The 52,810-nt window shown below is 55.8% G+C and carries 40 protein-coding genes and 2 pseudogenes; 27 read left to right on the plus strand and 15 right to left on the minus strand.

What is annotated here, in order from left to right:
- The first annotated feature begins 193 nt into the window (after nt 1–193).
- Nucleotides 194–916: a hypothetical protein gene (locus J7392_RS09095; protein ID WP_209217250.1), complete on the plus strand. Its 723-nt coding sequence runs from the start codon at nt 194–196 to the stop codon at nt 914–916.
- A gap of 165 nt (nt 917–1,081) precedes the next feature.
- Nucleotides 1,082–1,429: a hypothetical protein gene (locus J7392_RS09100; protein WP_209217251.1), complete on the plus strand. Its 348-nt coding sequence runs from the start codon at nt 1,082–1,084 to the stop codon at nt 1,427–1,429.
- A gap of 218 nt (nt 1,430–1,647) precedes the next feature.
- Here J7392_RS09100 and J7392_RS09105 read toward each other — a convergent pair whose 3' ends face one another.
- The 9 genes from J7392_RS09105 to J7392_RS09150 form a co-directional block, all read right to left on the minus strand.
- Nucleotides 1,648–2,109, minus strand: a complete 462-nt coding sequence (locus J7392_RS09105; protein WP_209217252.1) for a toll/interleukin-1 receptor domain-containing protein — start codon at nt 2,107–2,109, stop codon at nt 1,648–1,650.
- A 696-nt stretch (nt 2,110–2,805) separates the two neighbouring features.
- Nucleotides 2,806–3,270: a hypothetical protein gene (locus J7392_RS09115; protein ID WP_114293441.1), complete on the minus strand. Its 465-nt coding sequence runs from the start codon at nt 3,268–3,270 to the stop codon at nt 2,806–2,808.
- A gap of 13 nt (nt 3,271–3,283) precedes the next feature.
- Entirely contained in the window at nt 3,284–6,415 is a 3,132-nt protein-coding gene (locus J7392_RS09120; RefSeq protein WP_209217254.1) for a type I restriction endonuclease subunit R, read from the minus strand.
- Complete coding sequence (locus J7392_RS09125; RefSeq protein ID WP_209217255.1) at nt 6,415–7,626, minus strand: restriction endonuclease subunit S; 1,212 nt, start codon at nt 7,624–7,626, stop codon at nt 6,415–6,417. Before J7392_RS09125 ends, J7392_RS09120 begins: the two co-directional genes overlap by 1 nt.
- Nucleotides 7,623–9,149 carry a class I SAM-dependent DNA methyltransferase gene (locus J7392_RS09130; protein ID WP_209217256.1) on the minus strand — a complete coding sequence of 509 codons (1,527 nt, stop codon included), beginning with the start codon at nt 9,147–9,149 and terminating at the stop codon, nt 7,623–7,625. The genes J7392_RS09125 and J7392_RS09130 overlap by 4 nt, the downstream gene beginning before the upstream one ends.
- Nucleotides 9,142–9,315, minus strand: coding sequence for a hypothetical protein (locus tag J7392_RS09135; protein WP_209217257.1), 174 nt, complete (start codon nt 9,313–9,315; stop codon nt 9,142–9,144). The genes J7392_RS09130 and J7392_RS09135 overlap by 8 nt, the downstream gene beginning before the upstream one ends.
- Before the next feature lie 82 nt (nt 9,316–9,397).
- Nucleotides 9,398–9,661 (minus strand): hypothetical protein, encoded by a 264-nt coding sequence (locus J7392_RS09140; RefSeq protein ID WP_209217258.1) that lies wholly within the window; start codon nt 9,659–9,661, stop codon nt 9,398–9,400.
- 746 nt (nt 9,662–10,407) lie between these two features.
- Nucleotides 10,408–11,226, minus strand: coding sequence for a M55 family metallopeptidase (locus tag J7392_RS09145; protein ID WP_209217259.1), 819 nt, complete (start codon nt 11,224–11,226; stop codon nt 10,408–10,410).
- On the minus strand, nt 11,223–12,164 hold the full coding sequence (locus J7392_RS09150; RefSeq protein ID WP_209217260.1) for a LysR family transcriptional regulator: 942 nt from the start codon (nt 12,162–12,164) through the stop codon (nt 11,223–11,225). The genes J7392_RS09145 and J7392_RS09150 overlap by 4 nt, the downstream gene beginning before the upstream one ends.
- A gap of 116 nt (nt 12,165–12,280) precedes the next feature.
- Between J7392_RS09150 and J7392_RS09155 the strand changes: the two genes are divergently transcribed.
- The 12 genes and pseudogenes from J7392_RS09155 to J7392_RS09205 all read left to right on the plus strand — a co-directional run bounded on the left by J7392_RS09155 (nt 12,281) and on the right by J7392_RS09205 (nt 26,654).
- Nucleotides 12,281–14,158 (plus strand): dipeptide ABC transporter ATP-binding protein, encoded by a 1,878-nt coding sequence (locus J7392_RS09155; RefSeq protein ID WP_209217261.1) that lies wholly within the window; start codon nt 12,281–12,283, stop codon nt 14,156–14,158.
- A gap of 45 nt (nt 14,159–14,203) precedes the next feature.
- Complete coding sequence (locus tag J7392_RS09160; protein ID WP_209217262.1) at nt 14,204–15,739, plus strand: glutathione ABC transporter substrate-binding protein; 1,536 nt, start codon at nt 14,204–14,206, stop codon at nt 15,737–15,739.
- Nucleotides 15,740–15,801: 62 nt separating this feature from the next.
- Nucleotides 15,802–16,722: an ABC transporter permease subunit gene (locus J7392_RS09165; RefSeq protein ID WP_209217263.1), complete on the plus strand. Its 921-nt coding sequence runs from the start codon at nt 15,802–15,804 to the stop codon at nt 16,720–16,722.
- Between the two features lie 9 nt (nt 16,723–16,731).
- Entirely contained in the window at nt 16,732–17,634 is a 903-nt protein-coding gene (locus J7392_RS09170) for an ABC transporter permease subunit (protein WP_168612735.1), read from the plus strand.
- A 12-nt stretch (nt 17,635–17,646) separates the two neighbouring features.
- Complete coding sequence (locus J7392_RS09175) at nt 17,647–18,684, plus strand: P1 family peptidase (RefSeq protein WP_209217264.1); 1,038 nt, start codon at nt 17,647–17,649, stop codon at nt 18,682–18,684.
- A gap of 52 nt (nt 18,685–18,736) precedes the next feature.
- Nucleotides 18,737–18,937, plus strand: a pseudogene (locus J7392_RS24215) (IS5/IS1182 family transposase); the annotation flags it as partial.
- 1,301 nt (nt 18,938–20,238) lie between these two features.
- Entirely contained in the window at nt 20,239–20,424 is a 186-nt protein-coding gene (locus J7392_RS09180; RefSeq protein ID WP_209217265.1) for a hypothetical protein, read from the plus strand.
- Between the two features lie 409 nt (nt 20,425–20,833).
- Nucleotides 20,834–21,511 carry a hypothetical protein gene (locus J7392_RS09185; RefSeq protein WP_209217266.1) on the plus strand — a complete coding sequence of 226 codons (678 nt, stop codon included), beginning with the start codon at nt 20,834–20,836 and terminating at the stop codon, nt 21,509–21,511.
- Between the two features lie 2 nt (nt 21,512–21,513).
- The gene (locus J7392_RS09190; protein WP_209217267.1) at nt 21,514–21,786 is read left to right on the plus strand and encodes a hypothetical protein; all 273 of its coding nucleotides are present in this window, start codon (nt 21,514–21,516) and stop codon (nt 21,784–21,786) included.
- A gap of 154 nt (nt 21,787–21,940) precedes the next feature.
- Nucleotides 21,941–24,139: a Mu transposase C-terminal domain-containing protein gene (locus tag J7392_RS09195; RefSeq protein ID WP_209217268.1), complete on the plus strand. Its 2,199-nt coding sequence runs from the start codon at nt 21,941–21,943 to the stop codon at nt 24,137–24,139.
- Between the two features lie 2 nt (nt 24,140–24,141).
- A complete protein-coding gene (locus tag J7392_RS09200) occupies nt 24,142–25,107 on the plus strand; it encodes a TniB family NTP-binding protein (RefSeq protein WP_209217269.1) in 966 nt (321 codons plus the stop codon).
- The gene (locus J7392_RS09205; RefSeq protein ID WP_209217270.1) at nt 25,104–26,654 is read left to right on the plus strand and encodes a TniQ family protein; all 1,551 of its coding nucleotides are present in this window, start codon (nt 25,104–25,106) and stop codon (nt 26,652–26,654) included. Before J7392_RS09200 ends, J7392_RS09205 begins: the two co-directional genes overlap by 4 nt.
- Before the next feature lie 723 nt (nt 26,655–27,377).
- Here J7392_RS09205 and J7392_RS09210 read toward each other — a convergent pair.
- Nucleotides 27,378–29,219 carry a TniQ family protein gene (locus J7392_RS09210; RefSeq protein ID WP_209217271.1) on the minus strand — a complete coding sequence of 614 codons (1,842 nt, stop codon included), beginning with the start codon at nt 29,217–29,219 and terminating at the stop codon, nt 27,378–27,380.
- Nucleotides 29,220–29,888: 669 nt separating this feature from the next.
- On the opposite strand from J7392_RS09210, the gene J7392_RS09215 reads away from it, so the two are divergent.
- The gene (locus J7392_RS09215) at nt 29,889–34,439 is read left to right on the plus strand and encodes a hypothetical protein (RefSeq protein WP_209217272.1); all 4,551 of its coding nucleotides are present in this window, start codon (nt 29,889–29,891) and stop codon (nt 34,437–34,439) included.
- Nucleotides 34,440–34,582: 143 nt separating this feature from the next.
- On the opposite strand, the gene J7392_RS09220 is transcribed toward J7392_RS09215, so the two are convergent.
- The 4 genes from J7392_RS09220 to J7392_RS09235 are packed head-to-tail and all read right to left on the minus strand — an operon-like array spanning nt 34,583 to nt 38,672.
- Nucleotides 34,583–35,659: a lyase family protein gene (locus J7392_RS09220; RefSeq protein WP_209217273.1), complete on the minus strand. Its 1,077-nt coding sequence runs from the start codon at nt 35,657–35,659 to the stop codon at nt 34,583–34,585.
- Complete coding sequence (locus tag J7392_RS09225) at nt 35,652–37,169, minus strand: tripartite tricarboxylate transporter permease (protein ID WP_209217274.1); 1,518 nt, start codon at nt 37,167–37,169, stop codon at nt 35,652–35,654. Before J7392_RS09225 ends, J7392_RS09220 begins: the two co-directional genes overlap by 8 nt.
- Nucleotides 37,170–37,174: 5 nt before the next feature.
- The gene (locus J7392_RS09230; protein ID WP_209217275.1) at nt 37,175–37,687 is read right to left on the minus strand and encodes a tripartite tricarboxylate transporter TctB family protein; all 513 of its coding nucleotides are present in this window, start codon (nt 37,685–37,687) and stop codon (nt 37,175–37,177) included.
- Nucleotides 37,688–37,712: 25 nt separating this feature from the next.
- Nucleotides 37,713–38,672 carry a tripartite tricarboxylate transporter substrate binding protein gene (locus tag J7392_RS09235; RefSeq protein ID WP_209217276.1) on the minus strand — a complete coding sequence of 320 codons (960 nt, stop codon included), beginning with the start codon at nt 38,670–38,672 and terminating at the stop codon, nt 37,713–37,715.
- Nucleotides 38,673–38,776: 104 nt separating this feature from the next.
- On the opposite strand from J7392_RS09235, the gene J7392_RS09240 reads away from it, so the two are divergent.
- The 12 genes from J7392_RS09240 to J7392_RS09295 all read left to right on the plus strand — a co-directional run bounded on the left by J7392_RS09240 (nt 38,777) and on the right by J7392_RS09295 (nt 52,515).
- Nucleotides 38,777–39,694 (plus strand): LysR family transcriptional regulator, encoded by a 918-nt coding sequence (locus J7392_RS09240; RefSeq protein WP_209217277.1) that lies wholly within the window; start codon nt 38,777–38,779, stop codon nt 39,692–39,694.
- Nucleotides 39,695–39,925: 231 nt separating this feature from the next.
- Nucleotides 39,926–40,852: a LysR family transcriptional regulator gene (locus tag J7392_RS09245; RefSeq protein ID WP_209217278.1), complete on the plus strand. Its 927-nt coding sequence runs from the start codon at nt 39,926–39,928 to the stop codon at nt 40,850–40,852.
- A gap of 160 nt (nt 40,853–41,012) precedes the next feature.
- On the plus strand, nt 41,013–43,094 hold the full coding sequence (locus J7392_RS09250) for a hydantoinase/oxoprolinase family protein (protein ID WP_209217279.1): 2,082 nt from the start codon (nt 41,013–41,015) through the stop codon (nt 43,092–43,094).
- Nucleotides 43,095–43,097: 3 nt separating this feature from the next.
- Nucleotides 43,098–44,807, plus strand: coding sequence for a hydantoinase B/oxoprolinase family protein (locus tag J7392_RS09255; protein WP_209217280.1), 1,710 nt, complete (start codon nt 43,098–43,100; stop codon nt 44,805–44,807).
- Nucleotides 44,807–46,024 carry an FAD-binding oxidoreductase gene (locus tag J7392_RS09260; protein ID WP_209217281.1) on the plus strand — a complete coding sequence of 406 codons (1,218 nt, stop codon included), beginning with the start codon at nt 44,807–44,809 and terminating at the stop codon, nt 46,022–46,024. Before J7392_RS09255 ends, J7392_RS09260 begins: the two co-directional genes overlap by 1 nt.
- Nucleotides 46,024–46,797, plus strand: coding sequence for an aldolase/citrate lyase family protein (locus J7392_RS09265; protein WP_209217282.1), 774 nt, complete (start codon nt 46,024–46,026; stop codon nt 46,795–46,797). Before J7392_RS09260 ends, J7392_RS09265 begins: the two co-directional genes overlap by 1 nt.
- Nucleotides 46,798–46,889: 92 nt before the next feature.
- Entirely contained in the window at nt 46,890–48,023 is a 1,134-nt protein-coding gene (locus tag J7392_RS09270; RefSeq protein ID WP_348540695.1) for an aminotransferase class I/II-fold pyridoxal phosphate-dependent enzyme, read from the plus strand.
- Nucleotides 48,020–48,859 (plus strand): NAD(P)-dependent oxidoreductase, encoded by an 840-nt coding sequence (locus J7392_RS09275; RefSeq protein WP_209217284.1) that lies wholly within the window; start codon nt 48,020–48,022, stop codon nt 48,857–48,859. The genes J7392_RS09270 and J7392_RS09275 overlap by 4 nt, the downstream gene beginning before the upstream one ends.
- A gap of 3 nt (nt 48,860–48,862) precedes the next feature.
- A complete protein-coding gene (locus tag J7392_RS09280; protein WP_209217285.1) occupies nt 48,863–49,564 on the plus strand; it encodes an SDR family oxidoreductase in 702 nt (233 codons plus the stop codon).
- A gap of 107 nt (nt 49,565–49,671) precedes the next feature.
- Complete coding sequence (locus tag J7392_RS09285) at nt 49,672–50,610, plus strand: TRAP transporter substrate-binding protein (protein WP_209217286.1); 939 nt, start codon at nt 49,672–49,674, stop codon at nt 50,608–50,610.
- An 87-nt stretch (nt 50,611–50,697) separates the two neighbouring features.
- Nucleotides 50,698–51,207 carry a TRAP transporter small permease gene (locus J7392_RS09290; RefSeq protein ID WP_209217287.1) on the plus strand — a complete coding sequence of 170 codons (510 nt, stop codon included), beginning with the start codon at nt 50,698–50,700 and terminating at the stop codon, nt 51,205–51,207.
- 3 nt (nt 51,208–51,210) lie between these two features.
- On the plus strand, nt 51,211–52,515 hold the full coding sequence (locus tag J7392_RS09295; RefSeq protein WP_209217288.1) for a TRAP transporter large permease subunit: 1,305 nt from the start codon (nt 51,211–51,213) through the stop codon (nt 52,513–52,515).
- A 197-nt stretch (nt 52,516–52,712) separates the two neighbouring features.
- Here the strand turns inward: J7392_RS09295 and J7392_RS24220 are convergent.
- Nucleotides 52,713–52,810 (minus strand): annotated as a pseudogene (locus J7392_RS24220) (integrase); the annotation flags it as partial.

Raw genomic sequence — 52,810 nt, forward strand, 5'->3', positions numbered from 1 at the left:
TGCGGTCGATGCTCTTGGCCATCGGAGGGGTGCGGAGTATGAGGAGACCTAAAAATCTGAAAAAACAAAACCTTGGGGTGACGAGCGGTATGAAAGCCGAACTGTTGACGGGGCGGTGCGTGGCCATTGGGGGTGGTAGATCTACATGGAAATGTGCCTCGTCAGCTTCCGTCGATGATGCGAGAAACGATCCATGATCGATTTTCGCAAACTCACTGACGTCGAACCCGCCCTGCAGTTGTCTCCGTTGCTCCGGGCTGCACACCGCACCATGCAGTATGCTACCGAGAACAATGGCATCGGCCTGACCGCCACGAAGGCATTTCAGCGCAAGTTCGTCCATTGGGCCGTGGAGCATGTCGACTGGCCAGGGTACGGGCCCGCGGAGGCCTTCAGCGTCAGCAAGGTAGTCAACGAGTACGAGTTTCCGCCGATCCAGGTCGTGCATTTCTTACTTCTGCAGCTTACGCTCGGGCGTCACTACAAGGGGAAATTCCTTTTGACGAAGAAGGGGAAGGATTTGCTGAATTCCCCGGGGGTGCTGTTCGACCAGTTGATCTTGTTCTTCCTGCTGGAGGTTGACCACACTTCATATAACCGCCTGGATGAGCGCCCTTTCGGGACATGGGATGTCTGGCTGAACGTGATGAATGTCGAACTGGAGCAGGGGCTGACGGAGAGGCAGCTGTATGGTCTGTTCTATGGGGATGGGCCGGATTGGGACAATGCCGGGTGGCGGGAGTTAGCGGCGTTCTCCAGCTACGTTCTGAAGCCCTTGGAATGGGCTGGGCTGATCTCGGTCCATGAGGTTGAGGGTGGCAGTCGGCGGGACTGGATGTGCTTCAAGACGGCGCTTTGGGGCGAGGTGTTGCGACTCGAAACGGATGAAATGGATCTGAAGACTACGCAGCACTGATACTTAGGTTATGGCTGCAGCTGGCTGAAGAGTAATTTCTATGTAGTAAGTATTTCCCGGTATCCCAGTAGACCTGAGTGGGTTATCCACATCTGAATTTCTTGGACATATATGTGGGCGATCGGGGTCGTGCTATCATCCTGTCAACATCGAGAGGATAAGAGCATGAGAAAGATTGCGGCAATTATTGCCTTCGCAATATCGATTATGGATGCATCGCAATCAGGCGCAGAAGAGTCTGGTCAGACCGTGGCCTCTGACCGTAGAGATGACTCTATCTCATGTGAGCTCTATGGAGAAGCTGCTGCCACTTTTATGAGGTCGAGTCAGGACGGCGTACCGCTTTCAGGGCTTATTAGAGTCTCTGGCATTCAGAGAAATACATTAACCTACAAGATTTTGCTTATGGCCTATGAGCAGCCACGGTTCTCGACCGAAGTGTATCAGAGAGAAGCAATTGCAAACTTCCGCAATGGCGTCGAGTTGGCGTGCTATACGGGGTGGAAAAACTGATACCGTCGCACGCTTTTCTCTTGGGGGCAGGTGGAAAGGGTAGAGTCAAAAAATTTCCGTCTACTATGGTTGTGCATTTCCAAATTATCTTGCCCGGCCCTCGCTGGCCAGGCCGTAGGAACGTTGCGCCCGCTAGCTGAAAACTCGCGCTCAGCGAGGGTGCTCGGGTGCAATCCTATAAAATCTGATATAGCCAGATTTTCAACCAATGCGCCTGATCAGCGCTGGATACTCTCAAGGAAGGTGCCTCTCTCGGCGCGAGGATCGAAGACGGCGTAGGCACTCTTAGTTGGAGAGGAACCATGCTCAATTCGGCGATAGAGGTCCAGATACTCGTTCCCGTGCGTCTTTCCTGACTGATCAGTTGTTGGGATTATTAAGATTCTGGATATTGGCTTCACTCCGTCTGCGTAGCCGATTTCCCAGGGGCACCATCTGCTTACCATTGAGTTCTGGGTGGCCAGGAAGAGGAACCAGTCCAGCTTCAGGATCTTGTCCTTAATCTTTTTTGCAGTTTCGCGGTTGGTGCTCGTAGGCATGCTTTCATCCTGCCAGTCGACGTACACATTCCAGCCGTTATCTCGCAAAAACGCCTGAACCCTCCTGACGAGTTCATAGTCCTTGTGGCTGTGTGACAGAAAGGCGGTTTGGCGGTTCTTTTCCAGGGCTTCGTTGATCACACGGCTTCGGTCTTGGAACGCTGGTTCCGCCCTGTAATTCATGATTGTCGATTGGTTTACCATTTACCGCCCAACTATACTTGCTGCATTCCTGACCCAACTTCCGAAGTTGTCGCTCCCCCTGTGTGCGACGTAACAATAGTGCAGGGCATAATTGCTGAGCTTGTGGACAACATTTCCTGCGGGGACAAACCAAGTTTCAGGTGGCGTGACTACCTGCTGATAATCCTGGTACCGGTACCACTTGTTTGTCTTCAATTCTGCCAAGCGGATCTGACCAAGATTGTCCCTGTAGAGCCCCATGTAGTCCAAAGGGTTCGGGCCCTGTGTTGCTTGATATCCAAGTCTATCCCGCAGACTCGATATGTTGACCGTCAGAAGGCCATTTCCCTTCAAGACACTTCGGGCGATTTCATAGCGAACCCATCTCCGTGCGTAGGTCTGTTCACCTGCCAAGACACATGTCACCGAAGTGTTGGAAATCCCGTTTCGAATGAGATTTTTAAGTGAATCATCACTCGTCCGCTTCGCGCTCTCCCAGATGCTTGCGTCGTAGAATCCGAACCCTTCACGAGTGTCTGGTTTTGCGTAGCGCCACGAATTCCTAACTTGGTTCACACGCCAGATGTCGTTTTGGTAATGGAACGAAAAGAACACTCGTCTCTTGACTGGTGTGGGTGAAAACATGGGTGAGTGCTATGCTCCGCAAAAAATAATGGATGCGACGACTGCCAGGGAGATCAGAATCGCGAGATAAAAGATGGCAACGGACCAGCTGATCGCAATTCTAAGTGCGACACCGAAGTGGGACATGAATGCCGTTGCGTCGAGAGAGTAGGGTTCTACCTGCTCACCCGTTCTGACCTTGTCGTAGAGCTTACGATAGGCCCGCTCAATGCGGAGATACTGGGCGTCCATGAGCCAGAACATAAAGATTGGTATCAGCGCAGCGACGGCGTAGAAAACCGACGGTTCGCTGGAGCTTGCCAAAGCGGCGATAGCTGCACTGCCGAACGTGGCCGCCAAGGCCTTCAAGGTAAATGAGTTCGCGCCCATCCGAGTAATGACACCTTGCAGCATGGTAAGGTGAGCAATCTTGATGCTTTCAAGATGTTCCGGCCCGTGGCTCGGCTCACTTTGTGGATTATCCTCTTGCGTCATAACTGCCCCTCGCTCACGCAAATTCCTTTGCCAACACTTCCGCCTGCTGCAGAACCTTCTTCACGGATTCTGCCTGCAGATCTGGCGGGAACCCGTGTTTCTTCAGGATCCTGCGGATCGTGACCCGCATCTTCGTCCTGACATTCTGCTTGCGCCACCAGTCCACCGATGACGTTGCCTGCACGGCGTTCACCAGTTCCTGGGCAATCACCCGCAATTCCTCATTGCCCATAAGGTCACGCGCACTCTCGTTTTGCGCCAGAGCATCGTAAAAGGCGACTTCCTCCGCGGTCAGACCGTCCTCTGGCTGCTCCTGGAGTTGTCGCGCCATATCGATCATTTCCTTGATGACCTGCACCGCGTCGATGCTGCGGTTGTGATACCGCGCCATGGCGTCCTGCAGGCGCTTGGAGAACGCCTCGTTCTGCGTCCTGTTGGTCCGGGTGCGGGAGCGGATCTCGCCATTCAGAAGCTTTTTCAGGGCTTCTACAGCCAGGTTCTTGTGCGGCGTATTCTGCAACCCCAGAAGGAAGTCTTCGGACAAGACGCTGATGTCCGGTTTGTCGATGCCAGCGGCTTCCAGGATGTCGATCACTTCCGTTGAGGCCACGGCCCGGTTCAGCAGTTGTGAGATCGCCATTTCGGCATCTTCTGCAGTTCGGGCCGTTCTGGTCGAAGCATCCATTTTGCGAATGGCGGACTGGATGGCGACGAAGAACCCGACCTCGTCCTTGGCAGCCGCAGCTTCATGGGTCCCTGCGGCAATACGGAAGGCTTTCACCAGCCCTGCGATGGCCTTCATGAACCGCTTCTTGGAGTCCTCGCGGTTCACGGCTTCCTTGCCGTCAACCTTCAAGGTGAGGGCATGCTCGATCGCAATCGGCAAGATCCTGATCCGGTCGGCCGCCGTCCCGTTCACCGCATCCATATAGGGAACGGCAAAGAACATCCCGCGCATGATGTCGAGCTGGGTATGCAGGGCGTGGACCGCCTCATCCTGGCTGACACCCGTCTGTTTCTGATCTGCATTCGAATAGTGCTTCAAGGCCTTCTTCAGATCCGCCGCCAAGCCGATGTAGTCCACAACAAGGCCGGCGGGTTTGGAGCCAAAGACCCTGTTGATCCGGGTGATGGCCTGCATGAGGCCATGGCCTTTCATCGGCTTGTCCACGTAAAGCGTATGCATACAGGGCGCATCAAAGCCGGTCAGCCACATGTCGCGCACGATCACGAGCTTCAACTCATCCGAAGGGTCGCGATAGCGGGTGCGCAGGGTTTCAAGGCGCGCTTTGGACCTGATGTGCGGCTGGAACTCTGCCGGATCCTGTGCGGCGCCGGTCATGACGACCTTGACAGTCCCCTTGGCATCTTCATCCGAATGCCAGTCAGGGCGGGCGGCCACGATACGTTCATAGACCTCGACACAAATCCGACGGGACATGCAGACGATCATCGCCTTGCCGCCATCCATGGCCTCGAGGCGTGCATCGAAATGCGTCAGGATATCCTGTACAACCGCATTCAGGCGGGGCTCGGCGCCGACGAGCTTTTCAAGCTGTGTCCATTTCGAAGACATCGCGCCGCGGCTCGCTTCGTCGAATTCGACACCGTCCGCCTCGGCCTCCTCAATGATCTCTTCGAACTCGGCATCGACAATCTCGCCGATGTCCTCCGCCAATTCGATCTTGGCGACGCGCCCTTCATAGTAAATCGGTACCGTTGCACCGTCCGATACCGCCTGGGCGATGTCATAGACGTCGATATAATCCCCGAAGACGGCCTGGGTGTCTGCCCCCACAAGGTCGATGGGTGTCCCCGTGAAGCCGACATAGACCGCATTCGGTAGAGCCGTTCTCAGGTGGTGGGCAAAGCCGTATTTGGTTTCACCGGTTTCCCTGTTCACCTTGGCGTCGAACCCATACTGAGACCGGTGGGCTTCATCGGCGAAGACAATGACATTGGAGCGATCGGTTAGCTCGCCGAAGTCGATCTCCCCTTTGGGAGGGCGGAATTTCTGGATGGTGGCAAAGATCATCCCGCCCACCTGGCGGTCGGCAAGCTTCTTGCGGAGATCGGGTACATCTTCGGCCTGAACCGGCGCTTCCCCGAAGAGGGCTGCACAGCGCGAGAAGGTCGCGAAGAGCTGGTTGTCGAGATCGTTCCGGTCCGTGATCACCACAAGGGTCGGGTTCTCGAGCCGGGGATCGCGCATCAGGCGGCCGGCAAGGAATGACATCAGAAGCGACTTTCCAGAGCCCTGGGTGTGCCACATGACTCCGCCGCGCCCATCTTCGCCGCGGGCGTCGAGAACGGCCTTCACGCCTTTTCTGACAGCGTGGAACTGATGGTAGCCGGCAATCTTCTTGATCGGGCCTTTGCCCTCGTCCTCGAATACCGTGCAGAACCTCATCATCTCGAGGATGACATCCTGGTTGAGCAGGCCCTCCATCAAGGTCTGAAGAGCAAGAGCCGTTCCATCCTCGACCAGCGTTTCGCCATCGATGGTGCGCCAGCGCATATAGCGATCGAAGTTGGCCGAAAGAGAGGCGTAGCGGGCGGTCACCCCCTCGGAGATGACGTTCAACGCATTGGTGCGGAACAGATCCGGCACCTGGGACTTGTAGGTCTCGATCTGGTTGAACGCGCCTTTCAGGCTGCCGGTTTCAGTCCCCTTTAGCTCAATCACGATGATCGGCAGACCATTCAGGAAGATGATCACGTCGGGCCGACGGGCGGATTTGCCGACGACCTCGAACTGATTGACCACCAGCCAGTCGTTGTCCTTGTTTTCCCAGTCGACGATACGCGCGATGTCGTTCTTCTGCTCTCCCCCTTCGAACCAGGATACGGGCACGCCTCCGACGATCACATCATGGATGCGGCGGTTTTCAGACAGAAGATCGCCTGCAAACTTGGTGTCGCGGATTTCGTTGATCGCCGTGCGGACAGCGTCGTCCGGTAGATGCGGGTTCAACCTGTGGATCGCGGCATCGAGGCGCCCGAGGATGAGAACATCATGGAAGCTTTCACGGACCGGATCGCCGGCTTCGGGTGAAAGGGCCGAGCCATGAAGATAGGTGAAGCCGAGGCCCTGGAGTTCGCCCAAGGCCCATTGTTCCAGATCGTCTTCGGATGCAAAGGCCATCAGGCAACCTCCTCGATCTGTTCACGGGCGTCGCCGACGCGGAGTTCTCCGGACATGAGTTTGGGCAGGAGGCTATCGCGGAGGGCGGAAAGGGTTTGATCTTGCTCTTTCAAAAGATCCATTTTCGTTCGAATGCTTCCAACTGATGCATCGAACTGCGCAATGATTTCAGTGGAAGGGAATGGAACTTCTAGTCGATATGCGTTCTCTCGATTCAACCCAGGCACTGCCGCGTCGGTGTTCATTTCAGAAAGGGGTAGTGTTTCCAAGACATGCAGCACGTAGACCAAAGGTAAGTCGGTTGTGACATAGTACGTGGTGTCGATAGGCCAGCATCCATTAGGTTCCCAAAAAATGTTTCCTACAGTACCTTTTCGACCGACAATAATCGTTGGCTGAGTGACAAGCGCTTTCTCATGAGTACTATCGCTTCCGCCCGATCCATATACGCTGAACGGGCCTGCAACTCGGATGGCTTTTTTTAACGCCTTTCCATAATTAAGGGTTAGGAGATTACCTAAGCGGTTCTGTCTCCACCCCTCCGGCAGCCCATCCTCCCCAAAGCGATCAGGGAAGAGTGCCGCGGTGGCCTCGTCCAAGAAGGCGGGCTGGCGGCCTTCCATTTTGGCATGCACAGGATCGAAATCGATAAACCAGGACCGATATAGGCTGCGCGCCATCTCTTCGAGGGTGGCCGACATGCGGCGGTTCAACTCGATCTTATCGTCAAGGGCGCCGAGGAGACTTGCAATCTCATCCTGAACTTGGCGTTTCGGGAGTTGGGGTAGCGACAGCTCCCTGATATCTTTCATGTTTAGGTGATGAACGGTAGAGCCGGAAGACCGCACCTGAATTTCGTGTTGGATTGAGGGCGAGATCAACAAGTAATGTAGGTATCGAGCTGATACTTTGTCGTGATCTGGTGAGATCAAAACGGTTCTCTGACCGAGAACAGGGAAAACCCCTTCTGGAATGAAACCCACTTCTCCAACGGGGGCCTCTCGTGCAAGGATGAGATCACCGGGCATCGGGCGGCGGCGCTTTGTCCAGGCATCGTAGGTCGGGTCTGAAACGCGGTTGGCATTGTCAAAGTCAATCCGCCCATTCTTGATGTCGGTCGTACGAATAGAAGGATGGCCAACTTCCTCCTTGGGGGCTGTCTTGTGCTCACAATCGACAATTGCGGCGCAGAGGCTGTCCAGCGTAGTCATACCAAGCTCCCCAGCTTCGCCTCGATCTCGGCCTCCAGCCGCCGTCCCTCAGCAAACTGCTCCCGTAGATCCCCCGTCAGGCGCTCGAACTTCTCCTCGAAAGGCTCGCCGTCATCTTCAATCGCCCCCGCGCCGACATACCGGCCCGGCGTCATGACGAAGTTGTGCTTGCGGATCTCATCCATCTCGGCCGATGCACAGAACCCCGGTTCTTCCACATACATGCCGGCCGATTTTTCCCCACGCCACGCATGGTAGGTATCGGCGATCTTCTTGATCTCGTCGTCCGACAGCTCCTTTTGCTTGCGCGATCCCGGCACCAGGGCGCCCATCTTGCGGGCGTCGATAAAGAGCACCTCACCACGGCGATCGCGCAGCTTCTCGCCATTAGCCGTTCCGTTCGACTTGTCTTTGGCAAGGATCCAGATACAGGCCGGGATCTGCGTCCCGAAGAACAACTGCCCCGGAAGCGCCACCACGGCATCCACCGCGTCGCCCTGCACCATGGCCTGACGGATGTCACCTTCGCCCGACTGCATGGACGACATGGAGCCATTCGCCATGACCACACCGCCAATGCCGTTTGCTGACAGGTGATGATGGATATGCTGCATCCATGCAAAGTTTGCATTACTAACGGGTGGAGCGCCGTAAAACCACCGATGATCTTCGCGCAGCATCTCACCGTTCCAGTCCGAGATGTTGAACGGCGGGTTCGCCAGGATGAAGTCGAACCGGTCATCGGGGAAGGCGTTCTTCAGGAGGGTGCCTTCGGGGTTCCAGCGGATATCACCAAAGATCCCGCGAATGGCGAGGTTCATGCGCGCCAGACGGAAGGTGGCGGGGTTACGTTCCTGCCCATAGACCGCGATGTCATCCACACGTCCCTGATGGGCAGAGATGAACTTTTCCGATTGGACGAAGAAGCCGCCGGAGCCACAGCACGGATCATAGACGCGACCATGGGTCGGCTCCATCATTTCCACCATGACTGAGACGATCGAGCGTGGGGTGTAGAACTCGCCGCCGCGCTTGCCCTCGGATGTCGCGAACTCGCCGATGAAGTATTCGTAGATCCGCCCGATCAGGTCGAAGTCCGATCGGGTGCCGTGAAGCTGCAGGTTGGTGAACATCTCGATCAGGCCGGTAACGATGGACCGGTCAAGATCGGCTTTGCCGTAGACCTTGGGAAGGGCATCCTTCAGCGTGGGGTTCGACTTCTCGATTTCGCGCATGGCGTCATCTACCTGCACGCCGATGTCATTTGCCTTGGCGTTGGCCGCAAGGCGGGACCAACGGGCCTTTTCCGGCACCCAGAACACGTTCTCGGCGGCGTACTCCTCGTGATCCTCGAGGTCGATGTATTCGTCCTTGGAAAACTCTTCGCGCTTGGCCTCGAAGGCCGCAGAGACATACCGCAGGAAGATCAGGCCCAGGGCCACATGCTTGTATTCACCGGGGTCCATGGCGCCGCGCATTTTGTCAGCTGCGGCAAAAAGGGTCTTTTCAATCGTGTCAGCCATTTTTCTCTATCGGTCTTTCATACTTTATTATTTTCGCCTGGCTCAAATCCACAATCCGGCCTTCAACTTCAATGTAGGGGGCTACCCCAATAGATTGAAATGGTTTTCTGTCGAATACCTGTGGATACTGCGCCTCTTGTTCAGCCGTCAGTTCGCAGGAGGTCATGCGGCCATCCGCGGCTGCGCACCTCTTTCAGTTTCATCTCATCGATCTCATCGAAGATCGCTTGCCGCTCTGCAAAACTCTCCTAAATGGACCGCACGGTCTCTTCATCCCGCAGGGGGATCGCAAACCCTTTGAGGTCTTTCATCGCAAGGGTCTGGATGGCAGCGCCGCCGGTGATCGACTTGATGTATTCCTGGACGGTGTCGTTCGAGAGGTACTCGTAGAGTGCCAGGCTGCTCATGTTCACGCGCTTCTTCGGGCGCAGGATCATCAGAGACTGACCGGCCGTCCAGATCGTGTCCTCCCCATTCACGCGGAACATCATCAGCCACCAGTCCCACGACACCGATGGTGCCTTTGATTAAGCTCAACGAACAAGCAGATCGCCACTAGGAGTTGTCTTCTAGCTACGGCTGCATATTCGGCACTTTAAACTCTGAAGTAGTGAAGATTAATCGATTTTGGGGAACTGCGCTGCTGCAACCTAGGTTCCTGGTAAAAGGCAAGAATGGTTAAAATTTCCAGTGCGCGCCGAGGCGCGATTGCGCTAAATGCTACGGCTGCATAGGGAGGCAAGGTTTTATTCCTGACATTCGACACGAGTTCCATCAAGGTCAGCGATGGACCGTTTCCGTTTGTGGCGTCAGCCCTTGGCTGCCGCACAGGGGCGGTGAGCTCAACGCCCTTGAGTTTACACCTGCCGTTCAATGTCATGCAGGAAGGTCTTAGTTGTGAAGTCGCCAATTTCTTTGATGCATCGCTGTAAGTTGCTGGCCCGGCTTGGACATTTTTATAAACAGCTTCACAGGGCGATCGATGCTGGCGACAATGAAATCGAGCAATGCCATCCGATACATCACATTCGGCGGGTTCGGCCCAATGATGTCATTGGTGGGCAGGAACCCATGCCGGAGCGCGGCTCGCCATTCCGGACATCGGTAGCCACTGTATATTCGGATAACAAGCCTTGGCGCGGGCCAGACGGGAGGACGAACGCTGGTCCTATTTTGAAGCTAGCGGATTCACCTTAGATACAAGGTGAGATGCCCTATGAGATCACTTTATAAGAATTTAGCCTAAACATTGTTGTTTTTATAACGCCGAAGCCATCAAGGCGAGCGCGGAAAGTGTGCCGATCGCTTCAGTATGATTGACCGCTGTGAATCGAATATGATTTGCGGACAAGCGCTCAATCTGTGGAAGAAGCGCGGCAGCGTCGGCATAAAGCTGGCGCATCATTCGGACTTCTACAGTCAATGGTGGCGTGCAGGGTTGTGATAAATTAGTGTCGTCAGCAGTCTGTACCGCTTTGGTGACCGCTTCTTGAATACGCTTCCGCGACACGGCGGGAGAAAGGCTCTTACTGGCGTGCGCGCCGAGTGCCGTCTTCGTCGTGATTTGAATGGCATGGGGAAATTGATGCGCGATCTCTTTGCATAGGTGGTCGTCGCCACTTGCCGCAAGCAGCGGGACGCCAATCTCGGTGGCGTAACCGGCAAAGAGGGTTGGCTCGCCGACAACCTCTCCGTTCATGCGGATTTCGGCAAAGGCCAGCCCAGAGATCGTATGGGCAAGCACGCCAAACTCTCCTGCCGCGCCGTGATATCCGATGAGCACGACGCCGCTGTAGGCTTCTGTAAGCCCCTGGATCATCGAAAGCGGTCGAGGTTTGCCTGAAACCAACTCGGCCCGATAATCAAGCTCCTCGGCGATCATATTGCGCATTGGACCGTGCGAGTCCGCCACAGTGACCGATGTCGCACCGCCGTCAAAAGCACCTGCAATTGCAGCGTTTGCCTCTTGTGTCATCAGCCGCCGCGCTACTTCGTATTCAGGATTGCCGCGCTGGCCTTGCAGTTGTTCGCTCACGCCTGCGATCCCTTCGATATCGACCGAGATGAAGATTTTCATGCTTTTTCTCCCTTGAGGGTGTTGTTTTCTTCGATGGGGGTGGTGGCCCGCCATATCTTGCGAACCGCAGCGCCTCTGCTGCCGCGCAAACGATAGAGCCGCACTTCGAGCGTAGTCGCCCAATCCTCACCGCCGACCCGGACCAACTGCCCCTGGTCAAGCGCATCCCGCGCGCAGCTTTCGGGGAGCAGAGCAAGGGCACCGTGGGACAAGGCCATACGCTTGAGCACTTCGGAGGTGGGGCTTTGGCCCAACCGTTCAAGTGCGAGCCCGGTTTCCAGGTGGCGGTTCAGAAGCAATGCTTCAATATCAGCGAAATATCCATCGCTTGAGTAGCCCATATAGGGCAGGGGTGGATGCTCGGGGCCAGCTTTGCTCGGATCAAAAAGCGGCGCCCCCGCGGCATCGACCGGGGACGTCATAATCAGCAAGTCATGCGCCAAAACGCGTGAGTCGAAGCGCGATTGCTCAAACAGTAGCGGCGCATCGGCATGGGCGTATTGCATCACAAGATCCACCATGCCGTCGGCGAGTTGCTGCACCATATCGTGGAAGTTCTGCGTAGAAATATGAGTGGTCAAATGCCCCGTTTGCGGCTCAAGGCTTTTGAGCCATTCGGGTATGAAATTGAGGTTCAGCGTGGTTGCCGCCGCGATGCGCAAGTCGGGACGAGAGTGATGAACCTGCTGTAAGAACTCGGCGCGGTCCGTATGGAGGGAAGATAGGACCAGTTCCGCTGTCTCGCGGAAGGCTCGACCTTGTTCCGTCAGGGTGACCGGATAGGTGCGGCGGTCAAACAGCGGCACGCCAAGCCATGTTTCAAGCGCCCGTATCCGACGGCTGAAGGCAGGTTGCGTGACGTTGCGCTCGTCAGACGCTCTGGAGAAGTTCCGGGCTCGGGCTAGAACCAGATAGTCCTCGATCCATTTGATATCCATATCAGTACCTCTCCACGAATGCTGCCATCCCACAAGGGTAGAACTATGCCGAATATGCATAGTCAATGCCGTTTTGGCGTTGGTCTCTGCTCGGATCGGCGGTTTCTATTGCGTCAATGCACAAGCGCCGTGGGAGAACATGTCTTATGCAATCGAACCGACTGCTCGAAATCGCGGACCTTGATGTCCGTTTTGGCAAGCCCGGTTCAGAGATGCGCGCTGTAAAAAAGCTGAACCTGCACGTCAATAAAGGCGAGACTGTCGCGATTGTCGGAGAATCCGGCTCAGGCAAATCAGTCAGCGCTCTGTCGGTTATGCGACTGGTCGAATTTGGCGGTGGGCGGATTGTGGGCGGAGATATCTCCTTTCGCAAACGCGACGACAGCGTGATTGATATCGGCAATCTTGATATGGAGAGCGCGCGTTTGATGCGCGGCGATGATATCGCGATGATTTTCCAAGAGCCCATGACCTCGCTCAACCCCGTCTTTACCATTGGGGATCAGATCGTCGAAGCTGTGGTAACCCACCAAAATAAAAGCCGGAGCGAGGCCCGTGCCATCGCGCTTGAGACCCTTAACAAGGTGCGCATTCCGGACGCCGCACAGGTAATGAAGCGCCATCCGCATCAGCTTTCAGGCGGGATGCGGCAACGTGTGATGATTGCGATGGCCCTGTCCTGCCGCCCGCAATTGCTGATCGCGGATGAGCCTACCACCGCGCTGGACGTTACGATACAGGCGCAAATCTTGCGACTGATCCGCGAATTGCAGGACGAAGAGAACATGTCAGTTCTTTTCATCACCCATGACATGGGCGTGGTGGCCGAGATCGCTGATCGCGTTATCGTCATGTATCGCGGCGAAAAGGTAGAAGAGGGCGACGTCGAGACCATCTTCAACGCCCCGCAGCACCCATATACCCAAGCCTTGCTCAAAGCCGTGCCGCGGCTGGGGTCGATGCGCGGCACCGATACACCGCAGCCCTTTGCTATTCCGGGTCAGGATGAAACAAAAATCGAACTGACCCCGACCACCGCAATTGACTACAGCGCGCCGCCGCTGTTGTCGGTGCGCGGGTTGACCACTCGTTTCGATATCGGTGAAGGTCTGTTTGGTCGGGTTAAAAAGCGGGTCCACGCGGTAGAGAAGCTTGATTTAGATATTTGGCCAGGAGAAACGCTCGGACTGGTCGGTGAATCCGGTTGTGGGAAATCGACCACGGGGCGGTCGATCTTGCAACTGGTCGAGGCGTCGTCGACCCGGCTGACCTTTGCCGGCGAAGACCTCACGCAGCTTTCGACCTCTGAATTGCAAAGATTGCGCCGGGAGGTGCAGTTTATCTTTCAGGATCCCTACGCCTCGCTTAACCCGAGACTGACGGTGGGCTACTCCATCGCGGAGCCAATGTTGCTGCATGGCCTTGAGACCAAGCAAAACGCTTTTGATAAGGCGGTGTGGCTGCTTGAAGAGGTAGGGCTGAGCGCAGATCATGCCAGCCGCTATCCGCATGCTTTCTCAGGGGGACAGCGTCAGCGTATCGCCATTGCCCGCGCTTTGGGCACTGATCCTAAACTCATTATCGCGGATGAAGCGGTTTCGGCGCTTGATGTTTCGGTACAGGCGCAGGTGATCAACCTGATGATGGATCTGCAGAAACGCTTTGGTCTGGCCTATCTCTTCATCAGCCATGACATGGCGGTGGTCGAACGCATTAGCCAGCGTGTCGCTGTGATGTACCTGGGGCAAATCGTCGAAAGTGGACCCCGGCGCGCGGTTTTTGAGAACCCTCAGCACGCCTATACGCAGCGGCTCATGGCCGCAGCGCCCGTGCCGGATCCTTCGATCCGGCAGCGCAGCCGACCGCTTATCACCGGCGAAGTGCCCAGTCCGGTGCGGCCTATCGGCCAACCGCCTGCCATTCACGAGATGATGGAGGTAGCCCCCGGTCATCTGGTCGCACGCGATCCTGCGGCCGACACAGAAGCCGCCTAATTCATAAAAACCGACCGACCTGCCAACAACGAGAGGATTTCCGACATGACATCGTTTTTCAAACGCACCGCGCTGAGTGCCATGCTGCTGGCCAGTTCCGCACTTGGCACGTCGCTGGCGGCGGCGGACCTAAACATCGCGATGGATCAGATTTTCCAACGCATGGACCCGCATAACTCCAACTATAACGTCGACTATTCAGTCGCCAGTGGCGTGTTGGAGCGCCTAATAACCTTTGACAAGAATATGAAACTGGTCCCGCAGCTTGCCACCGAATGGGAAGGCAGCGCAGACGCGAAAACCTTTACCTTCAAGCTGCGCGAAGGGGTAAAATTTCATGATGGCACGCCGTTCAACGCATCAGCCGTCAAAGCCAACTTTGACCGGCTTGCAGATCAGTCGCAGAACCTTGCCAAAAACAGCCTTTTCAAAGTGGTCGACACCGTCGAGACGCCCGATGACTACACTGTTGTGCTGAACCTCAAAGAGCCTTTCGGCGCGATGATCAACACAGTCGCCCACCCGTCGGTCGTGATCCACAGCCCCAAAGCTCTCGAAGAACTGGGCAAAGACGTGGATCGCAATCCGGTCGGCACCGGCCCCTTTATCTTTAAGGAATGGGTTCCCGGCGAGAGGGTGGTCGTGGAAAAGAACGACGAGTACTGGGACAGCGATTGGCCCAAAGTGGACAAAGTCACGTTCTACCCGGTCACTGAAAGCGCGACGCGCGTTTCCATGATGCTTTCGGATGAGATTCAGTTCATCCATGTGCTGCCTGCCGAACTAGCCGAGCGTGTGAACAGTGCTGATAGCCATGAGGTTCTTGAAGTGCCGGGTATCACAGTCTGGACAGCCTCGATGAACACCAAAAAAGAGCACTTCCAAGACGTGCGCGTGCGCAAGGCCTTTAACCTTGCCATTGATCAGCAAGCCTTTGTCGATGTGGTCTACTCGGGCCATGGCATCGTGCCTGACAGCCCCATCGCGCCCGACACTCGGTTTTATGAGGCCCAGACACCGCTCGAAACCGATCTCGATCAGGCGCGCGCCCTGATGAAAGAGGCCGGCTATGAAGACGGTTTCGAGATCGAAATTTGGGGCATTAACAACTCCACTGGCGTGCGGATGCTTCAGTTCCTTCAGCAGCAGTTGTCGCAGATCAACGTGAAGGTGAAGATCGTGCCGATGGAAGGCGCTACTCGGTCAGAGAAGGTCTTTTCTTCCATGGATCCCGAGACCGCGACCTTTGATATGTTGATGGGCGGTTGGTCCCCCTCGACCGGGGATGCGGATTGGCATCTCCGTCCGGTCTACGCGACCGAAGGGTGGATTCCCAAAATCTATAACATGGCGTTCTATTCGAATGAGACTGTCGACAAATCCATTCAGGACGCGCTGAATACGGGCGATGCTGAAGCGCGTGGAGACGCCTATGCCATAGCGCAAAAGCAGATCTGGGAAGATTCCCCTGTCGTTTGGCTAGCCATTGAGAACAAGATGGCCGGGCGCAAGAAAGGTTTGACCGGCGTCTTCCAGATGCCTGATGGCACCATGCAATATGCCAAAGCCGCCTACGAATAAGACCTGATACCCGAAACCGGCCCGGCGCTGCATGCGCCGGTCCAGAACTACGAGTCCGTCACATGCTAAACTACTTTCTCCGCAGGCTCGCCGCGATGGTGCCGGTGCTCTTCCTGATCTCGATCTTCGTCTTCCTTTTCGTACATGCGCTGCCCGGGGATCCGGCGCGTTTGCTGGCCGGTGAAACGGCAACGCAGGCTGAGGTGGAATCCATCCGCCGGGCGCTGAACCTCGATGCGCCGCTCTGGACGCAATACGTTAACTTCATTGGCAACCTTGTCACACTGGACCTTGGTACGTCACTCCGCACCGGTGAGCCGGTCTCGCAGATGATCGGACGCGCCTTTATGCCGACTTTCTGGCTATCGGTTTCCGCGCTGACATGGTCGGTGCTCTTTGGCCTGATTGCCGGGGTGATCTCAGCGGTGCGCCGGGGCAGCGCGGGTGACCATGTAGGGATGTTCGCCGCTGTGTCGGGGATCTCCATGCCGAACTTCTGGCTCGGTCTGCTGTTGATGCAGCTGTTCTCGGTCAATCTGGGATGGCTGGGGACCAGCGGTTTTGATGAGCCATCCGACCTCATTCTGCCGTCGCTTACCTTGGGGGCAGGTGTGGCAGCCGTCATGGCTCGCTTTACACGCTCTGCCGTGATCGACGTCGCGCGGGAGGATTTTATTCGAACCGCCCGCGCCAAGGGGCTAAAAGAGCGTATCGTCGTATGGAAGCATGCTCTGCGCAATGCTTTGATCCCCGTCGTGACCATGGCAGGGTTGCAATTCGGCTTTTTGCTCGGCGGCTCCATCGTGGTGGAAAAAGTGTTCCGCTGGCCGGGGCTCGGCTCGCTGCTGCTGGATGCAATCAACTTTCGTGACTACGCGGTCGTGCAATCCGAGATCATGCTGTTTTCGCTGCAATTCCTCTTAATCAATCTGGCGGTGGACATGCTGTACGGCTTCATCAACCCCGCTATTCGCTACAAATAGGAGCGCGCCATGACTGATATTGCAGACCCGATGAGCGGGCCGCCGGCCCGTGCCGAAAAGACCGCGCGCTCACCACTCGTTGAATTCCGTCGCCGTTTCTCGACCCGCTATGGCGCGATGATTGCCGGGGGTTTCCTGTTGCTAATGCTGCTCGGCGGTGTGCTGGCGCCGTGGATCCTGCCCTTCGGGCCAGACCAGTTTGACTATAAGAATACGCTTGAAGGCCCGTCGCTGCTGCATTGGGCTGGAACTGATGAATTCGGACGCGATATCTTTGCGCGGATTTTGAATGGGGCGAAACTGTCGATGTACATCGGCTTTGTTTCGGTGACCATCGGGGCGGTGATTGGCATCGTCGCCGGCCTTTTTGCGGGGTACTACGGCGGGTGGCTCGATTCCGTGGTTATGCGGATTTCCGATGTTCTATTCGCTTTCCCCGGTATCCTGCTAGCGATTGGAATCGTGGCCATTCTGGGTGCGGGGCTGACCAACGTCATCATCGCTGTGGCGGTGTTTAGTGTGCCTGCTTTCGCGCGGATCGTGCGCTCAGGTACCCTCAGCTTAAAGGAATCGACCTATGTCGAAGCGGCGCGTGCGGCGGGTGCATCGAATTGGATCATCATGTTCAGACATATTCTACCGGGCGTGCTCGGCGCGGTTATCGTCTATTTTACCATGCGGATTGGCACATCTATTCTGACTGCCACCAGCCTGTCCTTCATCGGCCTGGGTGTGGAGCCTTCGATTGCCGAGTGGGGTGCCATGCTTGCAACCGGGCGGGAATATATGCTTGCCGGTGAATGGCATCTGACCTTCTTCCCCGGGCTGGCAATCTTCCTCACCGTCCTGTGTTTTAACATCCTTGGGGATGGCCTGCGCGATGCGTTGGACCCCAAACTTGATGACAGCTAAGCGGAGCAGATCATGCGACATTCATTTGATTGCGCAACGTGGTGGACTCTGCCCACGGGCGCGGACAACACGATTTGCGACGTTCCCGGCGTTCAAGTTGGAAATACCGATGTGCGGGGGGAGGGCCGATGTACCGGCGTGACTGCGGTCATGCCGCATGGGGGGGATATGTTCCGGCAACCTGTTACGGCGGGGCTATCGGTTATCAATGGTTTTGGCAAAAGTGTTGGTTTGGTACAACTGGCTGAACTGGGTGAGATCGAAACGCCGATCCTGTTGACCAATACTTTTGGTGTCGGCCCCTGTAGCACAGCGCTCATCCGGCGGGCCGTCGCATCGAATCCCGAGATTGGGCGCAGCTTATGCACGGTTAACCCGCTGTCGTTGGAGTGCAACGATGGCAAGGTTAACGACATTCAGGCGCTGGCCATAGGTGAGGCGCAGGCAGAGGCCGCACTGAACGCCTGTGGAACCCGCTTTGCGCAGGGCACTGTGGGCGCGGGCAGCGGGATGAAAACGTTTGGCTATGCCGGCGGTCTGGGTTCGGCATCGCGGCAAGTAAGGCTTGCAAGCGGCGCCGGGTTCTCCCTTGGCGCGCTGGTCCTGTCAAACTTCGGCCAGCAATCCGCGCTGCGGGTTTTGGGGCGTCAGTTGCCGCCCCTGGCCGAGCAGTGCAATGACGATCCCGACCGTGGGTCAATCATCATTGTTCTTGCGACTGACGCCCCGATGGGGTCGCGCCAATTGACGCGGATGGCCCGTCGAAGCTCCGCAGCGCTTGGCCGTTTGGGCAGCCACATTGGCCATCAAAGCGGCGACATCGCTCTCGCGTTCACAACCGCAAACAGCGTTAGCCGAGACAGCGCTGATATCCATGACGCAAAACGATTGGATGAACGCTGTATGGACGCGTTTTTCGTCGCCACGGTGGAAGCAGTCGAGGAGGCAATTTTGAATGCGCTATGGCATGGGGTGCCTCAACAAGGCTATGATGGTACAATGCTACCTTCTTTTCGGGATCATGCATGTCTGAGCTGTGAGCTTCGATAGAGAGCTCTATGAGCGAGTAGTTTCACCGCTTCGCATCGGCTGTGAACGGCATAGCGCGTTTGGAACCATTTGATTATCTGCACCTCAAGAAGGCTGGCTGTTTGATCTTGAGATCGCGCCCCACATCGCTGTGTTCGACAAGTTCGGGAGCAACAACGTAACCAATACGCCGACTGACTTCGAGTGGGATGCCGAGAACGAACAATACATCTGCCCTGAAGGTCACACCCTGAAGCAGTATTGCCGTAACTACTAAGACCTGAACCGTGGGGGCCGATTTGACGCTCAATAGGAGGTGTTCTTGGAGTAATTACCGGTCTCTTATTGTTACGCTAGATGCGATCGGAAAAGAGCTCTCCCGGCAGGCGAAAGTCCCTGTTCGTCTAATTGACGCACGCAGCTTCATCTGGGTGCTGGGTTCCTGGGAGCGGCCGGATGAGCATGGTGCGATTTCGCACCAGGGTGGGACACTTCACACTGCCGGGAAGGAGGAGGCTCTTCGCAGAATGGTCTTTACGATCAAGGATACCATCAGGCGCTCCAATGGACAGCTGGTAAACCGTCGGATCAAAGACAGTTCACGGACATGACGGACCAGGAACTTGTGCATCATATTATCGAGCTTCTTGATGAGAGCAGGAACTGCAAGTTAACGGGTTGCACAATGCTCTATGACGGAGAAGAGAGAACTCCCTTTCACAAGAATTTCCTAGTATCGCCTGACCGGATCAACTCCGACCTAGGGTATGTCCGCGGGAACATCCAGCTCGTTTGCCAATTCGCCAACTTTTTTAAGGGTGGTCGCTACAGCGATGCTGTCTTCCAGCAACTTCTCGAGCACATCAGGCGGGCCGCGCCAACGGACTGATCTTCGTCGTAGGCCTGTGCTGTCGGTGCTGACTGTCACAGCTGAAGATGACAAGCATGTCGGTGAAGGCCGATGCGGCCACAAGGGCGGGTCTGCTCAAGGTATTTCACGACGCCATCGAACATAGCTCACAAGGAAAGAATACGCATTTCCAGTGGGGAGGGTCTTCTACAAGTTCAAGATTCTGCGCAAAAGATATTTTCAGAAACTTTAGCTTCTTTTGGCACGTGGTCAGGTGCCCATCGCACTTCGTAACAAGCTTCCCTATCAGAAACGGATTGGCGAATCTGCCCTGATAGGGAAAATTATGTCTGACCTCGACAAGGGGTTGCAAGAGTGCTTGTGCATTATTCCAAAATGTGTTGCTCATAGGCAACGCCTCGCGGCGCTCTGTGCTTTCCGCCCTTAAGAAACCTTGTGGAGGAGTGGGTGTGGTTCCTATGTTTGGGCCATGACACAAAACAGCATTCATATCTCGCTTCAGCTTATACGGTTCATATGACGTGAACCCACCCAACCACACTTTAGGCGGTTGGAACCGAGACTTGAGAATGAAGAGCGTAACAATGGCTGTCGAATCCACAACAAAATTGCCTGTCCAAGATTGTGCTGCCCCGTCGCATGGGAGCACCCTCATAACTGTGGAGTGATTCTCTGAAACTGACGCGATCACCAGGGTGAACGCTATGGTAATTCTGGATAATTTCCCGTGTGAAGATGCATTTTCGGCCAATGTCATCTTGCGAACTTGTCTATTGGAATCGCAAGATCTTGGTGAACTGCAGGTCGGGAAGTACGAATTTGCACCAAGTGATGTGCCTGCGACGATCGGAAAGAATCCGTATGTTTATTTTTCGCAACCCGATGGGTGATGCCTAACGCTAACCAATTGTCGGAAAAAGAAAAAGTCTTTTTTCAACCCAAGTCGGTAGCTACCAAATACTCATCGTCGCAACACAGGAGGAACTGACAATGTAGCAAGAACCGAATAAAGCGATCTGCGCCAACAGACCGCTCTCTCTCTCTTGGAAGACCGAAGTCTACCTTACATGTTCATAAACTTATCACCCAAACGGGTCGGTTTCAAGGACTCCGATGCTTCCAGAACATGACGATCTTCTTTCCGCGACGCATTTGTCGCCACGGGAAAGGTCTGCCCAACGCCGACCAAGCTGAAACCCGGGAGGGCACATACAGGCTGGCTTTAAAGGGCGGATCCAGAAGGTCACACGCTTTCCGGCTGAGCGGGAAGTGGCACCTGATGATTATTGGAATTCAACGATGTCTGATCTTTCTCTCTCCGGCGGTATCCGCCTACCTGAACCCCATCGTGGCGACCGCAAGACGCAAGTGGGCTCCACGCAGCACTTCACCGGGGGCATTGTCTTTGGCGAGGGCCATGGGGCCCGTCATGGCCTTGAAAGCCATCTTGAAGCGAATTGCGCGATGGTCTTGGCGTATCGTCCTGACACCAAGGAGATCGTCGAACAGGTTCGCTTTGAGTGGTTCGATGAGTTTGGGGAACTCCACAACCACTTCATCGACATCGTCGTTGTCCGCCGGGATGAAACTGTGACAGGATACGCGGTGCGCCCCATTGAGCGTGTCGGCCAAAAGTACCTGATCGAACTGGCGCGGATCAAAGCCCAGGCGATTTCGCAGGGCGTGCTCGATGATTTCCGTCTGTTCACGGAGGGCGACGTCTGCTCCGTTGAGCTTTTCAACGCCCGCCTTTTTCACTCGGTGCGGCGCCCGGACTGCTTCGGCGACCCCGTTGCCGAGGACGTGGTGCGGTCCATGACCGGGGTCGTCCGTATTGGCGATCTCATCGAGAAGACCCGCCTTGAGGGCATGGGGTTTCGGGCCTTGGTGCGTCTGATCCGTTCCGGGCATCTGAAGACGCTCGGCTATGAGCGCATCTCCCATGATGCGATGGTTTTCAAGGCGAAGGAGGTCTGAAGATGTCTAAGTATCGTTTCAAACATACTGGTAAGGCCAAGCTTCGTGTGAAGACTGGCGCAGATGCCGAAATCAGCAACCAGCAGTATGATCTTGCCACGCTTCTCGCGGAAGTGGGTGTCAAACGAAATCAGTTGTCCAACAAAAGCCTGCGTTTGCAGCGCCTCAATGTGGTTGCCGCAATTGACATCGCAACACGTGTGCCTCTCGGTCTTACTCTGGTTCAGGGCGAACAAAAGCCGCCCCTGAACGAGTTGTTGGGCAGCCCTTCGTAGGCACCACCTATAGCGAAGCCTCAGGTTTACAATGCGGAAGACCGGAAACCTGAGGCCGCTTCAACCCCCAAAGCTACCCGACCGGCGAGGCCAAGCGGCCATCGCATTCATCAGTGCTGCCTCACGCAGCCCAGATCCCACGAAAGGATACACCATGGATATCTCGTTTAGCACTGCCAACGCCCGCTACGCCTTCGGACAATTCGACCGTGTGTCGATCGATAATCTCGCCTTCCAAGTCGAAATGGAAACCGAAGTCGGCTACCTTCTCCGCCGGGACGACGCGAGCGGGCTTTGTCAGCAATTCGCGCACGCAGATCTCGCACGTTTCGGTCAGCAGAGCCGTATTCGGGTCGAACGCGATTACTTCAATCCGTCTGCGGCAAGTAAACGGCTGATGTCTACCCACACATCGATTTCGGCTTTGACCGGGCGTCCCGGGCGCCGTCTCACCAAGAAGGATTTGTACTGTCAGGTTGCACTGGGGCTCCATGCCGAGGGTCTGATGACGTTTACGGACACGTCGATCAAAGCCAACAAGGCTCTCCTTCTCGACCGCGTAATGGACATTGCACCCGATGACTTGCCCGAGCCTGGTAAGAAGTTTCGGAAGTCCGAAAACTTCGCCAAGGTTCCCTCGCCACGAACGCTGCGCCGATGGCTCGCTGAAGTCAACAAGTTTGGGCTGATTGGGCATCTCGATCGGGTTTCCGCACGCGGAAACCGCGGTTCTCGTCTCTCATCAAGCGAGTACGCGCTGATGATGGAAGGGGTCCGGGGCTACATGTCGCCGGACAAGCCCACCATTAAGACGATCGCCGAGGGCGTAAAGCTTTCCTTTGAAAAAGAAAATGCGGAACGCGAAGCGCAAGGTAAGCCTAAGATGAAAGCGCCGAGCCGGGAAACCATTCGGCTTGCGGTGCGTTCCCTGGACCCGTTTCTGGTGGAATTGAAGCGCAACGGCGCTGCAGCCGCGCGCAAGAAGTATCGCCCTGTCACAACAGGTCTTTCCGTGACGCGTCCTCTGGAACGGGTAGAGATCGACGAATGGACGGTCGATGCGCAGACTTTGTTGGAGAGCACCGACATCTATGGGCTCTTTACCGATGAGGAGAAGCATTCGCTCGGTTTGTATTTTGAAGAGCACCAGGATCCGAAGACGGGAAAGATCAAGCGGAAAAAGACGGCTCGGTGGACCCTGACCGCCGCGATTTGTTGTGCCTCCCGGTGCATTGTCGGGTTGGTGCTTAGTCGCGCCCCGAACGCAGAGGCCGCAGTCCAGTTGTTGCAGATGATCACAACGGACAAGGGGGCCTGGGCAGACGCTGTGGGTGCCCATACACCTTGGGACATGCACGGCACCCCAGAGCTAATTGTCTTTGATGGTGGCCCGGCGTTCAAATCTTTGCGGTTTCGGATGGCCGCCGAAGATCTCGGCGTGATGTGGGAGATGGCGATGAACGGCGTCCCTGAGAACCGCGGCACCATCGAGCGATTTTTCAATACCTGCTCAGGTGACTTTGCCTCCCGCCTTTCGGGGCATACGTTCCGCGGCATCATGGAGAAAGGTGATGCGGACCCGGAAAAGCGCGCAGCATTGACATTGGATGATCTGACTTTTGCGCTGATCCGCTGGGTTGTCGAGATCTACCACAACACAGAGCATTCCGGTCTTGACAACGAGACGCCGGTTCAGGCCTGGCGGCGCCTGAACAAGCTGTATGGTGTCACCCCGCCGCCAGACTCCGAAATGATGCGGATTTGCTTCGGGCAGGAGCGCGAGTACCGGTTGGACAAAGCAGGCATCACCGTTCTCGGTGTGACTTACCAATCTGAACTTCTCCAGAAGCATTTCCGTCGGAAGAACCCTGGGACCGTCAAGGTTCGCTGGCATCCCAAAGATGTAGGCGCGATTTCGGTGCTGATGGGGGAAGAGTGGTGCAACGTTCCCTCCCAAGACGCGTCCCTCCAGGGCGTTGCGGCACAAACCTGGCTGACTGCTGTGCGGCATGTGCGCGCCGGCAACCCGAAGGCGGATCGGCTGAACAATGCAGTCGTCCGGGAAGCTATTTTGGCCATCAAGGCTCGGAACGAAGTGGCGATGGCGAAGGCAGGGCTGAACCTGGAGGATTGGTCCGAGGATCGGTTCGTGCGTGAGGAGAAGAACATTCTTGCAGGTGTGAAATTCTACGAGCCGAAAGCGCCATCCAAGGCCAAAGGCAAGCTTGGGAGCGAGCTGCCTTCGCTTGACGATTTGACCGGCGATGTCGGCGACGACACCGAAGTGCAAGCTGACCGCAAAGGCCTGAACGGCGGCTCGTCGGCGTCGTCCATCACCTTCGAGAAGGAGTGATCATGATGGATCAACACACTGCCGAGCAGGCTCTCGAGGCTCTGCGTGAACTGCATATTGGAACGGATCGGGACGCGGAAGCCGCGTCCCATATCGAGCGGCTTTTCGAGAAGGACGCTGCGGGTCATCGGACGCCTGTCGCAAAACGGTTCACCAAGACCCGTGAAACGCGTGGCGTGATGGTGATTGGAGAGCCCGGGAGCGGTAAATCCCATCTCGTCAATCGCACGCTCGATAAATTGCCGATGTTGCGGCCGCAAGAAGATGGCACTCCGCGGTACATTGGTTGCGTGGTGCCCAGTCCCGCGACCTTCAAGAGTATGATGGGCGAGTTGCTGAAGGTGTCTGGGTACCCTGTGCAGAGTAAACGGCAGGAGGCCTGGTCGCTGTTCCAGGATTTGCGCTATCGCTTGGCCGAGCTGGAGATCAGCGTGATCTGGATCGACGAGGCTCAGGACTTGTTCTGTGCTGATCGCAACCTGATCCTGCGGGCACTGAAATCGCTGATGCAGGGTGAACATGCCATCACGATCATCTTGTCCGGCACGAAAGACCTCGCGACCGTGATCCGAAGTGACCAGCAGGTAAAGCGTCGCTTTACGTCCATTGTCCTACCCGAACTCACCGAACAATCCGACGGCGAGAATTTTTGCCAGATCATGGAACATTATTGCCAGCGTGTCGAAGTTCACGCTCCGATGGAGACCGACTTGGTCGGACGGGTGTTCCACGGTGCCCGGTATTGTTTTGGGCGGGCGGTAGAGCTGCTGTTGCTGGCGCTCGAGTTCGCGATCGAGAACGAAGATAGTCATCTCGAAATCGGGCATTTCGCCTCGGCCTACGCGATGCAGGAATCCTGTTCGGCATCGGAGAACGTCTTCTTTGTCGAGCACTACTGGTTGATCGAGACGGACCCGGAAGAGGACGAGAAGCCGCGTCGAACCTCCCGCAACCGGAGAGCCACATGAGCAAGTTGTTTCCTCACATCCCCTTCATCGCCGATGAAACGCCGCTGTCTTGGGCAGCGCGCCAAGCGGCCTTCCATACGGGAGGCCGCTTGGTCCCGTTTCTAAATGACCTGCGGATCCCCGCCGTTGATTTTGTGCGTGGATTGCCTGAGGCCGTCATGCGCCTCTGTGAGATGGCAGGGCAGGACCCTGCACCGGTGTTTCACAATACCATCACGGCGATTGGCGCGCGTCGTTTTACGCTGCGCGGACATGAATTCTCGGCTGAGTTCACGACGGGCGTCGAAACCCGCATCTGTCCTTTCTGTTTGGCTGAGGATCAGGCGGGCCGTGACCGCACCGATGTCGCACTTCGTCATCGTTTGGCGTGGCGCTTGGCTGCGGTGCGGACCTGCGCCACTCATGGGGTGCCGCTTCGGGATATTCGGCTGGGCAAATGGGATGACCAATTGCACGAGCTGCAAGGTATGGGTGCTGCGATCGAAGCGGAGCTGGTTTCCCCACCCGATACTGAGCCTAAGGCTCCTTCCGATTTGCAAGTTTATATTGCACGCCGTCTTGAGGGGCAGACGGGCCCGGAGTGGCTTGATGGCCAGGACATCGATCAAGCGTCGCGTGCGACAGAAATGCTCGGTGGTTTGCTGGCTTTTGGACCAAAACAGCAGGCCGCTACGATGACATTGCCCATGTGGGACGAGGCCGGACGGGCGGGGTGGAAACTGGTTTCAGAAGGTGAGGGGGCCGTGTCACAATTTCTCTTGGATACTCTGGATACCAGCACCCGTCAGGAGGCGCAGCCGCGGCCTAAGAAGGCCTTTGGGATGCTCTACAGCTGGTTGTCCGCAAGCCGTTTGTCAAAAGATCCGGGGCCGATCTGGCTGCTGTTGCGTAACGTAATCTTGGAGAACGTCCCACTGATCGCCGGCCAGAACCTGCTGGGTGAACCTGTGACAGAGCCGCGCTTGAGCAGTATTAACGCCATCGCCAAAACCGAATTTATTCACCCGTCCACTTTACGCAACATCCTGCAGGTTGCGGGGCTGGTCGAGGACCGGAACGGTTCCCAAAATGCGGGTCATACTGTCGTTGATTATGCGCGGGCACGTGATCTTGTCAGTGAGGTAAAATATGCTGTTCCGGTCACGCAAGTGCCCAGCATTCTTACCACATCCCGGCCTGTCGTCGCCATTCTTATCGAACTCGGAATCCTGACCCGGATACAGGACCATGGAGAATTGAAGAGTAAAGTTGGAAAGGCAATCGACGGTCGCAGTATCAAGAAACTCTTGGCTGATTTACGAGAGCAATTCTTGGAAATTGAAGGCCCTCTTGAAGGCTGCGTACCCCTTGCGAAATCAGCGGAACGAACTCGGGTGAGCCTCAAGGTGATCTTGGAACTTTTGTTTGGCCGTCACCTTGACCGAGTGTTTCGACTTTCTGGCCATGAAGGGTTCGGTGCAATCGTTGTCGACGTTGCCGAGATCAAGCGCGTTCTCGAATCCCCGCCGCCGGGCTTGTCGGAGGACGCATATTTCAGGATCCCTTGATCGACGATCTGCCGGGTCTCCGACCAATATTTGAAATGCCGCCTTCGGGCGGCATTTTTTTCGAACTTTCGATGGTCATTTGAAATGGGTGGAGTGGACAAAACGGCCGCCCCAGCGTGTTTTGCTCAAAAATTTGCTCAATAAAATCAATGATTAGATTGTACTTGAAGTCAAATAGTGGACATTTATTGGTGGGTCCCACAGTAGGCAGTCCAAGGAGAAGCGTGCGCAAAGAAAACTTAAAAGCGTGCGCAAAACCTTGGAGGTGCTTGGGTTTCTACATCGACTCAGTCACAACTCACTGAAAAAAATGGGAAAAGAAGCGGCGCCTTCGCTCTTTTCCTTTTTTCCGATGCAGTAAAGAGCGCTTAAAGGTCCGTCGGTATGTCTGAGCGCAGGTAGACATTCCCATACTCTTTCCCAACGGGGGAGAATGGGTTGACCGATCGGGGCCCTCACTTTGGAGGACAGCTTCTGCCAGCTTATGTCTAAGGACAGGAGCATCGTGCGCGGCGTGAAATACCGTTCGTGGAAATACGCGGCATGCTCATCGGTAATTTAGTACTGCAAGCAGTGAAACGAGAAGCGGGCGCACGATCCTTTAATAGCGGTCCTGCTCGGCATCATACTTCGCAATTCAGCTGTACTGCCGAACCGGAATGGTTCGCTACGAAACTGTAAACAAGGAAGGCGGAGCATTCAGCCCCGCCCACCTCTTGGAGTTTATCCGCAGTCGTAACCGACTGCTGAGTCCACCTCCGCCCGGAGAAAGAGCTTTCCATAATCAATGCCATCAGGGCTGAACGGGTAAACGCCAGCGGCAGCAAGTAAGGCGGACATCTGTTGCCAGGATCTTCCATGCGCTCTGGACATGGTCCGGTATGTGTAGAACTTCTCGTGGAACTGAACCGAGTCCACCTCTGCGAAATACCGTTGCATGGCGCGGGTTCGGGGGTTCCGGATTGGGGTCGCCGTTGTATGTCCATTCGAGATAAGTCGGTTCAGAAATACCGGCTGCCCGACACCCACGGTCTTTGCAAAAATCTCCAAAGACATGGCGGCCGGCCCATCATCTGAGAGAGCCGCCGAAACTTCGTCGTGATAGACGTAGATAGCCTTGTACCCATCGAAATCGGAATGATTCCCAACCCGTCGGACCCGGCCTTGCTGGATTGCCTTTACGATATCGCCGGGTCGGATCTTCAATCGTGCTGCAGATTTTGAGATGTGTTCCCATCCGTGCTGGGCCTGTCGGAGAGGCTCGGCTCCGGCAAGCAGGCTGTCAATAAAGGCCTGCCCTTCCCGGGGATCCCAGATATTTTTCGTGGTGGTGTCTGCCAACTTCGGAGCAAGGACACCATCCTCTGACAGCCGGTCGAACTGGGATCGTGACATGCCGAGACCTTCGGCAAATGACTTTGCTGGCAGCAGGGTCGTCAGTGAATCGAGTAGGGGCGCGGCAGCATCCGCGTCGAACACTGCCCAAGCGTCGGGACGGACGTCATTCAGGATTCCAGCGCTCTCGAGCATCTTCCGCATACGGCGTGGGTCGATCCCTGTTTCCCGGGAGGCCGAACGCACCGAATGTAATCGTCGCCTTTCCACTGGTTCCCCGAGCAGATCATCTCCGGCGTTGAGAGGCCAAGTTTCCAGCAGGTGATCCCGCAGGATGGCACGGAAGGGAGCATATTCAGGGATATCGGCGTAGTCTCGGGACAAACGGTCATATAGAACCGGATAAATTGCCTTTGGCCCCTGATGTGGATCTCCGGGTAGGTCCTGCAAGCGTTGCAAGGCGGTCGTGATAGACTTTGGACCATGCCGGGAGACCTCATATCCCATTTGTAGTAGCGCCCAGCGATCCTCCGGGTCGACGTCCGATGGCGCTGTGGTCTCATGACGCATGCGGGCACTTCCCAGTAAAAAACAGAAGGTGGAGGCTGCGTGCAGAGGATGCAGATCTAACCAGCCGTTTCCTGGCCCATCAACCAGCCTGGCTTCCAGCCATTTGTCGAAGTCCGTCAGTTCACGAATCTCGCAGTCAAACTCACCGGTAACAATGGCTGGCGCGATAGACCGGAATTGCGTCACGGTGTCATATCGCGCGAAGGGCTGGGTCTCCCGCCAGAGCGGGACAAGAGGGTGCTTATGCGCAAGGCAGATAGTCACGTGCGGAACCAGCCAGTGCCCGCGGATTGCCATCGAATGCTCTGGTGACCGTTCCGATGCACTGGCGTCCTGTTTCAGACAGATGGGACATCCCCGGATTTCAGGGCTGCGGATGGTTTTTGCGGGATAGATTTCGCCGCAAAGCTCATGGCGACGACCTTCAAGTTTTGTTCCCGACCAATGTTGCAGGCACTCGTGATCAGTCCCGCCCAACAAGGCTAGTGTCCTGATCATATCCGGTTCACCGTTCAGAATGCGCTGGAAGGGAATGCCCAGTTCAATGCCGAATTCCCGTAAGTCCACTTTATTTACTGCCGCCAGCCTAGACATGTGGGAGAAAGCGGTTTCCCGCGGGACGGAGGCGGTCCTGAGAGGAAGGGGCGCGACATTGATCATGAGTTGCTCTTATTGTTCGTTTCATCACCCAGTTATGCCACGTTTAGTCAACTGCAAGCTAATACCCTGTTTCAACGGCCGTCTTTCGTACAGCCGGATCCACAGCATCCACAATCAAGCTCCATTGGGGCTTTGTCAGGCGCATCCGAATGAGACCAAACCTCTCTACGTGAGATGGCCCAGGAACAGAGCGCAACGCGATGTCAAAGTAGTCTCTGCTTCAAGTGACCAACACGAAGGGCGGAAAGCGGAAGTTCGCTGCAGGCGGGAACGGGCCCTTATCAGCAGATGAAACCGGACATCCTGCCAGGAGCGCCCATCCCTGCGGCACGACCCACACAGGGGCCAGAAGTCTGGCATCCTATGCTGGTGCGAACTCACCCGCGGTGCCCTCCGTCAGAGGATATTCAGCGAGACTTGCGCAGCCCAACTCTATTTGATCAACAGTATAGCCGGGCTCTGTTCTCGATCAGAGACACAGGCAAGAGTAAGGATTAAGCGAAAGCAGATGCGCCGGACGCCAACTGGCTAAGGACTCCGGCTATGGCTTTTGACAATTGCGCGTTATGAAAGGCGGCGATAGGTTCCGGTAATTCCAAAGGCAGTGAGGAGAGCCGTGCTCAATTATGAATGGCGGTCACCTTGCATGGGTTAATTTAGGGATATTATATGTCTATCGATGAGCACCTTCAAACGGTAAAAACCGGCCTGCTGTCGCTCAAGGCCGCAGGATCAGATGGATTTGAAGGGCTGCTTCGGATTGTATTGACCAATTTGACAGGCATTCCGTTTCGCCTTGCGGCAAGTGGCTTGCAGGGAGGAATTGATGGCGACGCCGCAATGCCGAGCGATCCCGTTTGCTTTGAGGCCAAGCGATACTCAGGTGATATTCATCGAAATGAAGTAATAACCAAAATTGCGGACTTGTCCCGGAAGACCAGTGCCGCTGATCGCTTGTGGATTCTTGGCGCAACGACAGAGATTAGTACGCAGCTCGCAAGCGCTATTGAGGATGATGGTGACAAGCAAGCCATCTCCACGCTTGTTCTGGATTGGACTGCCGCCCCGCTGCCGCTTCTAGCCATTGCTGTGGTTGCCGCAGATAGTGCGGCCATCAATTTCATTGTCGATAATTACCATGAGAAAACCGAGCAAAAAAAACTAAGTAAAGAAGACCTAAATGCTGCGTTCTCTTCCATTTCGGGGCATCCGGAGTTCAAAAGTCTTCTCCAGCGTCTCAAATCAAATCTCAATGTCTCGAAGCTCTCGTTCATGCGCGCAGTCGATCAGAATGCCGCATGGCGAGAACAGACCTTTGGCTCGACGCGTCACGCTAGGGAGCGGCTCGGACAAGGGCTTGCCGTCCAGAAGGACAAAAACTTCCCGCCAATGCGCACTGAGCTACGCAAAAACATCACGGATGCGCTGGCTACAGGCAAAGAAGTAATCCTATTGGGGGATGAGGGGCACGGAAAATCATGGCTTGCTGCACAGATGTGTTCCGACGAAACAAGCTTGGCGCTTTTCATCAGTGCGGAGCAGCTTGACGGTGTGTCTGTCCACGACCTTGATGATTTCTTGGTCGATCTGCTGATCAAACAAACTGACGAAGTCGCGGATGATGCGCTCAGGCTTAGATGGAGGCACCGGCTTAAAGCATGGAGAGCGTCGCCGTCAGTAGCTTCGTTGCTGATAGTCATCGATGGCCTGAACCAGCGGCGAAACTTTCGTTGGCACAAACTGCTTAATGGCATCCAATCCCGATTGGCGGAAATTGGAGGCAAGATGGTCGTGACCGTCAGACCGCACTTCTGGGGGAAGGCAATCGCCCACGGTTTGACATTCAAGCCGAAGACTATCGAGATTCCTGAATGGTTGCCCCCGGAACGCGATACACTTTTGACGCACCATGGGATCGCCCTCGACTGGCTTGACGAACAAACCCTGAAAACACTCCAGAACCCGAGGTTACTGGCGGTCGCGGTCGACACCTTGCCGCACCGAGATGCCATCGCATGGAAAGGGTTGACCACAGACAGGCTGTTGATGGAACACCTGCGAGCATCACAGCGTGACCACTACGAAGATGAGACCTTTGCGCAACTAACAGGCCGCTTAAGTGACCACGCAACAAAGGTTCTTGAACGGGTGCAAGCGTCGTCAAACGAACCGCCTCAAAATTTTCAGGCGGACTCAGCAGCTGTGATCGAAACCCGGTTTTACCGGCCGCTTGCGGGGCCCGGCGACTTTTATGAACTTCGGGATGAGGGGTTGACCCTTGCGCTGGGTTTCACGCTCATTGACCAACTGTGGCAAGCTCACCGGGCCAGCCATGATTTGGCCGACCGGATCACTCAACTTGTCGAACCCATTAATGCGATGGACAGGACGGTCGACGTCCTCTTTGCGTCTTTACTAATTTGCGCATTGGACGATATCCGTTTCGATCCCGCGATTTTTTCGGTTCTGCTGGATGCTTTCGCAAACCTTCAGAACGTTAGTGATCAACGGTTCGAAGAGTTTGTAGAAATTATCAAAAATCAACCGAATGCGCTATTCGATACCCTGGAGGTTCTGGGCCTCGAAACTGGTCGGCGAATTAATACCGACTGGTTTGTTCACGCAGCATTCATTGTTGCTTCGACCGATGAGGGCTGGCGTGCTGCCAAAACCGCAATCCATAACTGGCTTCGGTACTACAACAGAGACCCGGTCGAGCAAGCCAAACGCTATCACAAGCAGACTGATCCAGGCTATGCAGAACGAGTTGAGAAAAAGAAGGCAGAGATCGATGTAGAGTTGGAGAACCTCTCTGCTTTCGAAAAGCGTCTTTTGGATCAGATGACGGAAGTATCGAGTGAGCCTGACGACTTGATTTCGTTGGCTCTCCGGCTACTGGCAGGTCATTCCCTTGTCCCATTCGCAGATAGCTTCGTGGCGATGGGCATGGCCTTCGCACTGGATCGAAATATCTATAAAGCGCGAAAAGAGTTTCCGCAGCTTACCACGTTCAATCGGATCGATCGCGCCGCGACAAGAGACGCCTTTCGCAAAGCGATTGAACCACTGCGCGCAGAAAAAACTTCGAAAGGTGGACAATGGACGGTAGTTCGGATGCTCCATGCCAGCGGTGACGAGAGAGACGCTCAGGAAGCTTCTGTAATAGCCGAAGAATTGCGAAAAGGCTGGCATCACTTTGAGCCGCCATCACCAACCGAATGGCGTCAAGTCAAAGTGGCAGATCCCGAAGCTATGCGACCATCAGACATGGATCAAGGCTTGCAGCATTTCGTTGCGCTCGACGTTAACAAGATGCGGCAGACTATGGGGGTCAGCGGCGAAGATCACAGTTTCGGTGACTTTCTTCCTGTTGCCGCTCGGTTTGAACCCGAAGCCGCTGTTGAAAAAACTCGAAGCATACTGACAGGCCTGCTCACAAGAACTGGCCTTCCTTTGCGACAGGTAATTTTGAACTCCGAGGATCACCTCCCCTTGGTCGATGCTGACTTGGCCGCACGCTTGATCAAGCGGATGGAAGAGACTGATGCGTTCATGACATTGCCGGAACAAGATCAATCGATCTGCCGCATGTTCGCCTTCTACTACGCTGCCGGACAGATTTCGGCAGGCGAACAGCTCAGGTGCATGACAGGAAAAGCGCTCGGGCCAGGCTACCTTCTTTCGGTCATCCCAAGCCTAAAATCTCAGACATCAGAAGAGATAGTAACCACAATTCGGGACGCTCTTCAAAGAGGCGACGAAGATGCGGCCTATGGTGCCCTTGCGGCGGCGCTTTACGGTCAAACACAGACTACCGGCGAACTCGAAGAACAAAACTTGGCCTGTTGTCATGGGACGTCTTCAAAGCTGCGCGCTGTTGCCTACGAATTGGCGACTTACAGTAATCTGGACAGTGTTCGGCAAGCGCACGTGCGCAGCAACTGGAACGCGGCCGCAGTGGATGAAGAGACCTATGAGGGCTGGTTCGGTTCAATGTTGTTGGTTCAGGCATGCGCACACGACGAGATGCCTGTCGATGACCTCCTGAAGCGCATTAGCTCGAAGACTTGGTTTGCGGCGAGTCAAAGGCTTGGAAAAGCGTTTACAGTGCCAATGGTAGAATGCTTTGTTCAGCGGCTTCGCAGTGGGGTCGCGGCTACGAACGAAATTCAGCCACCATCGGCAGATTTGAAGCTTTCTAAATCTGAACCGGCTCCGCTCCCCTTTCTATCTATCGAAGAAACGGATCGAGACGGCGAACGCTTTCCCAAGCAACGGAGCCTTAAAGAGGTTCTGGGAACCGACGATGACTTCGATGAGAAGCAAAACAGGCTCAACGCCGTGGCCAAGGCGTTTTTCGAGGAGCTCAAGGAATCAGATGCAAAACTGTTGATTCAAAATATCAGCATCGAAGAACTTAGGAGTCTTGTCAGTGAAGTTCCGGCATTGCTGGGTGAACTTCTCGAAATCTTGGATCACGCTGACGTCGCTCAGTTTGTTTGGCTGAAAAACCTGGCTTTTGCGGTAGCAAATTTGATTTCAGGAGAGTCTCCTGAACGCGCCGTTGCTCTGCTGACGCGGGCTTCGTCGTCACAGGGTTTCGTAATGCTGGCCTTGGGCGATGACCTGACGCTTGAGCACCAAGCGATTTGGGGGGCAGAGGCGTCGGACCCGATAAAAGCAATCTGGCGTCAAAGGCTGTTGGGTTCAGAAAATGACGCGGTCCTCGCTCGCGAAGTCCTTGCAGCCGAACGCTTCGGTGCTGCCGACTATATCAAATCGACTGTCCTAGTTCTGGCGGCAAGCGAAGATAGCTTAGATCAAGCATATGCAAATTCGATTGCGGGCTACTCAATTCGATCTGATGAATTTGCTGACATTTTGGGTAAGCATATCGGCCACAAAGGCGTGTCAGGCCAAGCCGCCAAGAATGCGTTTTCAGAACATGAGAATGCCATGTGGGCGCGGCGTTGGGTTGAGAGTATGTGGAGCGCGCCGACACCAGAGCAGTTCTGGCGATGCTTGATAATTGCAAAGACTTCTTTGGATGGGCGTGTGAGTCCCGAAGCCCCTACGACCAGCAACTGGCGACAGTACGCCCCTGTATTTAGAAGAGCGAGAAAGTCGGCGATTAAGGACCGGAACAAAGAGCGAGCGAAGAGGCTTCTCGGACAGGAGGCTCCAGAGAAAATTTTCATCGCATCAGTGGGCCAGACCTGATTGTGGGGGCGGCCAGGTGAAAGTCTGGTATAGCGACACTGCACTGCAGCGCGCAGGACCGAAATGAATGTCGCCTATGGGCCGCGATTTCTAATGCAGCAAGCGATCGAAAGCTACGATATTCCAGACTTTCTGGGGGCAGCTCAGGTCAGTCTTTCGGCCATTTTCTCTTCGCAAACTATCATGTCTGCCAGCATCTTTTCCGACCATTCTAAAGCGCCGGATGTCAGAAGAAAGACCTCGGGAACGACGACCCATTCTGCAATCCACACGCCGCCGGAACGCTCGTGCTGGTGCAAGCCGAGTTCACCGATGTGCTCCGCACGTTGTCGGCCCAGACGACTTGAAGCCTCTGCAAACTCGCTGGCGCGCTGGTTTTTCTTGTGGTGCATCGATGATGATGCGCCTTTGCCGTTTGAATGGACTTCGAAGATTTCACCAATATCTGATGACGACAACAGATTGATATTATGTGCGATCTTGGTCAGGCTCGCGCATAAAACCCCCAGACCGGTTACGATCTCGGCAATTCCATCTCGCGCATTCTGCCAATGTGGTTCGACAGAGCCCAAATCCAAGGCATCTGCCAGCTTGGATTTGACGCGCTGTCCAGTGTCGCCGTCATAACATGTCAGATCTCCGAGCGGGCCGCCGACCTGAACGAGAAGACCGCGCCGCGAGGCATCTTGCAACCGTTCAACATGTCGGCCCAGCTCCGCTTGCCAGACACGCAGCTTTGTCGACAAAAACATCGGCACGGCATGTTGCCCGTTCGTGCGACCAATCATCCGGACCTCTTTGTAGGCTTCGATCTTTTCGCCCAAAGCCTCAATCAGCCGCTCGACGCTCGCAAGGACGGCTTGCAGTCCGAGATTCATCTGCATCGACAGACCTGTGTCCATGATGTCCTGTGTCGTACTGCGAAAGTGGACGTGTGACGCCAGTTCGGGGCCGACGTAGGCGCGCATTTGTTTGACTAACCCGACAATTGGGCGGCCCACCATCATCATGTCTACTTGCATTTGATCTTGATCAAGATCGACATGCGAAAACGAGCCTATTGCATCTGCCGCCTCTTGCGGGATGAGCCCGACATCGCATTGTGCCCGTGCCAGCGCCTGCTCGGCCTTTATCCAGACCGAAAGCGTGGAAGCTTCGGACCAAATGCGGCGCATCTCTTTGCTTGAGAAGCAGTCCTGCATCAAATGCCAATCAAGCATCTCCAAGCTCCCCTTTGGCCAGTCTCTGCTCGCGCAGGATGCCGCGAATGCGCAAGGCCAGGGCTGCGAAGCCAATTGCAAGGAAAAGAGCCGCGATCGGGCGTTCAATGAAGATCAGCGCGCCGCCGTCGGACATCAGCATGGATTGCCGAAAGGTTTCCTCGGCGCCCTTTGCCAACACAAAAGAGATGACGAAAGCTGCAATATTGAAGTCATACTTCCGCATCAGCCATCCGACAAATCCGGCAACGGTCATCACAGTGACGTCGAACATGGAGCCCTGTGCCGAATAGGCGGCGACAAAGGATGTCAGGAAGATCATTGGATAGAGCACATTTGTCGGGATTTTGAGGATGAGCTTTGCTACCTGAGTGGCACCGAAATAGCCGATCAAACCATAGGCCGCGATTCCGATCATTCCGCAGGCAAACAAGCGGTAAACCAGCTCTTTGTCGGTCAGAAATAGCGTGGGGCCTACTTGAATGCCGTGGATCAGAAAGACGCCGAGCAAGATCGCTCCGATGGTCGATCCGGGGATGCCAAGAGTCAGGAGCGGTGCCATAGACGGCCCCGAAACTGCGTTGTTCGCTGCCTCTGGCGCAGCCACGCCTTCCAGCGCACCCTTGCCCCATTGCTCAGGATTCCGAGCACGTCGCTTGCCCTCTCCATAAGAGATAAACGCCGCAATGGCAGACCCAAGGCCGGGCAACACGCCGATGAACGCTCCGATAAAACCGCCCCGCAGGGCATGTGGCAGACAGGGTTTGTATTCATCCCAGCTCAACCCGTTGTCATCTCCGGTCGAGGTGCTTGCCTCAACCTCGGTGTCTTTGGCTTTCAGGCGTTCTTCCAATTGGGCGAACACTTCCCCCAGCACAAAGACACCGATCATCAATGGCACAAGGCCGATGCCGTTCGACAGATCGAATGAGCCGAAAGTATAGCGTTCTTCGCTGGAGATCGGATCAAGGCCAACCATGGCAACAAGCACACCGATCAAAGCCGAAGCCAAGCCCTTGAGGATGGATTTTCCGATGACCGAACCGATGACAACAAAGGCGGTAAAATAGATGGCGAAGGTCTCGGGTGGACCAAGCTTCAATGCCAGTGCAGCGATAAAACCTACGCCCACGACCAACATGACATCGCCCATGAAGTCCCCGATGACGGAAGAGATCGTAGCAACCTTCATCGCCTTGCCGGCCTTGCCGGATTTCGCAAGCGGATAGCCGTCAATCTGCGTCGCCGCCGAGGCCGCTGTACCGGGTGTATTGAATAGGATTGCTGCGATCGATCCACCGTAGCGGCCCGATTTGCCGATCACGTAAAGAAAAGCCAAGGCAAAGAGCGGGTCCATGTAGAAAGTGATCGGCAACAGCATTGCGATGGCGGCAGAGGCCGTCAGGCCGGGGATGGCGCCCACGACCATGCCCACGACAGCAGCCAGCAAGATCGCCGCCAGCAACATTGGGTCGGAGATCACAGAAAGAAGTGCGGGAAAGATGTCCATGGCCGTTACCCTCTGATCGCGTCAAACAGGTCAAACACCTCGCCATACGGCGGGAAGACCCCAAGGAGTTCGAAGAAAATGATGTGGTAGATCAGCGGGCAAGCAACGACTGAAACCGCCAAACCGATCCAGCTGCCCACGCCGAAAATATAGAGCACAACGGGGGCCACGATGGCTGTCGGCAATACATATCCAAACCAGCGGATGGATTGCTGGTAGAGCAATGCGATTGCAAAGAGGCCCAGAATGTAAAGCACACTGCCGGTGTCCTGCCGCGCGTTATCCCCCTCGGAAGAAGCGGATCGCCCTGCGCCAAGCAACATAAGGCCTGCAATAACCAAAAGCCCGAGGCCCGCGCCAAAGGGGACAATTCCGGCCCATGTTTCGTTGTCATTGGCGGCGGGCACATTCCAGACACCCACGACCGCCACAAGTCCCAATACCATCAGGACCATGCCTTCTGCATAGGCACGCATATCCATTCCTCCCATGTCGTTTGAAAAGGGGCTGCGCTGCATGGCAGCCCCGCTCAAGAACGCGCGCTTAGTTCGCCAGGCTTTCAACCAAAGGCGCGGCGTCGGCCTTCATCGCAGCCAGCGCCGCTTTCGCGTTGGCTGCGCTGGCATAAACCGGGCCAGTGCCTCGTTCTGATAGAAGTGCTGCAAATTCTGGTTTGGCAGCAATCTGCTCCAGCGCAGCCTCCATCGTCGAAATCACTTCAACCGGGGTGCCCATGGGGGCAAATACGATAACCGGCGAAGAAACGGCAGCGAACGGTATGCCCAATTCGCCGAAGGAAGGAACGTCGGTCATTACGCCATCGCGATCCTGGCTGTTGACGGCCAGTGCGCGCAGGTTGTCTTCAAAACCTGCAAGCTGCTGCACGCCGAGAAAGCCGAAGTCTGCCTGCGCACCAATTAGCGCTGCGCGGGTCGGGCCGCCACCTTTGAAGGGGACATCCTGTGCCTCGATGCTGTTGTTGGCAAGGAAGCCAAGACCGCCCACGTGGTGGAAACCGCCGCGTCCGGAATGCGCCCAACGCAGGGAGCCCGGGTTGGCCTTGGCCGCGTCGATGACGTCTTGAACCGATTGGAACGGGCTGTCTTTCGGGACCATCAACGAGGTCTGCAAGTTTCCGACCTGCGCAACGAACTCAAACGATTCAAACGCGTCAATGTCAGTGTCGCGTGTAATGGTCGACAACAGGAACGAGCCACCGGATGTCATCATCATAGTGTATCCGTCAGGCCGTGCGCCGACGACGGAATTCGCGCCATTTAAGCCACCTGAGCCCGGCTTGTTCACAACGACAATTGGTACGTCCAGCACGCCTGCTGCTGCGGCGGAAATCGCGCGGGCATAAGCATCCGTCCCGCCGCCTGCCTGATAGGGCACCACCAGGTTGATCGGGCGCTTCGGCCAGTCTGCGGCGAAACTGGCCGTTGCCGTCGCCAAGAGCGCGGAGCCTGCAACGGCTGCTCCGATGAATGATCGTCTTTTCATAATGTTCCTCCCAGAATGAATGATACCTCTCGTACCATCCAATTATGATTGTATAAAATGCAAATATGCTTATGTTGCTTACGTAATTTGCAATGGTGTTTCGCATGAACATTAAAGCCCTCCGCGCTTTCCGCGCCACCCTATCCGAAGGGTCTCTGGCCGCGGCAAGCCGGGTATTGAACTTGTCGCAACCCGCCGTCAGTCGCTTAATTTCAAATTTGGAAGGCGAATTGCGCCTGACACTCTTTGATCGCTCGAAGAGGAATTTGACGCCGACGCCCGCAGGCTTCGCTTTCTTTCGCGAAGCAGGTCGTATCCTCGATAACTTAGATGAAATCCCCCGCATTGCCGCTGAAATCCGGGCTGGGCGCACTGAAAAACTGCGCGTTGTTGCGATGCCAAGGATTGCGCAGGCGCTGGCCTCGCCCGCAGTGGCCCAGTTCGTGCAGCGGTATCCGGACATCGGCGTCAGCCTGGATGTCCGCGCCCGACGCGAGGCCGGAAAATGGCTGGCCGGACGTGAATATGACATTGGTATCGGTGCATTACCCGTGGATCATCCCGAAATACGCACCGAATTGTTGCTCCGCGTCCGGGCGCAGGCCATCGTGCCGGTTGATCATCTCCTCGCAGATGCCACCGAAATTTCTGTCGACAATCTGGATGGTGAGCCCATGATCCGGCTCATGCACGGCCTTCTTCTGCGGGACCAATTGGATGACATGTTTCAATCCGCAGGTCTGACGCCGAAGCCAAGCTGTGAAGTCGCTTCTTCAGCCCTCGCCTGTGCCCTTGTGGCAGATGGCGGTGGCATCACAATCGCTGATGAATTGGTAGCCTCCCAAGTGGATGCCAACATCATCAGACTGATACCGATAACGCCTGAAAGATGGATGTCGTTTGGGCTCTTGTTCCCTATCAATGCCCCCCCCTCCAACCGCCTTGAAAACCTGATCGGGATTTTACGATCAAACGCACAACGCTTGGCGGAAGCTTCGCAGACCATAGAAATTCCGGAATAAGGGTTAGGATCGCGCAGTCGGTCAGTGGCTGCTTCGGTGATCCACAGCGCAGCGCCCGGAGCGGTGCGCATTCTCAACTATGGGCAGGGCCGTAACCTGCGCGAAGGCCGGATCGCAACCATTCGCTGCGGGCAAAACGCTCAAATAGGTGGGGTGAGGAATACGAACGATGACTGAGCAGGCGCGTTCTTGGTTTGACGGGCATCACAGAAATCTATCCAATGGTGCGCTATGATAAGCAGCCATCTTACACTCAAACAACTCGAAGCATTAGTATGTGTTGTTGATATGGGAAGTTTCCGCAAAGCGGCAGCAGTTTTAGGTACCACCCAGCCCAATATCTCAAACAGAATTACGAAACTGGAAACGGACTTAGGCATCGTCTTGATGCATCGCGATGCTGGCTCGGTGCGCCTCACAGCTCGGGGGATCAAACTGGTTGAAGCAGCCCGCCAGGTTCTACGTGGTGCCGAGACATTCTGGGAGGTTGCGGACCGCCGAGACCTTATTGCAGACCGGCTTCGTCTGGGTGTCACTGAGTTAATCGCCTGTACTTGGCTCCACGCCTTCTTGCGCCGGTTTCGCGCGGCTTATCCGTCTGTGTCTGTTGAGCTGGAAGTTGGCTTGTCAGCAGCTATCTCCAAACAGTTTGCTGCCGGAGATATAGATCTGGCTCTGCAGCCTCAGCCGTTTCCTCCCAAGGCGGGGGAGGCGCTCGCGCTCGGCATTTATGAGTATGTCTGGGTCGCATCACCCGGATATTCTCACGAGTTCGGCGTTCCATACATACTGGGCGACATTCTCCGTTCACCAGTACTTATGCATGCGAGGCACACTGTGGCATCAGACGAACTTGCCAAACAGGCACAGGCGCGAAACCTGCCTTGTAACCAAATCGTCTATTCAAGCAGCCTTGCATCCTGTGTGCAGATGGCCGTCGACGGGATGGGGGCCGCTTTGCTGCCGGCTGCCTTGGTGAATGAGCATGTTAATGCGGGAACTCTCGTTCCAGTGACCAGCGATTGGTATCCTAAGCCTCTGAAGTTCTTTGCCAGGTTCAATCAAGACAAGGCATCTCGCTTTGTAGAAGCCGCCGCAGCATTCGCTGCGGAAGAAGCCGAAAGGCACGGTCAACTCTGCGATATAGATCACAAATAGTTATCACCCTTAGAAGATATTAGAATTTGCCGTGATGGCATCTGACTGTCACTCTCGAATGAATGAAATAGATCCTCTAATCCTTAGCATTCCGCCCTAAGCGAAAACTTGGCCGATTGCACAATTGAAGGGTTCAGGATCACGATCGGAGTGAACTTGAATGAAAGCTGCAGCAATTCGTCTTGGTGTTGATATCGGGGGCACATTTACCGACGTCGTTCTTGAAAAAGAGGGCGCACAGTTTTCCACAAAGGTGCTCACCACCTATGCGGCGCCCGAAAACGCAATAATTGACGGTATGCAGCAGGTCTGCGCCAAGGCAAGTATTACGCCGAACCAGATCGGCCAGATCATTCATGGAACGACCCTTGCCACCAATGCGCTGATTGAACGGCGGGGCGCCAAGACGGCGCTGATCACCACCGAAGGGTTCCGTGATGTCATTGAGATGCGCACCGAAAGCCGGTTCGAGCAATACGACTTGAACCTCACCTTGCCGGAGCCGCTCCTTGCGCGTCAGATGCGTTTTACCGTGACTGAACGGGTCAATGCGCGCGGCGAGGTGTTGATCGATCTGGATCGCGCTGAGGTTGAGGCGGTCGTTGATCGCATCGCCAAGGCGGGCTTTGAAAGTGTTGCGGTGGGATTGATCCATTCTTATTTGAACCCCACTCATGAACAGATGATCCGTGAAGTGCTTGCAGAAAAGCTGCCGGAAGTTTCGATCTCGATTTCCTCCGAAGTTAGCCCGCAGATGCGCGAATACGAGCGGTTCAACACTGTTGTCGCCAATGCCTATATCAAGCCGTTGATGGCGTCCTATCTGGGCCGGCTGGAAGAGCGTCTGCGCGGCGAAGGGGTCGGCTGCCGCATCTTTCTGATGCATTCCGGGGGCGGGATTATCTCCATTGCCAACGCGGCGGATTTCCCGGTGCGGTTGGTCGAAAGCGGCCCGGCCGGGGGCGCAGTCTTTGCTGCGCACATCGCAGCGCGATACGGGTTGGACAAGGTGCTGTCATTCGACATGGGGGGCACCACGGCAAAGATCTGCCTTATCAAGAACCAGACCCCGAAAACCAGCCGCGTGTTCGAAGTCGCGCGGACTTATCGGTTCAAGAAGGGTTCGGGCATGCCGATTTCAATCCCCGTGATCGATATGGTGGAAATTGGCGCTGGCGGCGGCAGTCTTGCCCATGTGGACGCCATGCGCCAGATCCGTGTTGGCCCCGAAAGCGCCGGTTCCGAACCGGGCCCAGCTTGTTATGGCCGCGGAGGGGAGCGCCCCGCCGTGACCGATGCCGATCTGGTGTTGGGCAAACTGGACCCTGCTAATTTTGCGGGTGGGTCGATCCCGTTACATCCTGAAACTTCAAAAGCGGCGCTGAATGCTCATATCGGCGGCACGCTGGATATGGACGCCGTCGAGGCCGCCTTTGGTGTGGCCGAGGTGGTCGATGAAAACATGGCCAACGCGGCGCGTGTTCATGCCGTTGAAAATGGCGAAGACCTCTCCGAATACACCATGATCGCTTTTGGTGGCGCGGCCCCTCTGCATGCGGGGCGGCTGTGCGAGAAGCTGGGGGTGGAACGGTTGATCGTCCCACCGGGCGCGGGCGTTGGATCGGCCATCGGGTTCCTGCGCGCACCCTTTAGCTTTGAGGCGAACCGCTCCGTCTATATGAAGCTCAGCGATTTTGACGGGCCCCGGATCAGCGCACTTTTGTCCGAGCTCAAGCAAGAAGCGACAGGATTTGTGCGCACCTGTGATGCGGACAGCCCGATTTTGGCCGAGTTCAAAGTCTACATGCGCTATTCGGGGCAGGGCTGGGAAATTCCGATTGACCTCACCGAAGAACAGGCCATGGCACCTGATGCCGCGACCTTCCTTGCGCGTTTTGAAGAAGATTATGCAAAGCTGTTTGGCCGGACAGTTGAAGGCATGGACGTGGAGATCACTGTTTGGTCCGTGAACGCCACGACCCCGCCCGAACAGGTGGCAAGGGTCGCCATTGCGCAAGACACCATAGCGGTAGAAGGCAACGCGACCCGACAACTATTCGACCCGGCCTCCGGTGCCTTCCTTGCGGCCAGCGTGGTTGAGCGTAGCGGCCTTGAAACGGGCCACCGCGTCTTTGGTCCTGCGGCCATGACCGAAGACGAAACCACCATCATCATTCCAGCCAGTCGAGATGCCATTCGCCAGCCTGACGGTTGCATCGACATTCTGACGAAAGGGGCCTGAACCATGGTCAAACAACATTCAAAAGTCTCTTATCAGGTGATGTGGAACCGTCTGATTTCGGTTGTCGAAGAACAGGCGCAAGCATTGGTTCGAACGGCATTTTCCACCTCGGTGCGCGAAGCGGGTGACTTGTCGGCTGGTGTCTATGACACCCAAGGCCGGATGCTGGCGCAGGCAGTCACAGGAACTCCCGGCCACGTCAACGCAATGGCCGATGCTGTGGCGCATTTCATTCGCCGCATTGGTCGCGACAATATGTTTGAGGGTGACGTCTACATCACCAACGACCCGTGGGAGGGAACGGGCCACCTTCACGACATTACTATGGTTACTCCGTCCTTCCACGGGGGCGCGTTGGTAGGGTTTTTCGCCTGCACCGCGCATATCGTGGACATCGGCGGGCGCGGTTTTGGTGCGGATGCGGCCAGTGTCTATGAAGAGGGGCTCTACCTCCCGATCATGAAATTCGCAGAGCGCGGCACGGTCGATGAAACCCTTGTGCGCATCGTGCGCGGCAATGTGCGTGAACCCGATCAGCTGATTGGTGATATGTATGCGCTGGCGACCTGTAACGAAATCGGCCACCGCCGGTTGGTCGAAATGATGCGTGAATTCGATCTGGGCGATCTGGACGGCATCGCGGAATTCATCCTTGAGAATTCACGCCGCGCCACGCTCGAACGCATCGCCGCCTTGCCGCAAAAATCCGCCAGTGGCGAAATGACGGTGGACGGGTTTGATGTGCCGATCACACTAAAGGTCAAAGTCAGCGTTGAGGGCAACCGGATCCTGTCCGATTTCACCGGTTCTTCGGGGTTGGACAAAAAGGGCATCAACTGCCCGCTGGTCTATGCCAAGGCCTATGCCTGCTATGCACTCAAGGTTGCGATTGCACCGGAAATCCCCAATAACCACGCCTCTCTGTTGCCATTCGAGATCGCGGCACCAGAGAATTCAATCGTCAACGCGCAACACCCTGCGCCCGTCGCGCTACGCCACATCGTGGGGCATTTTGTGCCGGATACGGTCTATAACGCATTCGACAAAATTGTGCCTGGTCTGGTGCCTGCCGAAGGGGCGGGGTGCCTTTGCAATTTTCAGGTCTCCTTGCGTCCTCGCAGCGATGCACCGGCACCTGCACATGCGCGCCGTTCAGAGGTGCTCACTTTCAATTCAGGTGGTTCAGGCGCGCGGCCTGAGTTTGACGGTCTGAATGCGACGGCGTTCCCCTCGGGTGTGATGACCATGCCGATCGAAGCCACCGAACATGCAGGCCCCGTCATTATTTGGCGCAAAGAGCTTCGCCCGGACTCAGGTGGCGCCGGAAAGACCCGTGGCGGTTTGGGGCAGTTCATGGAAGTGGGGGCCATGGAGGGTCACGAGTTTGACATTCAGGCGATGTTTGACCGTGGCGATCATCCCGCACGCGGCAGTCGTGGCGGCAAGAACGGCGCGTCGACCACAATTGCGCAAGACGATGGCACGCCGATGCGAGTCAAGGGAAAGCAGTTCGTGCCGCACGGTCGCAAGGTCGTCATGGCCTTTCCCGGCGGCGCTGGCTACGGCGACCCCTCTCTAAGGGACAAGGCCGCCGTGCGCCGCGATCTGGCGCGGGGGTATATCTCTGCCGAAGTTGCGCAGCGGGACTACGGCCTTGCGCAAAGCGAAATCAACGCTGTGGAAGCGGCGATCGCCAAAGGGGAGGATGTATAATGGCCCTCGCAACCAACAGTCCGAACCAGACCTCTTACGATGTCATAATCATCGGGGGGGCCATCATGGGGGCATCCGCCGCATGGTTTCTGAGCGACAACAAGGATTTCAACGGCCGGGTTTTGGTTGTGGAACGCGATCCGAGTTATGAGAACTGTTCGACAACCCACACCAACAGCTGCATGCGGCAACAGTTTTCAACCGCGCTGAACGTCCAGATCAGCCAATTCGCCGCCGATTTCGTCAAGAACATCCGCAGCTATATGGGCGGGGATGAACGGGTGCCAGAGCTGTCGATCCGCTCGTTTGGCTACATGTACCTCGCGGATACTGAGGCATTCGCCGATGTGCTGCGCGAAAGCCAGCAGGTGCAACTGGCCCAAGGGGCGGCAACGCAATTGATGACGCCGGCCCAGATCGCAGCAGCCTATCCGTTCTACAACGTTGAAGATATTGTTTTGGGCTCGATCAACCTTGTGGATGAGGGGCTGTTTGACGCGGGCGCGGTGTTTGACTGGTGGCGGCGTCAATCGCGCGAACGCGGCGTTGAATATGTCCAAAACGAAGTCGTCGCGATCAATCGCAATGCCGCAGGCAACCGCGTTGAAAGCGTCACGCTGAAATCCGGCGATGTTGTCGCCTGCGGGCAGGTGGTGAATGCTTCGGGTCCGCGTGCCGCAGCCACAGCGTGTATGGCGGGCATCGACGTGCCGGTTGAGCCGCGCAAACGCTATTCGTGGATATTCAAGGCCGATACACCGCTGGATCGTGACCTGCCGTTGACCATCGATCCATCAGGCGTTCACGTGCGTGAAAACGGAGGCGGCACCTATCAGTGCGGCGGGCATGCCGATGTCGACCCAGCGGTCGACTACGACGACTACGTGATGGATTTCTCGATCTGGGAAAATCATGTTTGGCCGGTATTGGCGACCCGCATTCCACAGTTCGAGACCATCAAGGTTCAGTCCGAATGGGCAGGTCACTACGCCTATAACACTTTTGATCACAACGCGATCTTGGGGCCGCACTCGGAATTAACGAATTTTCTCTTCCTCAACGGGTTCTCGGGGCATGGGCTGCAGCAGTCCCCTGCAATGGGACGCGGTATCGCGGAATTGGTGGCCCACGGCGAATATCGCTCTCTGGATCTTTCGCCATTTGCCTATGATCGCATTCCCGCCAAACGACCGATAGTTGAAAAGGCGGTGATCTGATGTTGCTGGCACAGAATACCTTCACCAAGGCTCTCAAAGCCGGGGATAAGCAAATTGGTCTCTGGATCAGCTTGGCAAATAATTTTGCCGCCGAGGTTGTGGCGCCAGCAGGATACAACTGGGCTTTGATCGATATGGAGCATAGCCCGAACGATTACTTCAGCGTTCTGGGGCAGCTTCAGGCATTTTCCAACTACTCTACCGTGCCGATCGTTCGGGTGGAATGGAATGACGCCGTTGCGGTTAAGCGGTTGCTGGACCTTGGTGCGCCGGGATTGTTGTTCCCGATGATCCAAACGGTTGAAGAAGCGCAGCGCGCCGTAGCGGCGACGCGCTATCCGCCGCATGGCGTGCGGGGCGTTTCCGGCTCTACCCGTGCGAACAAGTTTGGCCGTGTGAAGGATTATACGGCGCGGATCGAGGAAGAGACGGCAGTCTTGTTGCAGGTTGAAACTCGTGCGGCGGTGGAACAGGCAGAGGCGATTTCGCAGGTCGACGGTGTTTCGGGCATATTCTTCGGGCCCGCCGACATTGCTGCCGATATCGGTAAGCTGGGCAAGCCTATGGACGCGGAAGTGTGGGGGCTGATCAAACCTGTCGCCAAGCGCCTGATCGCGCAGGGCGTGCCGGTTGGCACCCTGGTTCTTGACCCAGCATTTGCGGCGGAACTGCTGGCTGAAGGCTTCACGTTTGTGGCCTGCGGCTCAGATACATCGATCCTGTCCAGGGGTGCGGATCTGTTGCTGTCTCAGGTAGAGGGGGCAACGACATGAGCTTTGCAGCATCGCGGTTAGGGGCGGTCAAACCCTCTGCCTCTGCTTGGGTCAGCCAGGCTGCCAAGGCCGCCCGAGCGCGGGGCGAAGATGTGATTGATCTGGGTCTTGGAGAGCCCGACTTTGACACGCCAAACCACATCATTGAGGCGGCCCATACGGCGGCAAAAGCTGGCGAAACGCGCTATCCGCCAACGGATGGCACAGCTCGCCTGAAGGCTGCAGTTGTCACCAAATTCGCGCGTGAAAACAGCCTGAGCTATGGCATCAATCAGGTCATCGTGTCCAATGGCGCAAAGCAGGTCATCTTTAACGCGATGATGGCCACGTTAGAGGCGGGTGACGAGGTTATCCTACCCGCGCCCTATTTCGGGCAATACAAAGACATCGTGCTGATACTTGGCGGCGTGCCCATCGCGGTGCAATGCCCTGCAAAGGACGGTTTTCGTCTGACGGCGGAAGGACTACGCGGCGCGATCACTGAAAAAACCCGCTGGGTGCTCTTGAACCTGCCGTCCAACCCTGCGGGCGCGGTGTATTCCGACGAGGACCTATCCAGCCTTGGTGCAGTATTGGCCGATCACTCGCGCGTGATGACCTTATCGGACGAGATTTACGAGCACATTTTGTTCGATGGCCGTCAGTTTAAATCATTTGCAGCGGCTTGTCCTCACCTGAAAGACCGGATCCTGACTGTGAATGGCGTTAGCAAAGCCTATGCGATGACTGGGTGGCGTATCGGTTACGGTGGGGGGCATCCGGACCTGATTGCGGCGATGGCTAAAGTGCAAAGCCAGATCAGCTCGGGCGCTTGTACAATTGCGCAGGCAGCTGCTGCGGCAGCACTGGAAGGCCCACAGGATGAGGTGCGCAGGTTTTGCAAGGCGTTCGAAGCCCGGCGCGATCTGGTGGTGGCCAAGGTTGCAGGCATTGACGGGCTAACCCTCGAACCGCCAGGTGGCGCATTCTACGCCTTTATAGGCTGTGATGCGCTGATCGGCGCAAAGACACCCGAAGGCGCGGTCATCAAGGACGATGCAGATGTCACCGCATGGCTGCTCAAAGCAGGGGGTATAGCCGCCGTCCCGGGCAGTGCGTATGAATTGTCGCCCTTCTTCCGGATCTCCACGGCAGCGTCCGAAGCGGTGCTGGACCAAGCGATGGAGCGGATCGCAACGGCAGTTGCGCAATTGGAACGGGCCAAACAGACAGGAGAACCTCTATGAAGAAGTTGGTACTAACAGGAGCGGCTGGTCGTCTTGGGTCTTACCTGCGCGAGCCTCTTAGTAAGATGTGCGAAGAGCTTATCTCGACCGATCTGGCAGAAGAACTCGATACGACCTATCCAGGCGAGACCTACATCAAGGCCGATCTGCAGGACTTTGATGCGATGGTCCAGCTTTTGGCTGGCGCGGACATGGTCGTGCATTTCGGAGCCATCGGCGACGAAGCACCGTTTGAAACGCTCTTGGGTCCGAATTTTATCGGCGCCTATAACATCTGGGAAGCTGCCTATCGCAACGGCCTGCGGCGCGTTGTTTATGCCTCGTCAATCCACGCGGTTGGGATGCACAAGAAAACCGATTTCATCGGCATCGACGCCCCCCATAAACCCGATACGTTCTATGGGCTGGCCAAGTGCTTTGCCGAGGATTTGGCCAGCCTCTATTGGGATAAACGCGGATTGGAATCCGTCTGCATGCGTATCCTCTCTTGTGCGCAGGTGTCCAACCCGCGCGCCGTTGGCACTTGGCTGAGCTATGATGATTTGATCCAGCTTGTGCAGCGGTCGATAGATACGCCCGTCACGGAGTTTTCCGTTGTCTACGGCGTCAGCGATAATGACCGTGCGCCCGTGGACAACTCCAAAGCCAGCCATCTGGGATACCGCCCCAAAGACAACGCCGAGCAATTTGCGGAAGAGATTTTCGCCGAGGCCGGGCCGCTTGATCTGACCGACGTAGGCAATCTGCACCACGGCGGGCCCTTTGCAGCAGTTGATCTGGGGAACAGCGGTGTTGCCCACCTCAACCTCAAATCCGACGATACCGGAAAGGAATAAAACATGACCAAAGTGGCGCTTATCACAGCAGGCGGCAGCGGCATGGGGGCTGATAGCGCCCGTGCTTTGGCAGCCGATGGTTTTCAGGTCGCAATCTTGTCGTCCTCCGGCAAGGGTGAAGCTCTGGCAAAGGAATTGGGCGGTATCGGTGTGACGGGCACCAACAAATCAAGCGATGACCTGCAAAATCTGGTCGATCTGGCGATGGAGAAATGGGGGCGTATTGATGTTCTTGTAAACTCCGCCGGGCACGGTCCTCGTGCGCCTGTTCTGGACCTCACCGATGAGGATTGGCACGAAGGTATGGAGGTTTACTTCCTGAACGTCGTGCGCCCAACACGGCTGGTGACGCCGATCATGCAAAAGCAGGGCACTGGTGCGATCATCAATATCTCGACCTTTGCCGCGTTTGAGCCAAACCCCGTTTTCCCGGCCAGTGGTGTGATGCGCGCAGGCGTCGCGGCATTTTCCAAGCTTTTCGCGGACAAATATGCAGCCGATAACATCCGCATGAACAACGTCCTGCCCGGATTTATCGACAGCCTGCCCGAAAAAGAAGAATTTCGCAGCATGATCCCGATGGGCCGTTATGGCAGTTCGTTGAATGAAATCGCCAGCGTCGTCGCCTTCCTGGCCTCAGAAGGGGGCGCATACATCACCGGCCAAAACATCCGCGTAGATGGGGGCATTACACGTTCCGTTTAAGACCACGCAAGGGCCGCAAGAATAAAATAAATTGCCGAAAAACCAACAAGGAGAGACAAAAAATGAACCTACGGAAAACCTTTGGCGCGGCGATTGCCGGCGCCCTGATGCTGAGCACCTCGGCAATGGCTGAAACGCAATGGATCATGGCCTCTGGCTATCCCGAAGATAGCTTCTTCACCCAGAACATCCGCATGTTCATTGATGAGGTCGAGGCCGCAAGCGATGGCGAGCTCAAGATTGATCTGCGCGCAAACGGTGAATTGATCAAACTCGATGCAATCCGCCGGTCGGTTCAGTCCGGCCAAATCCATCTGGGCGAAATTCGCTTTGGTGTCTATGGCAACGAAAGCCCCATGTATACGCTTGATAGCTTGCCGAATGTGGCAGGGGACTATGATGCTGCGTGGCAGTTGATGGAGGCGCAGAAGCCGTGGTTTGACGAGGCATTTGGTGAAAGCGGTATGAAAGTGCTAAGCTATGCGCCATGGCCGGGTCAGGGGTTTTATACAAAATTCGAGGTGACCGACGGGGCACAGTTTGAAGATGTGAAACTGCGCATCTATTCGCCCGCAACCAAACGTATGGGCGATCTGTTGGGATTTGAGGCAACGATCCTACCCTTCGCCGAAGTGCCGCAGGCATTTTCGACTGGGCTGATTGATGCGCTATTTACCTCTGGTCAGACAGGCACGGATATCCAAGCGTGGGATTACGCTTCACATTTCACCTACACAGGTTCGATGCACAACAAAAACGGCATCATAGTGAACGAACGAGTTCTAAGCCGCTTGGACCCCGCCTTGCAAGAAGCCATCATTGCCGCAGGAGAAAAGGCAACGGAACGCGCGTGGGAGATGAGCAAGAAAGCCACGGACAGCAAACGCCAGGAACTTTCTGACGCGGGTATGACCGTCACTGATGCCTCACCTGAATTGCAAGCGAAGCTGAGCGAAATCGGCAGCGTAATGATCGAAGAGTGGAAGACCTCTGCTTCAGAAGCAGAGGTTGCTGCATTGGATACGTATTTGGCAACCCAGCAGTAAAACACGCCGGCGATAATGCAGGGCGGCAGCCGATATTTGCCGCCCTGACCGGATCTGTTTCCACTGTCTACGAAGGAAGCCTAAAATATGCTGCGTTCATCGATCAATTTATTGGCCCGTATCTGCGGATATCTCGCAGCCCTCTTTTTGGCGGGTATCGCAATTGCGACCTTCGCGCAGATTGTCGCCCGCCAAATGGGTACCCCAATTGAGACGACTGAATTATCGGGGTTCTTTTTAGCGGCCTCAACCTTTCTCGGGCTTGCATATACCTTCGTGAACGGCGTGCATGTGCGCATTGGACTGGTGTCCGAGTTCGCCCCCAAAACGATGCGCCGCGCTGTTGAACTCTGGGCGTGTTTGGCGGGGGCGCTGATCATCGGCTATGCCGCGTATCACATGACGCGGTTCACGGTCGAGAGCTATAGATTTGGGGACCTCAGTCCCGGCTTTATAGCGGTACCTTTGTGGATACCGCAATCGGCGGTCTCCTTCGGGCTTGGCGTAATGTTATTGTCTATGATCGAGCAGTTGACACTCGTCGCATCCGGCAGGGTTCCGGATTATGAAACAAACAAAGATAGCACGGTAGAATAACTGATGGATCAAACTTTTGTTGCTGTTGTAGTCCTCGCGTTTGCCTTACTGATCATGCTGGGATCAGGCATCTGGATCGCCATGTCATTGCTTGGGGCAGGGCTGATCGTTTTCATCTTTTTCGTGCCGCTTGACCCGGGTTCAATTCTTGCATCGACAATGTGGGACGCCAGCTGGAACTGGGCGCTGACGGCATTGCCGCTCTTCGTCTGGATGGGGGAAATCCTTATGCGGTCCGGGCTGTCATCCAGCCTGTTTCGCGGGCTATCCCCGTGGGTTTCGCGCTTGCCGGGCGGGCTGATGCACATCAATGTAATCGGCTGCGGGGTCATGGCCGCGGTGTCGGGTTCATCTGCAGTTACCGCAGCAACCGTAGGCCGGATGAGTATCCCAGAATTAAAAGCACGTAATTATGATCCGCACATGATGGTCGGATCGCTGGCCGGCGCGGGCACCTTTGGCCTGTTAATTCCGCCTTCGATTATCATGATCGTTTACGGCGTCGTCGCGCAACAGTCGGTGGCCCGTCTCTTCATCGCGGGTCTTATCCCGGGATTGATGCTGATTGTTTTGTTTTCTTCTTATATCGCCCTCTGGTCACTGCTGAACCCGCAGCGTGCCGGAGCAGCGCCTGCTCGTTTGCCGCTCTTGGACAAACTCCGTGCCTCCCGTGAGCTTTTACCTGTGATTCTGCTTATCGTCGCGATAATCGGTTCTATATATGGCGGTATGGCTACACCGACCGAAGCCGCAAGTATTGGCATTTTCGGCGCGCTTTTGCTCGCATTTCTTAACGGTAGCTTGAATCGGGGGATGCTGATTGAAAGCCTGCTGGCCGCAACGCGCATCTCGTGCATGATTTCGTTTATCATTGCCTGTGCGGCTTGCCTGTCGATTGCTGTAGGGTTTGCTAATATCCCACGCGCCGCCGCGGAATGGGTGCAGTCAATGGAGTTGAGTGCGGGCGCTCTTATTCTTGTGCTGACGGTGTTCTTCCTCATCCTGGGCTGCTTTTTGGAGGGTATTTCAATATTGGTGCTCTCAAGTGCGGTTGTTCTGCCAATGATTGATGCAGCTGGCATTGACCCAATATGGTTCGGGATCTACGCCGTCATCGTTATCGAGTGCGCGCAAATCACACCGCCAGTGGGCTTCAACCTGATCGTTCTGAAATCAATGACGGGGCGGGGTGTCGGCGAGATAGCCAAAGCGACGTTTCCGTTCTTGATGTTGCTCCTCTTCGCAATTGTTTTGATTTACGTTTTTCCAGGTATCGTGACATACCTTCCTAACCTCATGCTGGGGTAGGTGTTCATCGATCCTGAGAAGCTGCCTTGCATCGCTATCAGGGTTCCCGAAGATGTAGTTCCGAGCGATAGGATTGTTCCTGATACGCCAGATTGCTGCACGATGAACGAATGGCCGGTCTGGTGGAGCTGCAACGCAGCGCTCGGCCATAAAGCGAATGTCCGCTGCGGGCCGTTTTGTGGCGACGGCCCAGCGGTTTAGATTTCGATAGCTTCGGCGATCACCAGTGCATCTTCAAGCTCGACGCCGAGGTACCTGACAGTGCTGTCCATCTTGGTGTGACCCAACAGCAGTT

This window comes from Sulfitobacter sp. R18_1, from assembly GCF_017743915.1.
Taxonomy (GTDB): Bacteria; Pseudomonadota; Alphaproteobacteria; order Rhodobacterales; family Rhodobacteraceae; genus Sulfitobacter; species Sulfitobacter faviae.

Coding starts and splice junctions, on each gene's coding strand:
- J7392_RS09250 (WP_209217279.1), top strand. CDS start 41,013: ATGAAAGCTGCAGCAATTCGTCTTGGTGTTGATATCGGGGGCACATTT.
- J7392_RS09165 (WP_209217263.1), top strand. CDS start 15,802: ATGCTAAACTACTTTCTCCGCAGGCTCGCCGCGATGGTGCCGGTGCTC.
- J7392_RS09255 (WP_209217280.1), top strand. CDS start 43,098: ATGGTCAAACAACATTCAAAAGTCTCTTATCAGGTGATGTGGAACCGT.
- J7392_RS09245 (WP_209217278.1), top strand. CDS start 39,926: ATGATAAGCAGCCATCTTACACTCAAACAACTCGAAGCATTAGTATGT.
- J7392_RS09125 (WP_209217255.1), bottom strand. CDS start 7,626: ATGACTACGCTGGACAGCCTCTGCGCCGCAATTGTCGATTGTGAGCAC.
- J7392_RS09195 (WP_209217268.1), top strand. CDS start 21,941: ATGGATATCTCGTTTAGCACTGCCAACGCCCGCTACGCCTTCGGACAA.
- J7392_RS09200 (WP_209217269.1), top strand. CDS start 24,142: ATGATGGATCAACACACTGCCGAGCAGGCTCTCGAGGCTCTGCGTGAA.
- J7392_RS09275 (WP_209217284.1), top strand. CDS start 48,020: ATGAAGAAGTTGGTACTAACAGGAGCGGCTGGTCGTCTTGGGTCTTAC.
- J7392_RS09190 (WP_209217267.1), top strand. CDS start 21,514: ATGTCTAAGTATCGTTTCAAACATACTGGTAAGGCCAAGCTTCGTGTG.
- J7392_RS09120 (WP_209217254.1), bottom strand. CDS start 6,415: ATGGCCTTTGCATCCGAAGACGATCTGGAACAATGGGCCTTGGGCGAA.
- J7392_RS09145 (WP_209217259.1), bottom strand. CDS start 11,226: ATGAAAATCTTCATCTCGGTCGATATCGAAGGGATCGCAGGCGTGAGC.
- J7392_RS09130 (WP_209217256.1), bottom strand. CDS start 9,149: ATGGCTGACACGATTGAAAAGACCCTTTTTGCCGCAGCTGACAAAATG.
- J7392_RS09100 (WP_209217251.1), top strand. CDS start 1,082: ATGAGAAAGATTGCGGCAATTATTGCCTTCGCAATATCGATTATGGAT.
- J7392_RS09280 (WP_209217285.1), top strand. CDS start 48,863: ATGACCAAAGTGGCGCTTATCACAGCAGGCGGCAGCGGCATGGGGGCT.
- J7392_RS09295 (WP_209217288.1), top strand. CDS start 51,211: ATGGATCAAACTTTTGTTGCTGTTGTAGTCCTCGCGTTTGCCTTACTG.
- J7392_RS09135 (WP_209217257.1), bottom strand. CDS start 9,315: ATGACCTCCTGCGAACTGACGGCTGAACAAGAGGCGCAGTATCCACAG.
- J7392_RS09205 (WP_209217270.1), top strand. CDS start 25,104: ATGAGCAAGTTGTTTCCTCACATCCCCTTCATCGCCGATGAAACGCCG.
- J7392_RS09265 (WP_209217282.1), top strand. CDS start 46,024: ATGTTGCTGGCACAGAATACCTTCACCAAGGCTCTCAAAGCCGGGGAT.
- J7392_RS09210 (WP_209217271.1), bottom strand. CDS start 29,219: ATGATCAATGTCGCGCCCCTTCCTCTCAGGACCGCCTCCGTCCCGCGG.
- J7392_RS09215 (WP_209217272.1), top strand. CDS start 29,889: ATGTCTATCGATGAGCACCTTCAAACGGTAAAAACCGGCCTGCTGTCG.
- J7392_RS09160 (WP_209217262.1), top strand. CDS start 14,204: ATGACATCGTTTTTCAAACGCACCGCGCTGAGTGCCATGCTGCTGGCC.
- J7392_RS09290 (WP_209217287.1), top strand. CDS start 50,698: ATGCTGCGTTCATCGATCAATTTATTGGCCCGTATCTGCGGATATCTC.
- J7392_RS09175 (WP_209217264.1), top strand. CDS start 17,647: ATGCGACATTCATTTGATTGCGCAACGTGGTGGACTCTGCCCACGGGC.
- J7392_RS09170 (WP_168612735.1), top strand. CDS start 16,732: ATGACTGATATTGCAGACCCGATGAGCGGGCCGCCGGCCCGTGCCGAA.
- J7392_RS09095 (WP_209217250.1), top strand. CDS start 194: ATGATCGATTTTCGCAAACTCACTGACGTCGAACCCGCCCTGCAGTTG.
- J7392_RS09180 (WP_209217265.1), top strand. CDS start 20,239: ATGGTAATTCTGGATAATTTCCCGTGTGAAGATGCATTTTCGGCCAAT.
- J7392_RS09115 (WP_114293441.1), bottom strand. CDS start 3,270: ATGACGCAAGAGGATAATCCACAAAGTGAGCCGAGCCACGGGCCGGAA.
- J7392_RS09225 (WP_209217274.1), bottom strand. CDS start 37,169: ATGGACATCTTTCCCGCACTTCTTTCTGTGATCTCCGACCCAATGTTG.
- J7392_RS09240 (WP_209217277.1), top strand. CDS start 38,777: ATGAACATTAAAGCCCTCCGCGCTTTCCGCGCCACCCTATCCGAAGGG.
- J7392_RS09185 (WP_209217266.1), top strand. CDS start 20,834: ATGTCTGATCTTTCTCTCTCCGGCGGTATCCGCCTACCTGAACCCCAT.
- J7392_RS09285 (WP_209217286.1), top strand. CDS start 49,672: ATGCTGAGCACCTCGGCAATGGCTGAAACGCAATGGATCATGGCCTCT.
- J7392_RS09150 (WP_209217260.1), bottom strand. CDS start 12,164: ATGGATATCAAATGGATCGAGGACTATCTGGTTCTAGCCCGAGCCCGG.
- J7392_RS09260 (WP_209217281.1), top strand. CDS start 44,807: ATGGCCCTCGCAACCAACAGTCCGAACCAGACCTCTTACGATGTCATA.
- J7392_RS09230 (WP_209217275.1), bottom strand. CDS start 37,687: ATGCAGCGCAGCCCCTTTTCAAACGACATGGGAGGAATGGATATGCGT.
- J7392_RS09235 (WP_209217276.1), bottom strand. CDS start 38,672: ATGAAAAGACGATCATTCATCGGAGCAGCCGTTGCAGGCTCCGCGCTC.
- J7392_RS09220 (WP_209217273.1), bottom strand. CDS start 35,659: ATGCTTGATTGGCATTTGATGCAGGACTGCTTCTCAAGCAAAGAGATG.
- J7392_RS09155 (WP_209217261.1), top strand. CDS start 12,281: ATGCACAAGCGCCGTGGGAGAACATGTCTTATGCAATCGAACCGACTG.